Origin of the sequence: uncultured Clostridium sp., assembly GCF_963527835.1 — a bacterium.
GTDB lineage: Bacteria > Bacillota > Clostridia > Clostridiales > Clostridiaceae > Clostridium.
Genome location: NZ_CAURTC010000023.1, coordinates 1 through 57,046 on the forward strand (window position 1 = coordinate 1; position 57,046 = coordinate 57,046).

Consider the following 57,046-nt stretch of genomic DNA (forward strand, 5'->3'; position numbering starts at 1 on the left):
CCTACGACCTTCGGGTTATGAGCCCGACGAGCTACCAGCTGCTCCACCCCGCGATATTATATTAATTTGTTTTTGGTGCCGAAGACCGGAATCGAACCGGTACGGTGTTTAACCACCGCAGGATTTTAAGTCCTGTGCGTCTGCCAGTTCCGCCACTTCGGCTTACCAGTTAGGTTATTTCCTAACGACAAAATTTATTATACTGTATACATTCTACACTGTCAACATATATTTGATATTTTTTTATTTTTTTTCAAAATTTTATCCTAATAACATAAAAAACGCCTTATAAATAGGCATTAAAACCTGTTTATAAGGGCTTTATATAACATAATAAACTCAGATCTAATAATTCAACTTAAAGTTAATTATTATATATTCTTTAATTTACTTAATTATTTGGCTGGGCATTTCTTGGCACCTTTGCCTTTGAATTCTTGATGTTTTTTTACATCTTGCATTCTTTCTTCACTGTCTTTTAAAAATCTAGACATTATGTCTTCAAAATTGCCTGAACCATTTTTCTTCTTTTCAGTATTTGAGTTCCAATCAATTTCAACTGGCTTTACTGATTTTTTTTGAATATTCGCTTGTTTTATTGAAAGACTAATCTTTCCATTGTCATCTATTGAGATAACTTTAACTTTAACTTTATCTTGTTCTTTAAGATGTTCTCTAATGTCTTTTACGTAAGAATCTGCAACTTCTGAAATATGAACTAATCCAGTTTTGCCTTCCACTTCAATAAAAGCACCAAAATTTGTAATGTTTACTACTATACCTTCTAATATGTTTCCTGCCTCTAAGGTCATGTTTAAAAGTTTCCTCCTTAAAAATATAAAAATATATATTATAATATTATTAAAAACTATTTTTCAGAATTTGATGTTTGTTCAGAACTGTTAATTACTTTTTCACCTGGTTTTATCATTCCAAGTCTTTCCCTAGCTAATTTTTCAAGATATTCATCTGAACCAGAATCAATCTTTTCTACTTCATCTGAAAGCCTATTATTTTTTTTAGTTATTTCATCAAGTTGAAGCTGTTTTTCATTAAGTTGTTTTCCTATTCTGTTAATTGTCAATTGTTGTCTAACATAACTAAAAACAAATATACTAAGTAATACCATTATTATTATGTTCCTAAATGTTAACTTTTTCATTTGCAGAACCTCTATTTTCAAATTCTCTTATTTATATTGTAAACACTCTAAAGGTATTATTCAAGTAATTTTTTTGCGCTATTTACTTTTATCAATTACTTTGTAAAATACTATTTTTATTGGATATATAAGGTTCTTAAAAATTATTCTAAAAAAAGTATTTATTTTTTTTATCACTAACTGTTCTAATGAATAGAAATAACTACTTATAAATTTTAAGTATATTAAAAGTGATATAATGATGAATATATAAACATACGGAGTTAAAAATGCATAATTAGTATACAATAAGAAAGTAAATATAATTAGAGCAGTAAGTACCCAAAAAAGAATGTCTTCGATAACTGTAATTATTTTTATTGAGCTTAACCCTCTTATACCTCTATATATATCAAATAAAAAACCTGTTATAAGTCCTGCTATAACACTATACATAAGAAGATTAAACTGCATTGTTAAAGTTAACGGCATTCAATATACCTCTCTAATTATTTAAATAGCCTAGAAATTATACTTTCCTTGCTCTTCTTTACTTCTTTTCCATTGTAAACCATAGAATCAATACTACCATTTATTATCACATCACCATTTTTAACGTCTAACTTATTCATCTTTAAATCTGAACCTTTAATACTTAGATTGCCTAAAACAGTTGTTAAATCTATTTTTTGACTATCAAAACTTATAACCTCTATAACACCACTTAATATTAACTTCTGTCTATTTTCTAAAGATAAATTAGAATTTCTATCATTGAGCTTATTTTCATCTTTATTCTCCATAATAAATTCCCCCATATACTTTATCTTATACAATATATGAAGATATATTTTAATTTATTCATTAGTAATTTTTTTATTTGCCTTATAAGATTATAGATTTAAAGAGTAGCCTTTGATAAACACTTATCTAGACTACTCTTTATCTTCTTGTCCTTCAATAATTACATACATTTCTTTTGCATCTTCTTTTCTTACATGTTCTTTAATATTAACTATTTTAGCTTTTAATGTTCTATTTGCAAAAGTTATTTCTATTATGTCATCTTCTTTTATATCTGTAGATGGCTTTACAACTTTTCCATTTATTGATACTCTTCCACTTTCACAAGCTTCTTTAGCTACAGTTCTTCTTTTTATTATTCTTGAAACCTTTAGATATTTATCTAATCTCATAATTTCTCCCTTGTTAAAAGAACCCGAGAAAACTCGGGTTCATATTTTTTCTATTTATTATTAACCTTATCTTTGAATTCTTTTCCTGGTTTAAATACTGGTACTGTTGTTGCTGGTATATTGATCACTTCTTTAGTTCTAGGATTTCTTCCTTCTCTAGCTGCTCTTTCTCTTGTTTCAAAAGTACCGAAGCCAACTAGTTGCACTTTTTCACCAGATTCTAATGCTTCTTCTACGCTTTCAATAAAAGATTTTAAAGCTAATTCCGCATCTTTTTTAGTTAATTTACTTTTTTCAGCCATACTAGTTATTAATTCTGCTTTATTCACAATTACATCCTCCTCAAAATAAAGTTATAACATTTAATTGTCTAACTATTTCATATATGTACTAAATTACACCTCTTTATTATATATCCTATGTGCCTAGTCGTCTATATAAAAATAACTTATTAACACATATACTCTTTCTATAATAAATATTGTAATATAGTTCTTTAATAATTATTCTTCAAAAACTAAATAAATCCTTTATTTTATTACACTTTTATTTAGTTTTTTTGCTTCTTCCCATAATATATCCATATCTTCTAAAGACATTTCATTTAAATTTAAATTTTTTTCTAATGCCTTTTTTTCAATATATGAGAATCTTGAAATGAACTTATTGATTGTTGAGTTTAGTGCTTCTTCTCCATCTACATCTAAAAATCTAGCTACATTTACACATGAAAATAATAAATCACCAATTTCATTTTCTATATTTTCCTTATTCTCACTAATATATGCATCTTTTACTTCTTTTAATTCTTCATCTACCTTTTCAAACGCAAAACTCACATCATCCCAATCAAATCCTACTCTTTTTGCCTTCTTTTGAACCTTATAAGCTCTTAAAAGAGAAGGAAGTGATTTTGCTATTCCATTCATTTCTTCTGTTAATGTTTCGTATCCTTTTTCTGATTTCTTAAGTTCATCCCATTTTTCAAGTACATCTTTAGATGAATTAACATACTTTAAATTCTTAAATACATGAGGATGTCTATAAATCATCTTATCACAAATAGCCTTAACTACATCATTTATATTAAAATAACCTTCTTCTTGGCCTATTGATGAATGAAATACTACTTGAAATAAAACATCACCTAATTCTTCAATTAAAGAATCATCATCTTCATTATTTATTGCATCTACTACTTCATAGCTCTCTTCTATCAATGAATTTTTTATTGATTCATGAGTTTGTTCTTTATCCCAAGGACAACCATTTTCGCCTCTAAGAACTTCTACAGTTTCTAATAAATCATAAAAATCTTTTTTGTTATTTAAATCTTTTGGTATATATACTGAAGTTAAGTAATCTATATCTTCTTGCATATCTAATTCATACAGTGGAATTTTTCTAATACTTTCTTCTCCAATTATCCCTGCTGCCCTTACATATACTATTTCAGTTTCATCATCATATTGTTGCAATAATCTTAGCTTTACTTCAGAAGCTATAAGTGGATTATATACTTGAGTAATTATAGTTCCAATTCTTTTATCTAATATTTGATTATTTATATCAAAAGCATCTATTACTTTCAAACCCTCTATTGGGTCTATTGCTAAACTTTCCATCATAGCATCAATAAAACTAACAGCTGGAATGACTTTATAAGCTATATTTTCTTTTTTACATAACTCCATTAAATTAAATACTGATTTTTCAGCTACTAATGGGTGTCCTGGTACAGCATATACTAATTCACCAGACTGCTTATATTTATTTATAATATCATTTGCTATATTGAAATAAACTTCATCAAAACTTTCTTCAGTATCATAGATATAGTCATAAGTTTTAAATTCAACATTATTTTCTGTTAAATATTCTACTGTTGGATGTTTCTCAGTTCTCAAAAAAATATTTTTACAATTCTTTAATTCTTCTATGCAACCTATTGTTAAAGCTTCTTTAGCTCCTGGGCCTAATCCTACTATCTTAATCATTTGGAATCTCCTTTTTAGTTTCTTCTAAATCTACTTTTTATTTCTTCTATTTTAAATACTTTAAGTAACATTATTAATATTATATACACTATAATACCTAAAAATATAGATATTAAGCAAGATATACCATTACTTATTGTACTTTTATAAATATAATTATAGCTTATTAATACTAATATCATCATTAAAGTTGATGCATATGCTGGCTTTATTAATATTTCATATACATTAAGCTTAATCTTCAGCTTCCACTTCATGGCTATTAGATTCAATATAGAAGAAACTAAGTAAGCAGTTATGCTTGCAATAACTGCTCCATAAATATTAAATGCTTTTATAGGTACTAAAATCCATGTTAAAACTCCCTTTATAAAGCAACCTATAAACAAATTAATTACTGGCAATATATAATTATCTGTACCTTGTAAGATAGATGTTGTAGTCTGAGTTAAAATTATAAAAGGAATTGATAGAGATAGATATTTTAATATTTCTGCTCCTGCAAATCTTCCTGGGAATATAAGTCTCATAATAGGTTCAGCTAAAAAGAATATTCCAAACATACAAGGTATCGCTATTACAGCAGACATTTTCATAGACATATTTATTTTTCTTTTTACTTCAACATGATTCTTAAGAATAAAGTTTTCTGCAATAATAGGTATTAAAGATATGCATAATGCCATTGATAAAGTTAATGGCACATTAACTATTACAGATGCTTTTCCTGTCAATTGAGCATATAAAACAGTACTTTGCATATTAGTAAAGCCTGCTTCTAATAACTTTTGTGGTACTACAATTGAATCTATAAGTCCCATTATACTTCCAACTGTTGCACCTAATGATATTGGAATTGCTATTCTTAATATATTACTTAAAACATCTGGATTAGTTTTTACTTTTTTTATTCCATATTCTTTTTTAACTTTTCTGTACTTACTAAATAAATATATCCCAGCCATTATAGCACCTGCTGTTGCTCCAAAAGCAGCTCCTCCAGCTGAATATTCTATTCCTCTAGGTAATAATATTACTGCTAATCCTACACCAAATATAATTCTCCCAATCTGCTCTATAAGTTGTGATGTAGCTGATGGGGACATATTCTGTAATCCTTGAAAGAAACCCCTAAAAATGGTTATAAAGGATATTATAACAGGTGCAAAAGAAATTCCTATAAGAGAATAATACGCCTTAGGGTCCCATTTCAAAAAACTAATAATAGGTTTAGCAAAGAAAAATAGTGCAAAAGTTGTGCCTGTCCCTAAAATAGCCATTAATATTGCTGATTCTTTCATAATTTCAAAAATTCCATTTATGTCATCCATTGCATTATTTTCAGAAATCATTTTTGATATTGCTATAGGAATTCCTGATGCTATTGCTACAAAAAACATATATAAAGGATATGACATTTGATAATAGCCTATTCCTTCATCTCCAATTAACATTATTAATGGCCATCTAAAGAATAATCCCAAAAATCTTGTTAATATTCCTGCAATTCCAAGAATTAAACTTCCTTTTATTAAGGATTGCTTTTTCATAAAATACCTCCAAACTTCAAGTTATACTAATAATTTTTATTGTAAATTTGAAGGTATTATGACTCTTATTTTTATCAAATAGAAAATTATTTATGTAATCTCTATTGTTCCATTTGTTTTCCTAAAAATGTTGCAGCTGTTTCTGCCAATTTTAATTCTACTTCTCCTAATGTCTCTCCGTCTTCTTTAGACAAGATAATTACTGTACCTATAGCATCTCCTTCTGATAATATTGGAGAAATAACTTGATTTACATATTTGCTTTCATCATCATCATTATGTAATGGAATAACAACGTTTTGACTTTTATCTAACATTACTGTTTTTCTTCCATCCATAACTTCTTCTAATTCTGAGCTTATTTTTCTTTCTATGTAATCTTTTTTAGGTGTTCCACTAGCTGAAATAAACGCATCTTTGTCTGCTATTAATACTATATGACCTATAGCTTGTTGTAAGCTTTCAGCATATTCTCTTGAGAAGTCAGTTAATTCACCTATTGGAGAATATTTCTTTAATATTACTCCTCCTTCTCTATCTGTAAATATTTCAAGTGGATCCCCTTCTCTTATCCTTAAAGTTCTTCTTATTTCCTTTGGAATTACTACTCTTCCTAAATCATCAATTCTTCTAACAATGCCTGTTGCCTTCATTGGTTATTTAACCTCCTTTAAAATTTCAATAATTCTAATTGCAATATTATTATTTGATTTCTTAGAAATTTTATACACTTATAGTCAATTTTTATATAAGATATTATTTTTAGTATTAATAAATAAAAAAAATGCTTCTAATAAGTAATTAAATTACTTATTTAGAAGCATTTTTATGATTTAATATAATATTATAAGTTTTTATCGTGTATTTTCACGCCAACTTCTTTTTTCCATTCTTCAATCTTTTCATTAAATACATCACTTTGTTTCTTTTGTAATAATTCACCTCTAATATCTTCTTTAACGTCCTCTAAAGGTGTTACTGTACCTTCACCTTTATCTGCAATTAAGATATGAGCTACTTCTGCACCATCCTCTTTTACACCAGTTACTTTAATTATATGATAACCAAATTGACTCTTTATTGGTTGTGAAATTTCGCCTTCTTTTAAATCTTTAAATCCATCCATGAATTCTTTAACATATTTAGTTGATGAATATTCTATAAATCCTAAAGAACCGCCGTTGCCTTTAGTACCTGGATCTTGTGATTTTTCATTAGCAACTTCTGCAAAATCTGCTCCATCATCTAATTGACTTTTTATTTCATTAGCTTCTTGTAAAGATTTATCAAAATCAATTTCTCCTGGAATTGAGAATTGAGTATCCTTATTTTCATCGTAATATTTTTGTATATCATCATCATTGACTTCTACGTCCTTAACCATGTCTTCATATACATATCTTACTACTGCTTGATTCTTTTGATATTCTTTAAACTCATCTTCAGTGAATCCATTTTGCTCTAAAAACGTATTGTATTGTTCTTCTGTTTGATACGCAGTTTTATAATAACTTACTGCTTCATCTACTTCTTTATTTAATTCCTCATCACTAGGTCTTAAATTTAATTCTGCTGATTTAGCTAATATTACTTTTTCATTAACTATAGCATTTAAATATTGTGTTTTTAATTCCTTTAATTGATCTTTTATATCAGCATTACTTTCATAGTTTTCTCCATATTTTTCTTTTAGAGATTCTGTAATTGATTTTAAGTCTCTATCTAAATCGCCTTGGGTTATTTTTTCTTTTCCTACTGTTGCAAGAACTGTATTTTTTATAGATTCTGGTGTCTTTTCAATCATCTTACAACCAACAATTGAAAATGCAAGTGTAGCTACTACTACAGACGCAACAATTTTCTTTATTTTATTCAAAATTTTTCCCTCACTTTTTTGTAAATTTTAGCCTAAAAAATTCTAATATTAGTATAACAATATTATTTTCACAATTCAAACCGTTTATATTACTTTTTTATTAAAATGTTAATTCATTGTATAAGTCTTTAAATTTAAGATTCTAATTTTCCTAAGATTTTCTTTAAAAATTCCAATTTATCCCCTTTTTTCATATCTTGTGTTCTAAATGAAAAATATGGTTCAGTTCCAAATTTAAGAATTATATTTTCTTTATAATTCTCCATAAGTATCTTAAATAACTTTTTATATTCATCTTCACCACTTGCAAATCTAAATTTTATTTCTTTTGGCATTTCTTTTATCTCTTCTATAAATAACTTTTTAGCTATACTTTTTATATAAGCTATATCCATTAAATTATGCACCGGCTCAGGTATTTTAGAATATCTATCCTCTAATTCTTCTTTTATATCATTATAGTCTTCTATATCTTCTATAGCAGCTATTTTCTTATATATTTCTATTTTTTGAATTTCATCTTCAATATAATTTTCAGATATAAATGCATCAATTTTAATTTCTACAGTAGTTTCAATAGGTTCTTTAGATATATCACCTTTAATTAACTTAATAGTATCTTCAAGCATTCTACAATATAAGTCATAACCTACAGATGCCATATGACCATGTTGAGATGAACCCATAATGTTTCCAGCTCCTCTTATTTCTAAGTCTCTCATGGCTATTTTAAACCCTGAACCTAATTCAGTAAAATCTTTTAATGCTTTAAGTCTCTTTTCCGCAACTTCAGTTAATACTTTATCCTTAGTATATAACAAATATGCATATGCAATTCTATTCGATCTACCAACTCTTCCCCTTAATTGATAAAGTTGGGATAATCCCATCTTATCAGAGTTATAAACTATTATAGTATTTACATTAGGAATATCTATTCCAGTTTCTATTATTGTAGTACAAACTAAAACATTAGATTCTTGATCCATAAATGAAATCATTTCTTTTTCTAATTGTCTTTCTGTCATTTGTCCATGCGTAACTGAAACCTTACTCTCTGGCACTAATTCTTGGACATATCTAGCCATTTCATTTATATCTTCTACTCTATTATAAACAAAATAGACTTGACCATTCCTACCAATTTCTCTTAATATTGCGTCTCTTATAAGTTGGTCATTTTGCTCTACAACATATGTTTGAACAGGATATCTCTCTTCTGGGGGAGTCTCTATTACAGATATATCTCTAGCACCAGTTAATGACATATGCAGTGTTCTAGGAATAGGTGTCGCACTTAATGTTAAAACATCTACATTTTTCTTTATATTCTTAATTTTTTCCTTTTGAGATACTCCAAATCGTTGTTCTTCATCTACTATAAGCAATCCTAAATCCTTAAATTGTATATCTTTTGATACTAATTTATGAGTACCAACTAAAATATCTACATTTCCCTCTTTTAATCTTTGTATTGTAACTTTTTGTTCTTTAGCTGTCCTAAATCTACTAACCATATCTATCTTAATTGGGAAATCAGAAAATCTCTTTTTCATATTTTTATAATGTTGTTCAGCCAAAATGGTTGTTGGAACTAGTAAAGCAACTTGCTTTCCATCCATAACAGCTTTAAATGCTGCCCTTAAGGCTACTTCTGTTTTTCCATATCCAACATCACCACAAAGTAATCTATCCATAACTTTATCAGATTCCATGTCTTTCTTTATCTCTTCTAATGAAGTTAATTGATCCGGTGTTTCTTCAAATGGAAACTCATCTTCAAATTGTCTTTGCCATTGAGTATCTTTACTAAATTTATGACCCTTTATTGTAGATCTAGTAGCATATAACTTCACTAAATCTTCTGCAATATCATTAATTGATTTTCTAACTTTTGCCTTAGCCTTTTGCCATTCAGCTCCACCAAGTTTCGTAACTTTAGGAGATTTACCTTCACTACCAATGTATTTTTGAATTAAATCAAGTTGTTCTACTGGAACATATAGTTTATCACCTTTGTCATATACAATATCTAGATAGTCTCTCTTATGACCAGATACATCTATCTGTTTGATTCCCTTATAAACTCCTATTCCATGATTTACATGAACTACATAATCTCCTGGCTTCAATTCATTAAAGCTTTTTATTTTAGATATACCCTTTTTCTTTTTATTCTTTGGCTTTAGCTTTCTCTTTGCTTCACCAAATACTTCTTTATCTGATATAACACACACTTTATATTCTGGATATTCAAATCCCTTTAATTGATTACCACAAGTTATTATAACTTCTCCAAATTGTATTTCCTCTATCTTATCTTTATAAGAACTTTCAACACCTCTATCTCTTAAGGTATCTACAAGTCTTTCTCCTCTGACTTTAGTACCAGATAATATTACTGTTTTATATCCCTTTGATTTTTTGTCTAAGATATCTTCTATTAGTATATCTAATTGTCCCTGATAATTGCTTAACGTTGTTTGTTTTAATTCTATACTTTTAAAAGGCCTTAGAAATTTTTCTGTATTATTTAAAGTTTCAAGGAAAAGTATGTCTAATTCCTCAAATTTATCTAATGTATCATGTTCATTAATTAATAACTTTTCTTGACCTGGAAGTATATCTCCTCTTTCAAGAAATGAAGTAAAGTTTTCCGCAAACTCTAAGTAAGATGATTCTAGTTTACCTTTACATCTTTTAACATCATTCATTATAAATAAATAATTTTTAAAATAATCAAAAAAGCTTTCTATTTCATCATAAAAATAAGGTAAATAACTATCTATAGTTTCAAATGTTAAATTTTCTTCAAGTGATTCTATATTAGATTTAACTACCTTTTCTAATTTTTCTATTCTTTCTTTTTCTTTATTATCTAAAGAAATTTCTTTAAATTCATTTAAAATTAATTCTTTTGCTTTAGCCATTGATTCTTGAGATACTATTATCTCTTTTGCAGGAAATACCTTAAAAGATTTAACTTTATCTATACTTCTTTGAGATTCAGAATTAAAAGTTCTAATAGATTCTACTTCATCTCCAAAAAGTTCAACTCTATAAGGATAAGTTGAACATGTTGGGAATATATCTAATATTCCTCCTCTTACAGAAAATTGACCCTTTGACTCAACTATTTCCACTCTCTCATATCCACTTTCAATTAATTTTAAAGACATTTCATTAAAATTAATCTCAGTACCTTGTTTTATAGTCATACTATATTTAGTGAATAATTTATGAGGAGCATAAGTTGCCATAAATGAATCTATAGACGTTATTACTATTTTTTTATTTTTATTATTTAATATTTCATTTATTACATTTAATCTTGCCCATCTTAAATCACCTGATATAGCATCTATGTTATAAAAAACCGTTTCTTTTACTGGAAAATAATATACTTCATTAGTATATAAAATTAAATCTTCATAAAGATTCTTAGCTTCCATATCACTTTGAGTAACAATAACAATAGATTTTTCAATATTTTCAAATATTCCATCTATCATGTACGATTTTCCTGAATCTGATAACCCATATATACCTACTGGATAAGTTTTTTCATTAATAGATTTCAATATTTTTTGTAACTCAATACCAGTTTCTAAGGGCTCTAATAACCCTTTTAATCTCATCTTATACACCATCCTTAAATACTTTTATTAGCCTTGAATCCATTAAATTTGTTCATAGCTGAATTTACATCTTGTTTTATTATTTCTTCAACTGAATTTGTTGCTGCTTCAATGCTTTCTTTTAATACTTCTTTTTCTTCTTTTGAGAATTTTCCTAAAACATAATCAACTAAATTATCATTAGGTTGTCCAACACCCACTTTAATCCTTGGAAAAACATCAGTTGATAAATTTGCTATTATGCTCTTTATACCATTATGGCCGCCTGCACTGCCTTTTTCTCTTATTCTTAATCTTCCTATATCTAAACTTATATCATCATATACAACTATAATATTTTCATTACTTATTTTATAAAAGTTAGCTACTTCTCTTATGCTATCTCCACTTAAGTTCATATATGTGGTTGGTTTTAATAAAATAACCTTATTATTAGCTATAAATCCTTCACCATATACACCTTTAAATTTTTGCCTATTTATATCAATATTATACTCACTTGAAATGTTATCAATAACTTCAAATCCAATATTATGTCTTGTATTATCGTATTTACTTCCCGGGTTTCCAAGTCCAACTATTAAAAACATATTTCTTCTCCTTTGCGTATCTTTTAATTATACTAATTTATCTTCTATTATACTAAATAATAATATATTTCATATATTTAATTATTTTGTTTGAAATCTATACCCTTTTCTCCAAAGTGTTACTATTTTATAATTTTCATTTGGTTCGAATTTTTCTCTTAATCTTTTAATATGAACATCTATAGTTCTACAATCACTCTTATAATCATTTCCCCATATTTCATCTAATAGCTCTTTTCTTGTAAAAACCTTATTAGGATTATTTATAAGAAAAACTAATAATTCAAATTCCTTTGGTGGTAAATTAATAGTATTTCCTTTAAAAAGAACTTCATAAGTACTTAAATTTACTGATAAATCAGATATAGATATTATATCTGTTTTATTACTTTCTATGCTGCATCTTCTCATAATAGCCTTCATTCTAGCAAGTAGTTCTTCTGCTTTAAATGGCTTTAAAATATAATCATCTGCACCTATATCAAATGCTAAAACCTTATCAAAAAGACAATTATTACTTGTAACTACTATAATAGGAATATTACTTTGTTTTCTTATCCATTTTAAGAAATCCATACCGTTAAAATTTTTTGTAAGTAAATCTAACAAAATTATATTAGGGGCATATTTTAAAAATACACTTTTAGCATCATTTCCATCTAACACTATTTTTATTCTATAACCTGATAATTTTAAATAATTATCCATTAACTCATTGCTATATATATCATTATTTATAATTAAAACCTTTCCAAAAGATTTATCCATAAAAAAATTACTCCTTTTTTTAGATTACTTACAAGCATATTAAATCTTATTAAACACATGTTAATAAACCTCCCATGATATGCTCATAGGAGGTTTTATTATATGTATACAAGATTACACTTCAAATAATTTACTTATTGGTTCATCATCGTATATTCTTTTAATAGCTTCTGCAAATAGTGGAGCAACAGAAAGAGCAGTAATCTTCATATTTTCCATTTCTACATCTACTGGAATAGTATTTAATAATACTAGTTCTTCAATTGCAGACTTGTCTAATCTTTCATATGCTGGTCCTGATAAAACTCCATGAGTACAGCATGCATAAACATTTTTAGCACCTAATTCTTTAAGGGCATTAGCTGCATTTGATATAGTTCCTGCTGTATCTATCATATCATCAATTAATATACATCTTTTTCCTTCAACTTCACCAATAATATTCATAATTTCCGAAACATTCGCTTTAGGTCTTCTTTTATCTATAATCGCTATTGGAGCATGAAGATTATCTGCGAATTTTCTTGCTCTTGTTACACTTCCTAGGTCTGGTGATACTACAACCACATCATCTTGTTCTGCTAATCCTTTTGCTATAAAGTGTTTAGCTAATATAGGTGCTCCTAATAAATGATCAACTGGTATGTTGAAATACCCTTGAATTTGCGATGCATGTAAATCCATAGTCAAAACTCTATGTGCTCCAGCTGCTGTTACTAAATCAGCAACTAGTTTTGCCGTAATTGGATCTCTAGCTTTCGCTTTTCTATCTTGTCTTGCATATCCATAGTAAGGAATAACTGCTGTTATTCTACCTGCTGATGCTCTTTTAAACGCATCTATCATTATTAATAATTCCATTAAATTATTATTAACAGGAGAACATGTTGATTGTACAATAAATACATCAGTACCTCTTACAGTTTCATTAATATCAACAGATATTTCTCCATCACTAAAAGTTGATACCTTTGATTTTCCTACTGGTACACCTAATATATCTGCTATATCTTGTGCTAATTTACAGTTTGAATTTCCAGTAAAAACTTTTATATTTCTTTCATGGCTTATCATAATATAAGAAGACCTCCTTAAAATTTTGGCTAATTTATATTAAAATTATTTTTTTAATCCTTTTTTAGCTACCCAGCCTTTAATATTCCTTTGCTTAGCTCTTGCTACTGCAAGATCACCTTCTTGTACTTCTGATGTAATAGTTGAACCAGCTGCTATGTAGGTATTATCCCCTACTTCTACTGGTGAAACTAGGTTTGTATTACATCCTATAAAGCTATGATCCCCAATAATAGTTTTATATTTTTTCTTTCCATCGTAATTTACAACTACTGTACCACAACCAAAATTACATTCTTTACCCACTTCAGCATCGCCTATATAGGTTAAATGAGACACTTTTGTTCCATCTCCAATAATAGATTTCTTTATTTCTACAAAGTCGCCTATTCTTGCTTTTTCTCCAATTTTACTTTCAGGTCTTATATATGCGAATGGCCCAACAGTGGTATTATTGCCAATGCTACTGTCTAAAATTACAGAAGATTGAATATCTACTTCATTACTTATAATACTATCCTTTATTCTTGAGTTTTGATATATTATACATCTTTCTCCTATAATAGTATTACCTTCAAAAATATTATTAGGATATATTATAGTATCTTTTCCTATTTCTACATCAATACCTATATATGTTGTTTTAGGATCTATTAATGTAACTCCATTTTCCATATGTTTTAAGTTTATTCTATCTTTAAGTATTTCTTCAGCTTGAGCTAATTGAGCTCTAGAGTTAACCCCTATAGTTTCATCAAGATCAGTTACAACTGCTCCTATATTATGTCCTGCCGATTTTAATATTTCTATAACATCTGTAAGATAATATTCACCTTGTTCGTTGTTATTGCTTAATTTACTTAATGATTCATATAATAATTCTATATCAAAACAATATATAGCAGAATTCATTTCATTAACTTTTAGTTCTTCTTCATTACAGTCTTTATGTTCTACAATTCTTAATACTTCATTATCTCTTCTTATTATTCTTCCATAGCCTGTTGGATCATCAACAATAGCAGTTAATATTGTAGCTACATTTTTTTCTTCAATATGAGTATTAAATAAATTTTTAATAGTAGATTCCTTAATTAAAGGAGTATCTCCAGTAAAAACTGCAACTGTGCCTTTTTTACCCTTTAAAAATTCAGATGCACATTGTACAGCATGACCTGTTCCTAATTGTTCAGATTGAAGTGAATAAGTCACATTCTTTTCTTCAGTTCTTTCTTTAACAAGTTCTGCTCCTTTTCCTATGATTATATTGGCATCTTGTATTCCAGCTTTTCTTATCGTATCTATAACATGATTAACCATTTCTTTTCCACATACTTTATGTAAAACTTTAGGTAAATCTGATTTTATTCTTTTTCCTTGTCCAGCCGCTAAAACTAAGGCACATTTATACATTGTTATCCCACCTCATTTACAAACATACTTTTAACAAAATACGCTAATAATACGCTTTAAATTCATACTAATTAATTATATTTGAAACGAATTTTTATTTCAAGTTTTATATAATGCATCTTAAATTTGTACAAAAAATAAAAGGAAGTATTTATCTTCCTCTCATTTTTTCCCAATTATTAAACTATTATTCTTCTACGTCTTGTTCTTCAATAGCTTTTTCATAAGCGCTTAGAATTTCGTTTTGTATCTTTTCCCTTGAATCCATAACTATTGGATGAGCGATGTCTTTAAATTCTCCAGTTGGAGTTTTTCTGCTAGGCATAGCTATGAATAACCCATTTTGACCTTCAATAACTTTAATATCATGTACTACGAATTCGTTATCAAAAGTTACAGAAACTATTGCCTTCATTTTTCCTTCTGAAGAAATTTTTCTAATTCTCACATCTGTGATTTGCATTTTCGTACACCTCCAAGTTGCATTTAAAAATACTTATACTTAATTAAGTTCTCCGAAAATCTTTAAATCCCTTCTAAAATTATCTAAATACTAGAAAATTTGTTTTATTTATACGAATTATTATAAAAATCTTTTTGAAGGCTGAATATCTAAGATTGATTCTTTATCAACATCTTTTAATTCTACTATTGAAACATACTCATCAACTAACTTTTTATTAATCTCTTTATTATCCACTAACACACCAATTCCTACTAATTCACTTTCAAATTCTGTTAATAAATCTTTAATTCCAAGAGCTGTTCCTCCAGCTTTCATAAAATCATCGATAAATATACATCTACTTTTAGGTTTCATAGATTTTTTAGAAAGAGACATTTGCTGTAATCTTCCGCTACTTCCGGATACATAGTTTATACTAACAGTAGTTCCTTCTGTAAATTGACTATCTCTTCTAGCTATTACTAATTGTACGCCTAAATTCCTAGCTACTTCATAAGCTAATGGAATTCCCTTTGTTTCAACAGTTATAACATAATCTACATTTTTATCTTGAAAACACGATGATAACATGACCCCTGCAGTACTAATAATCTCTGGATTATACATAACATCAGTCATATATATTATGTTACCTGGTATTACTCTTCCATCATCTTTTAATTGATCACATAGCTTTAATGCAAAGTCTCTAGCTACATCATCTCCTATCATCGGAATATATTTAATACCACCTGCAACTCCAGCAATTGTTTCTATTCTTCCCATCTTAAGTTTTTCTAAAAGTTCTCTCACTATAACTATATCTTCACTTATAGTAGATTTTGCGGCATTTAACAATTCTGAAAACCTATTTAAACCTATTATTTTATTTGAATTTTCTATTAAAATTTTTGTTATAGCAACCACTCGGTTGTTCCTGCTTAATTTTTCCATAAAAATCACCCACATTAATTATTCACGAATTATTTTTTGATTAATTATACTTAACATTCATATTTTATTCTAAATTTTACTTAATATCAATGTTTTTTAAACATAAAGGTTGTTAATTGTAAAAATCCTTCACATATTTTAAAAAATAGCATAGAATATTTGAGTAATTGTTTTTTTTGTATTTCATTTATGGAAAAATGTATATAATTATAAATAAGTATCCAAATATCGTTATAAAGTAATTTACTAGTATTGTTTAGGATATAATTAAATATAGAGGAGTTGATATTTTGTCTTTCGATTTTATAAAAGATAGAGATAAGAAAGTTCACTTTATTGGTATCGGTGGAATCAGTATGAGTGGTCTTGCTGCAGTTTTATTAAATAGTGGATATAAAGTTTCAGGTTCAGATTTTAAAGAATCAGAAATACTAAAAAAACTAAAACTTTCTGGAGCTGATATTTACATAGGCCACAGTGAAAAAAACATAAAAAATGTTGATTTAGTAGTTTATACAGCTGCTATACCTGAAAATAATCCTGAACTTATTTATGCTAAAGAAAATAATATAGACTTAATGAATAGAGCAGAATTTTTAGGAAATATCATGAAGGGACATAAATATAATGTTGCTATCTCTGGTGCACATGGAAAAACAACTTGTACTTCTATGCTCTCTAATATAACTTTAAAAGCTAATTTAGATCCAACTATACTTGTTGGTGGAGAATTAGATGTTATTGGTGGTAATTTCAGAATAGGTAGTAGTGATTACTTTATAACAGAAGCTTGTGAATATAAACGTTCATTTTTAAGTTTCTTCCCTTATGTCGGAGTAATTTTAAATATAGATGCTGATCACTTAGACTACTATAAAGATATAGATGAAATCACTGAAACATTTGGACAATTTGCAAATTTAATTCCTAATGATGGTTATTTAATAGGCTATGTTGGTGACTCTAGAGTAAAAGAAATTTTATCTAAAGCCAAATGTAATACTTTAAGTTATGGATTTGAAAATGCTGATGTAACCGCTAGAAATATAACTTTTAATGAAAAAGGTTGTGCTTCTTTTGATGTGTATAAAGATAATGATAAATTATTTGATTTAACTTTAAATAATCCTGGAGAACACAATATATTAAATGCACTTTCTTCAATTTGCGTATCACTTATATTTGATGTTAATTACGATGATATAATATGTGGATTATCAGAATGCAAGGGTGCACATAAGAGATTTGAATATAAGGGAGAAGTAAATGGTGTTACTGTTATAGATGATTATGCCCATCATCCTGTAGAAATAAAGGCAACTTTAAATACATCAAAGAAAATTCCTCATAACAAAACTTTCTGTATATTCCAACCACATACTTATACAAGGACTAAAACACTATTCGATGAATTCACAGATGCATTTTTTGATGCTGATGAAGTTGTTTTAATGGATATTTACGCTGCTCGTGAAAAAGATACTGGATTAGTTTCTTCAAACGATTTAGGAGAAGCTTTAAGAGCTAAAGGCGTTAAATGCACAAATGTTTATTCTCATGACGAAGCATTAAAGTATGTAAATGAAAATGCTAAACCTAATGATTTACTTCTTACAGTTGGTGCTGGAGATGTTGTTATTGTTGGAGAAAAATACCTTAATCAAGGGAAATAATAATATTCTAAATAAATAATTAAAAAATGATTGAAGTATAGTAAATACCTCAATCATTTTTTAATTAGTACTTTAAATATGTGTTTATATATGCAATAGGTAAAATGGCATTGTAATTGGACTTTTAGAACTCTTAATGAGTATTGTATCATTTGCTGCTTGTCAAAAGTAAATGTCCAAATTTCACATTTGGTAACATGAACTTTCACACAGTACAAATTTAATTGGGAACAAGCTAAAATGGGACTATACTCATTTTAGTGTTCTTAAGTTTAATTACTCTGTCCAGCTTTACTTATGCATATATAAACATATTCTTAATTTAAAGTACTAATTAAATTACTGTAAGTTCTTTTGTTACTGAATTTAGTATTTCTGCGCCATCTTTAGTCACTAATACTAAATCTTCTATTCTAACACCTATATCATCTTTTAAATAGATTCCAGGTTCAATAGAGAAGATCATTCCTGCTTTAACCTCTTCATGATTTATTGAGCTTACATCACCTTTGTCATGAGTTTCTAAACCTATACTATGACCTGTTCTATGAGTAAAAAATTCACCATATCCTTTATTTTCTATATAATTTCTTGCAGCAGCATCTATTTCTGAGAATTTAACTCCATCATTTACTTTTTTAATAGCATTTAAATTTGCTTCTTTAACTATTTCATATATTTCTTTTTTATGATCATTAGGTTCTTCTCCAAAGAATACTGTTCTAGTCATATCAGAACAATAATAATTATATACTCCTCCTATATCTAAAACTATAGTATCACCTTTCTTTAGCTTCGTACTTCCACATTCACTATGAGGATCTGCTCCGTTAGTATCGAAAGCTACTATTGGTGTAAATGAAAATGCACTAGCGCCCTCTTCTTCGTATATTTCTGCAAGTAGTCTTTGATAATATTTTTCTGTCATGCCTTCTTTAAGTTGTGATTGAAGCTTTAACATAACTCTATCATTAATTTGTGATGACTTTTTCATAAGTTCGATTTCTTCAGCATCTTTAATCATTCTTAAACTATCAATTATTGGAGATGAATTTACAAAGCCTTTTACTACATTAAGTTCCATTAATCTTATTAAAAATTTAGCGCTCCAATCCTTATCTATACCTAGGACTCTATCCTTTTCTAATACTTTACTTAGCACTTCAACTGCATCTTCGCTATCTGTATACCAAATTATATCTACTCCTAAGTCTTCTTCTATTGGAAAAAGTTTATTTACAATAAATTTATGATTTCCAGAAGAATTTATGTAAAGTGCAATCATTCTTTCTCCTGGTGAAATTCTTTTACCTACAAGGTAATAAATTGATGCTGGTGATGTAACTATGATTTGTGAAAGTCCTTGTGATTCCATTTCTTTTATTACGTTTAAAACTCTATTGTTTTTCATAAAATCAACCCCTTAATTTAGTAATTATTTTAATAAATTTTGTTTCTGCTTTTAATCTATGTTTTAGTAAAATTTATATATATGCTTAATCAAAATTGTACATAATCCAATATATAAGCAAATATTTAAAACATAGCTTTTCTATATATTATTTGTACACAATAAATTAAAATATTCTATAAAATTTATTATATAACTTTGCATCTAAAAATAATATTATAATGATATAATATATTTAACAATTTTATATTTAAGCATAAGGGGAGTTAGTTATGAAAATAGCAATAATTTCAGATATACACGGAAATATTTATTCACTTATTAGAGCATTACAAGATATAGACAGCGAGAAAGTTGATTCAATTATTTGTTTGGGTGATTTAGTTGGATACGGTCCACATCCTAATGAAGTTATAGCAATGATCAAAAGAAGAAATATTCTTTGCATTCAAGGAAATTATGATAAATCTGTTATAGATAATGATTACACATTTATACGAGAGACTGAAATAAATAGTTTTTCTCTTCCTTGGACATACAATGAGCTTAGAGCACAAAATAGATATTTTTTAAGTAATTTACCATCATCTATTAGTCTTAATATTCAAGGCAAAAAAATAATATTTGTTCATGGTAGTCCAAGCATACTTAATCAATATTTATTTGAAGACGCTGAAGATACTAAAAATATAATAGAAACTATGGAAGAAGATATTTTGGTCTGTGCACATACTCATATTCCTTCTATTAAAAGTTTTGGAGAAAAAATGTATATAAATTGTGGTAGTATTGGAAAGCCTAAAATAGGTAGACCTAATCTTACTTATTGTTTGTTAGATATAAATGAGATTAGCGGGGTAAAAGCTCAGATAAAAGAATTAGAATATGAGTACCCAAGAATCGTAAAAGATATGACTTTATTAAACTTTCCTTCAAAATTAATTAAAAGTTTTGAAAAAGGTTTAGAATAACTCTGTTGCATTTGTAAAAGAAATACTGTAAAATTATACACAATGTAATATGGTAATTACTTTGATGAGAAGAGTACGTTTAGAATGTAGTCTTAGCGAATAAGGGATGGTGTGAGCCTTATACTAAGTCTATTCCGAAGAACATCTCTGAGTTTCTAACCGAAAGTTTTTAATAATTAGTAGGCTTAGACGGGGGCAACCTCGTTAATAATCTAAGAGAAGTCATATAATTTTATATGTTATATGGCAAATTGGGTGGTACCACGAAATAATACTTTCGTCCCATACGGGGACGGGAGTTTTTTTTATACTTTTTTATATTTTATAAAATAAATATTAACTCATTATTATATGTTAATCATATAGATAAATTAAATATATAATGAATTAAATTATGGAGGTCATGTAAATGAAAAATACAGTTTTAATTAAAAAAATTTATAGAGAAACTGATCAATTTCTTTCAAAAGAAGTAATGATATCAGGTTGGATAAGAACTTTAAGAGCATCTAATGCTTTTGGTTTCATTGAAATAAATGATGGTTCTTTCTTTAAAAACATCCAAGTAGTTTTTGATGACAAATTAGGTAACTTTAAAGAAATTTCAAAATTACCAATAAGCTCTTCAATCTCAGTTGTTGGTACATTAGTTGCTACACCAGATGCTAAGCAACCATTTGAAATTCAAGCTAAAGAAATAGTTATTGAAGGAATGTCAAATTCTGATTACCCACTTCAAAAGAAAAGACATACTTTTGAGTACTTAAGATCAATTGCACATTTAAGACCAAGAAGTAATGCATTCTCAGCAACATTTAGAGTACGTTCAGTTGCTGCCTTTGCAATACATAAATTCTTCCAAGAACAAGGATTTGTTTATACTCACACTCCAATAATTACAGGCAGTGACTGTGAAGGTGCTGGAGAAATGTTTAGAGTAACTACTCTTGACCCTAAAGCTCCTGAATTAACTAAAGAAGGAGATATTGACTACACTAAAGACTTCTTTGGTAAAGAAACTAACCTTACTGTTTCTGGTCAATTAAATGCTGAATGTTTCGCATTAGCATTCAGAAATATATATACATTTGGACCTACATTCAGAGCTGAAAATTCTAATACTACAAGACATGCAGCTGAATTCTGGATGATAGAACCTGAAATAGCATTTGCAGATTTACAAGACGATATGGAACTTGCAGAAGCAATGCTTAAATACGTTATAAAATATGTTATGGATGAATGTCCAGAAGAACTACAATTCTTTAATTCATTTGTTGATAAAGGATTATTAGAAAGATTAAATCATGTTGTTTCATCAGACTTTGCTAAAGTTACATACACAGAAGCTGTTGAAATCTTAGAAAAATGTGATAAAGAATTCGATTATGCTGTATCTTGGGGTATCGATTTACAAACTGAACATGAAAGATATCTTACTGAAGAACACTTTAAAAAGCCACTATTTGTAACAGATTATCCTAAAGAAATTAAAGCATTCTATATGAGAATGAATGAAGATAATAAAACTGTTGCTGCAACTGACCTTTTAGTACCAGGTATCGGAGAAATCATTGGTGGTAGCCAAAGAGAAGAAAGACTTGATAAATTAGAAGCTAGAATGGCTGAATTAGGTCTTAAGAAAGAAGATTACTGGTGGTACTTAGAATTAAGAAAATATGGAGAAACTAAACATGCTGGATTTGGTCTAGGATTTGAAAGACTAATCATGTACATCACTGGTATGACAAATATCAGAGACGTAATACCATTCCCTAGAACTCCAGGAACATCAGAATTCTAGAAAAATTCAAACTAGAAATGGCTTATTTACTTGGTTTTAAGATTTGATTCTTAACTAAGAGTGTATAAAATAACACAATAATAACACAACCCGCGGAAATTGTATTCAAATAGTTATTTATTTGAGTTATTATTTAAAATAAATCATTAAGTTTTTGTACAGCTGATATTTTTTCACTATTCATTACGTGAGTATAAATATCAGCTGTTATTTCTATTGAACTATGCCCTAAAAGTTTTTGTACTGTTTTTAATTGGACACCTTTTTCAAATAATCTTGTAGCATATGTATGCCTTAATGAATGAAATTTTACGTGTCTAAATCCATTATCCTTTAAAACCTTAACAAAAGATTTACTTAAAGTATCAGATAATATATGCTGACCTAATTCATTAGCAAATACATAGTTCTTACCTTCATAAATTTCTTTATACTTCTCTTTGAACTCATCTTGATTTCTTTTATAAATTTTTAATTTCTCTATTATTTTATCAGGTATTGCTACCTCTCTTATACTAGAGGGTGTTTTAGGTGTTGTCTCCTGAACAACAAACTTTCGTTTACCATCTATATATGCATATCCTCTTCCAATAGATTTATTAACTTTCAAGCTCTTATTTATAAAATCTATATCACTCCATCTTAACGCAACTAATTCTCCAACTCTTAAGCCTGTCCCAAGTGTTAAAATAAATTCGAGTCTATATTTATGATCTTTTATAACCTCCATAAATCTTTTCTGTTCTTCAACTGTAAATACTTGAACTTTTTCATCTCCTATATATGTAATTCTAGGTAAAATTACATTGTCACAACAATTTTCTATTATATAGTTTATTCTTTTAGCATATTTTAAACAAGATTTTACTGCTTTATTTAAAAGTTTGATTGTCATAGGTGTTTTGCCTGTTTTAATAAGATTATTATAATAGTTCTGTAGAGTTGGGGCATTTAAATCCTTTAATTTTATTCCACCAATCTCACTATCTTTTATATAATTTCTATAAATAACATCATATCTTTGGATAGTAGAAGCTTTTACTTCATTTGCTTTAAAATTAAACAACCATGTTTTGTACCATTCCCTTAATGTAATCTTATCATTTTTAGGAATTAGCCCTCTTTTATTCTTATCTTTATAATCATTCATTTTCTCAATAGTTTCTATTTTAGTTTTTCCATAAAATTGCTTTCTTATTAATTTACCATCTGCACTCCTTCCAATAGTTATAGTTGCCCTCCATCCATTTTTATATCTATTTATTGATCCTTCTCCATTTGATTTTTTAATAGCCATTCTTTCTTCCTCCTAAAATAAATTATGTACTAACTTAATTAAAAGCTAGTACATTTTTTGATATTTTAAAATTTCTTACCAATTTGAGTTTCCATCCATTCATCTACCTTTGATCTTATAATAATTATTTTTCTCCCTAATCGTAACATAGGAAAATCTTTGCTATTTATAATCTCATATCCTTTGTTTATTCCAACTCTATATTCACTGCAAAATTCTCTAACTGACATTGTTTTATTATTATATACCTCTCTATTTTCCATGTTAAGCTTCCTCCATCATCCTAGTAATAATGTGTATTTTTAATATTAAAACTTTCAATCTATAAATTCTATAGTCATATCCTCTTATTAAACGTTGTAAATTAATATTTGCAACAAATGAATTACTTAGTATGAGTTCTTATTGTATATCTAATTTTCTCAATTTTACTATTTTAAATTTTTTAAAGCATTGTCTAATTTCATAAGAATTGCAGTATTGTATATTATTTTGCTTTAATCCGCCAGTTTTTTTTATTTTACAAAAACCATGATTATTATATTTACAATTTATACATAAATATTTGTACATAATCACACCTCCCTATACAATAAATCTTATTATAATATTCTTTATTACATATATAATATATACTTCTAAGTTATTTAATTTCTAAAAATAAGTAATATTATTTGTTCCAATATAAGTTCCAAAATTAACTTTAAATTTATTCTATATAGCCTATAATTTAAGCCATTGTTCCATTGTTCCAATAATTATTCAAATTATTTATTTTATATAAATCCCTTTGAATCCCCACTTATTATTATTATTTCTATGAATTTTTGTATATTTAATTGAGAACCTTTCTTTAATAAATTCTTTCAAAAAATTAAATTCTTTGTTATTAATATGTGCATGTCCATTTTCTTTTGCAAAATCTATAAATTCTTTTTTTAAATTATCTGTAAAAACATACTCACATTCATCAAACTCTATTTTTTCCATAATAAATCTCTCTATTATATTTTCACTTGCTTTATACTTTTCTAAACATTTTTCGGATATTTTACACTCACTAAACCTATACCCATTTTTTACATACTTTAAAAGTCCATTAATTGCCCATGTAAAAATATAGTTCTTTTCCTTTTTTAACTTTTCATAAAGCTCCTTATCTTGTATTTTATTTGGAATTACATTTAAAAATGGGATAATAATAACACGATTAAAAAATGCTTCTGTATCCTTATATAATTTAACATTTAATTCTGGCATAGAATTTGTGGCAAAAATTAATTTTGCTTTATTTTTAAAACTAATTGGACTTCCATAAATAGGTCTAGCAGTTATTGTATCATTAGGACTAACAATATTTTTTATCATTCCAAGGTCCTTAATACCTTCATCTGGAAGTTCACTACATACATTTAATAATTTATTTTGCAATTGAGCTACGTATTTAGATTCATTTAATTTTTGTAAGGGTATATGCGATACATTAATAGATCCAATTATAAACTCAATTAAATCCAAAAGAACACTTTTGCCTGTATTAGAATATCCCTCAAATATAAAGAATTTTTTAGCATTATTCAAATTACTAAAAGTATATCCCATTATTTCTCTTAATAAATTAATCAACTGTTTATCTCCATTAGTTATGTCTGTAATAAACTTATAAAATTTAGTATCTTTAAATTTAATTTCTTCAAAATTCTCTTTTAGATTTGCATTTATGCAATTAAACAAATACAATTCCGAATCATGTTCTATTGTTTTTTTATTCTTTATATCTATCACACCATCTTTGTAATTTATATATCTGGTATTAATAATTTCCATTTTATTTATTAATTTTTTATCTATTTGTATCTTAGGAAATACTTTAATAGTATTGTATATTAATTCTATTTCTCTTTTTGTAATATAAATATAATGTTCCTTTTCTATACAATCAAAAATCAATACTTCACAATCATGTCTTGCAATTTGTTCATAAAATCCCAATTTTTTATTATATTTATATAAAATTTCATTTATACAAATTATTTTATTTTTATCTAAAACATATTTAACATACTCCATTACTATCAATGATTTTTTTCTATTATTTTTCATTAAAAATTTATCTTCTTTTTTAAATTTTTTTTTATTATTGCCGATTCTCTTAAGTTTAACTTCTTTTAATTGTTTATCTGGTAACTTATTTGTTTGCATAATTCCCTCCTAAAATTCTCCATCCTCAAGCTTGTCTCAATATATAGATTATTTTTCAAGAAAAAAAACGTTAGATATATCCTATAAATAGAATCTCATATCTAACGTCTAAATTGTTTACCATTTTATATTATTTTTTTTTAACTAAAAGTAATAAATTTTCATTATTTAGTTATTCCCAAACTAAGATCTTTTTTTATTTTTTTAACTCTCTCACTAAGTACCTCTATATCAACATTATCTATACTATCTAAGTCTGATACATTAACTTTGTATATTTCATCTTTATATTTTAACAATTCTTTGCTTAATATCTTATCTAATTTGGGTACTATATTTAACCTTATAGCAGGCGATGTATATTTTATATATTTTATTATATTTTGTGTCATTTCCTCAATTCCATCATCTTTTACTAATTTTTCTATAATAAAGTCATATAACTTAATATAAATTGCTCCACTAATATAAAAATTAGATTCAACTATATCTTCAATTTTTTTCAAATCAAAATTAAATTTTTCTTTAAGCTCAATAATTAATTTTGTTTTTTCATTAGGTAATTTTTTCATATTAGAACTTATTTTTCTTATATTTGGATCTAATATATTTTCTTTCATATAATTATTAAATTTTTCTCTTATTAAAATTTGTGCATCACTTAGTCTTGTTATCCAAGTATAAAATTCGTTCACACTTATATTATTTGAAAAATTTACTATTTTATAATCATATTCATATATTAGTGGTAAAAAAAATGCCATTATTTCATAGTTTAGATTTTTTTCTTTATTTATCGCTACCATTATTACTCTATCATAATAGCCTCTTTCATCCACTTCAAGTTTATTATAAAATCTTTTATCATTTAATAAATTACATATTTTATCCATTCTACTGTTAAATACCTTGTTTGCTCTATTTTCCGAATATATTGTATTATATATTTTACACATTTCACTTTTAAACAATATTATATTTCCTCCGTTACTATATAAAATAAAAAATGAATAATTAATACAATTTTGTATTAATTATTCACTCTATTAAATTATACTATTTTCAAATTAATTAAATCAATAAAATCCTTTGTTAATTCTCCACCCGAAGTATAAATTACTAATTTTTGATTTTTTTTAGTGTATACAAATACCTGTTCTCCATAGCCTGTCCATAAACATATCAATGCTATAATTAAAAATACTGGATTAACAAATACAACTGATAGTATTGTAAATATAATGGCATAAATTCCATCTATAAAATCCATATTTTTTTTATTGACAGCATATCTTATATCTTCTAATCTTACACTTTCTTCTTTATTTTTTCCTTTTATAAATCCTAAATAATCTTTTCTCGAATTTATTAAAAGCCTCTCATCATCAATATAAGTCTTTGACTTAATAGTAAACATATTTAATGCTCCTAATTGTTTTACTTTTGCAAAATCATATATTGCATTATTTATTTTATTATTAGTCAACTCTTCTTGTTCATTATTTAATTCTGATTTATTTTCTACTCCAAATCCACATTTATCACAAAACTTTGCTTCATCCTTAACTTTATTACCACACTTTTGACAATACATATACTCTATTCCCCTATTCTCTTAAATTACATTATCTTTTTTTAATTTCGGAATCATAAAAATTCTATATAAAGTGACTATAATAGATGAAATAATCCATATTGGTAGAATTCCTATTATACAAACAAAATACCCAAAAATATGACAATAAAAATATGTTTGACTTCCAAATGCTCCAAAAAGTTTACCTATACAATTTGGTATGAAATCAATTCCTTTTATTATAGATGTACTTAATGGCTCTATATAAAATTCTTCAATAAAATTATCATTGCTTTGAAAATTATTTTCTATTATTTTATTCCCACATTTATCACAAAATATAGCATTATTATTAGTCTCATTTCCACATTGCTGACAATACATTTATATAACACCTCTTATTTTTTATAATTGCTCTGAAAAGAAATATTCTGTAATTGATTCTGTTTCAGGTATATACCATGAAGTATTAACACCATTAGAATACAATAATCTAGAATCATATTTTTTAGAATCTTTATAATAAACTTTAAATAAACTTCCTGACTTTCCATTGGGTTCATCATAAGTTTGATCCGTCATTTCTAATTTATAATTAACACTTATGCTATCCATTGCCTTGCATCCATTAATAATTCGCTTTATGTTGTATGAAAAGTCCATATAATTACAATCAATTATAGGTACAGGTACTTGCTGTCCCATTAAATTTTGCATACCCTCTATCCTGTCAAATGTCCCCAATACAGTAATATAATCATCTACTAAATATCTAGATTGTCCTTCTTTTCTATCATAAAGTATATTCACCATTTCTCCATCAATACTATTCTCAATAATTATATTAGTTGGATATTCGTTGTTACCCTCTATTACTTGAATTATTTTTCCAGAGTACATTATATTTTTTCCTGTAAATTCATCTGGATTTCTTAAAAATTTTTCTGTTTTAGGCTCTGATGAATTTTTATATAAAGCATAAACATCTTTAATTAAATCTGATGACTTTTCTATATTGTTATAAGAAGATATTTGGCTATTATCATCTTCAATTTTAAAATTAGCATTTTCCTTACTCTCATTTTTGCTTTCAGCTTCTTTAGATTCAGTATTAGTTTCCTCATTTCTTTTTTCAACTTGTTTATCTGATACTTGGCTTAGAGATTTTGATTCCCCTGAAAACATCCCAATCCAAAAGAATATATTAATAAATATTATAGGTATAAATAATAATGTAATTATTCCTCTACCCACCTTATTAAAAATTTTATTTTTCCATAAGAAGAATATTCCTACTGGATAAAACAGTACTAACATTACAATGGTAAACCATGTTGTTTGATAAAACTTTTTTTGCTGTAAATTATCATTCATTTATTTTCCCCCTATATTCTAAATTTATTGTATTTTATTGTATTCTACTCATTATTTTACATTCTTTTATGCCTAATAGTCAAATTTTTACGTCTATTAGGCGGTTAATTTTCTCCTAATTTACATCTACAGTATCACTATAGGAGTGATTTTATGATTTATGAAAAATTAGGTAATAATATAAAGTTAGAAAGATTAAGGTTAAATCTAACTCAAGAACAATTATCTGAAAAACTTGATATTTCTACTTCGTATTTAGGTAGAATCGAACGTGGAGAAAGAAATGTACCTTTAGATACATTAATTAGACTTGCTGGTATATTAAATGTTTCTATAGATTATTTGCTTAGAGATTCTATTCATAAAAATAATACTGATGTTTTAAATTATGAAATTAATCAACTTATTTCTGGATTATCTGATAGTGAACAGAATGTAATTTTAGACATGGTTAGGTTAATGGTCTCTCATTTTAAAAACAAGTAAAAAGTTTTAATTTCTTAATGTTTATATAAAATCAATGTCATAAATTAATTTATTTAGTGATTTTTCTATAATTACATTTAAGGATACATCAAACCTATTTGCAATATCATTTAGTTTATAAAGTAATTGGCTATTATCATTAATATAAATTTCTAATATTATCTTTGCTTCTACTTCATCTTTATTGCTCATATTATCCCCTCCTCTTTTAAGCTTGTATAACTATTTTCTCCAATTATTATATGATCTATCATTTTAATACCTATAATTTCTCCTGATTTTTTAATCCTTTCGGTAACATTTATATCCTCCTTAGATGGAGTTGTATTGCCTGAAGGATGATTATGAGCTATTAGTATTGAAGCTGAATTACTTACTATTGCTGTTTTAAATACTTCTCTTGGATGAACTATTGAACTATTTAGTGAGCCAATAGAAACTACACTAATATTAGTTGGTTCATTCTTTGTATTTAAGCAACAGACTAACATCTTTTCTCTGTCACAATCCTCTAATAGATTTCTTAATAAATTTACCGCTTCAATGGGTGTTGATATTCTTCGATTTGAATATAAGACACTACTCTCTTTAATTACCTTTAACGAAACTATATTTACTCTTTTCGCATGATTTTCTTTCATTGTTATCAATCCCTTCTAATTTTATGATCCTATTATTGCAATGGTCTACTTATTATCTAAATATCCAAATGTATAATATATAATCATAAATTGTATATATACTTATTATTTATATTGTAAAATCATTTTAGTGAAATCTTTAAAATTATTGTTTGATTTCAAAATCTAGATATGATTTTATATAACAAAAAATCCCTTAGCTATTATACTAAGGGATTTTGATAATTAAAGAATCATTTTAAAATTGAGATAAAATGATTCTTTAATATAATATATTTACAGTTATATGCACTTTTCATAATTAACATAAAAAAATCCTAGAGCATTTGTTTATACTCTAGGATTCTGTAAACACTTATTTGTAAATTCTAAAACTTACCCCAAACGAACATTTTATTATTCATTAAGTTCTCCTTTTGAATTGTACTCTAAATAGATATCTTAGTTTTCATTATATTGATTAATTTTATTTTGTATTCCATTGAATATAGTACATGCAATACATAATATTATAATAATTAAGGATATATATGCTAATAAATTAATAATAAATATTGTTAGTTTATTATCTAATAGTTTAGTAAATCCTAATGGAATTATAATTATAGCTATAAAAAGGCACCATATCTGAAACAAATACCATAGTTCTTTTCGTAACTTTATCCAGTCTATCTTCTTTTTTAGTGTTATTCTTGTTTGTAATATTTTTTTTATATTTAATATTGAAGTTATAATATATTTAATACAATTTATAAAACCTACAATTAATAGAATTACTAGTACAAATTTAAATATAAATCTTATCACACTTCCCAAAAAACTTAATTCATTATAATATTCAAACTTAACATTGTAAAAAATATAATCTAAAAAGTTACTTAATATTCCATCTAAAAAGTTGCCTATTTTCATTAATATAAATGGCATAAATTTGTCCATTCCAATTATAATAACTAATGAAGATAAAAGAAAAATAATAATTTCTCTCTTTTTTTTACTATCAGATAATTTATATAATAAACATATCTGTTTTATTAATTGAATAAATAGTATAAAATATTTTTTAATATTAAAAGATTGAGCAATACTATTTATCTGTTTAAGTAATTCTTCACCTCTCTTCTCTATAAATTCTCTACTCTTATTCTTATATTCTTTTATTAAATTTGTATAAGATGTAATACACCTATCTATAGACATAATTAATGTAAAAATTAAAGTCATAAATTTAAAATTAACAATATCAACATTAGGATTGTTATATATATCTTTCAAAGAATCTAATGTAGTAATTAATGTAATAATTGTAGAAACACTATATAATAATAATTTTCTTTTGTAACTAATATACATATCATTGCTTCCATATACATATATAATAAGAGTAGTAATTGATGCTGCAAGAAGTATTATTCCTAAGGAAGTATTAAAATTAATATTATTTACATTATTCTCTATAATATATTTATACATAAATAATGTTAATAAAAACATTAATGCAAGCCAAACACAAATGCAAAATATAAATTCTTCAAAAATTCTTTTTATATTTAATTCATCAAATATTGATAAAATAAGTAATTTAATTTTTGATGCTAAATTAAAATCTTTATGTAATAAATTTTTAAAAGTTATTATTCCTAATATTATAAAATATAATATTAATAATGACGTAAATGATAAAATAATTTTTTTGCTTGACAATATTAATAATAAATAAGTAAACAAACTAATAATTATATCAACCATCGTTATTAGAAATAAGTTAATCAAAATAACAAACATTAGTTTTTTATTTGAATGATAATAATTTATTTTTTCTTCACATAAATAAATAATACCTAATATTATATTTAATCCTCCTCTTAATATTTTTAAAATCCATTCAAATTTCTTCATTTTTATGCTCCTCCTAATAATATATGTAGTTATTATATACTTTTTTAACTTTATTTTCATTTATTCTTAAAATTGTGTATAATTTTATATTTTTAGGAATTATATTTATATAAAAATAACATTTATTAATCGTGTTAAATATCTTTATGATATACTTAAAAATTGTCCAAAGATTAAGCCAGATATAGTCCTAGATTATCCGTCCCCTATTTACCTAATTAAAATTGAATGTTTAAAGCTATCCTTGAAATTTTCTTTAGTATAGTTTCTATAAATACAAATTTAACTATAACAACTGAAGAGACTTCAATCATAGAACATTTATTATATTTTATGTCAAAATAAATACTTGTGTTATCCAAATATTAGTCTATAATACAAATATACCTATACTCACATAATATATATTTAGAACCCAATTAATAAACTTAGAAGTATCTTAATTTACTAGTTAGACCTATCCATTTAAAATTTTGTTTTTCAATTTAATTATGAAAAAATTAAAGGAATACTTATTATAATAAAAGTATTCCTTTACCTTTTTTATATTAATCTACCATAACCTGTTTAATCAATTCAATTTCTTCTATTGTTAATCCTGTCAAATCTCTAATAGTTTCACTATCTATACCTTTTTTTATTGCAACCTTTGCTGTTTCTATTGCTTTTTCTTTTTTTCCCTCGTTTTTTATAATCTTGCCTAGCTCTGTCATTTTTAATTCCTCCTTTACCTTCTCCAAATCTTTTCCTTCTAAAAATTTACTGGCAAAAGCATATAACATTGATTCAATATCATATATATATTCACTATCTATATCTTTAACTATTTTTATTGCATTTAATATTTTATCACCTTTACTTAATTCTCCTCCCATTATAGGAGTAAATGTTAATGTTATTAAATCTTGTTTTTCTATCTTATCACCATTTTTTATTTTATTTATTATCTTTTCAAATACTTTATCTCCATCTTTATTTGCCATAGATATCACTCTAACATTATAAGTATTTATCCCACTTGTATAACTATTTAATGGATTTTTTATATTTCCTGAATATATAACATAAGTTACTACATCCTTATTCATTTCAAGCTCAAACAATGATTCATAAGCTTTGAATCTTCTTAAATCTGCGACTCCCTTATCTGTAGTTTGGAACTCTATGTGTATATAAGTATCATCTTCCATCAAGAAAGTATAGTCCATAAACATATTCTTAGCTTGTAATACCACTATTTCAGTTGAACTTACTTCTTTAACTCTCTTTTCTATCCCAAAGAACTTTAAACCTTCTTCTGCAAAAACATCCATAGCTCTTTTCATTATCATATCCTCATAATTTATACTTTTCATATTCAAGCTCCTTACCCCATTATCTATACTTTTATTATAGACTAATACCATATGTATTTAAACTTCTATAATAATTCTCTTCTGATAGTAAAACTTAAAAGTCTATAGTATAATAGGCTTAATATATAATTTAAGATTACATAGTTGAAAATAACACAACTATAACACAACACAGCTAATTTTCTTTATAACATTTCATAATTAAATAAAATTAAGATAGCTTAAACACAAGTAAAACAAAGCCTTAGAAGAGGCTATAAAATACACTAAAATGTAGCTACGCGAACTTCTAAACTTCTGAATTCTAGAAATATTAACACTATAACTAGCTTATTTACTTGGTTTTAAGATTTGATTCTTAACTAAGAGTGTATAAAATAACAAAATAATAACACAACCCAATGAATGAAACTTTACGTGCCTAAATCCATTATTCTTTAAAACCTTAACAAAAGATTTGCTTAAAGTATCAGATAATATATGCTGACCCCATACGCTAAAAATTCAATTGGAACTAGTAATCGAGTCCTATCTTTTGAACTACAGCAGACAATTAGGTTTATTGAATCTGTTCAGAACGAAATAAAAATATTAGATAATCAAATAAAAGAAGTTGTTACCGAATTGAATTCTCCTATAATGACAATACCAGATATTTCTTATACACTAGCTGCTATAATATTAGCTAAAATGGGAGAAATAGAGTATTTCACTACTCCTGCAAAGCTCCTGGCTTTTTCAGGATTAGATCCATCTACATATCAATCTGGTAAATATTCAGCTTCACATACACCAATGGTTAAACGTGGCTCAAAATATCTACGATGTGCTATATTAATCGCTGCCAGGACGATCTCTATTAGATATTCAACATTCTCGAGATATCTATCTAAAAAACAATCCGAAGGCAAACATTATTACATAGCCATGAGCCATGTTGCAAAAAAAACTATTAAGAGTTATTTTTTATCTTTTAAAAACTAATACTGCATTTGTTCCGCAAATATAATCTAATTTTTAAAATAGCAACTTTGTTGCTTTATTTGCCATACACTTTTTTATTAAAACAATAATTAAAGAAATTTACTTAAAAAGACTTGACTTCATATAGTTAGTCTCCGCTTTATAGTCAAAATCATCATTAATTGTTTTTGTCATAATAGACCCTCCTAAAAAATCATATAGTATATTATACCTAAATTACCAAATTATCATGTAAAAAACAGTAGATAATTTTGTTTTTTACATAAAACTATCTACTGTCCCCTTTAATATATTCTTGAAGCTACGCTTCAAACTTCATATTTTAAATTTTATATTATCCTTCATTTAACTAAAATATAATATGTAAACTATCATATCTATAAAGATAGAATTAATTATATTTAATAACTTATTTATTTTTTAAACTCTTATAAACTAATTTACCATCAATATCCTCTGTCGCTATAAAATCTCCTTTTATTTGAATAAGTTTTCCTTCATATTCAACTTCATTACCAGTAGTTAAATTTTTAATGCGTCCTTTAAGAGCATCATTAATTAATATTTCACTTTCATTACTAAAGTATAAATCATTTCTACCTATAGGTGAATCGATGGTTACTTTTTTCCAAGCAGATGTACTTTCATTAACTTTACCATAAAGTATACCTGATATTTTATTTCCATTGAGTTCACCAATATATATTACATCATTTCTATCAATACCTAGAAGTGTTAATTTATTATTAGATCTAAATGTTAATTGTTTATTAGGACTTGTAACAAAAAACTTATTAGTTGCTTTATCTTCATAAATCAGTCTATCTTCATGTGGTATCACTTGCATATTTCCTAAAAATTTAGCATTAATATCAACTTTCTCCAAATCTTCATTTCTATCTATCCTATAGACTATATTTCTTGAATCATACTTTTCTACCTCTATATAATATACATTAGTAAGAACTGATGTAGTCATTTTCTCTATTTGCATGTCTTTTTCATACTTGCAAATTTCTTTTACAAAAGTTTTAGAAGAACTTGCAGCATTATATGTTATAAGTTGAATTTTTTCGACTCCATTCTTTTTCACTTTTTCTACTATCGCAAGTATATCTCTGCTATCTAACCATTGATAGCAGATAATCACTTCATTATCTTCGGTTTTAACTTCACTTACTTTTCCAGTTGCAGTATCTCCAATATATAAGGTTTTGTCCTTAAAATATGTTAAATATTTTCCCTCATATGATAAATCAATATTATCTGCATCACTTGGAATAGTGGTATTAATATCTTTTGTAAGATCTTTTTTAATTTCAATTTTTCTACTTTTAAATTCTGATGAAGTGATAAATACAAAATTATTTAATATATATAAACCACTTATCTGTAATAGTAGTGATAATGCTGCCAAAACAATTAATTTTTTCATTATGGTTGTATCTCTCCTTTATTCAACAATAACTGCTGTTGGAATAGGTCTTTCACCCATGCTATTTGATGGTGTATTAATAATCTCTCCATCATAATACATTGTTGTAGATTTTCCACCATCTAGATTAATCGCATTAATAGCACCCAATTTATATATTACTTCTTGTATCTCTTTATATGTTGCCCCTAAACTTGTAAGACTTCGTCCATCTATAACCATAAGAATTATTGCACCATCTTCTCTTTGTCCAATTACTGTCCTTGGTGCTATTCCTCCATCCACAGTAATATCAGTCATCTTTCCATTTATTACAAGAGTAGGACCAAAGCTTAATGCTTCTTGAACTCCTAATTTTTTAAGTTGATTTTCTGAATACTTACCTACAATTAATATCCCCTCTTTGGTTATTCCAAATAGATCTGTCCTATCGTCTTTATCTAAGCTACTATATATGGTTTCTCCATTACTCATTACAAGTCCATCAGGATATGCTCCAGTGCCTGTCCATTTAACAGATGTCTTATCAACAAATGCTCCTCCATTAATAGATGCAACAGCATCATTATTTTCAGCAATTTCAGATGTGGTTTCACCTTCTATTCCTAATTTAGAGCTAGTTCCTATTTTTATTCTTTTTGGATCATTTACAAGAAGATAATATCCTTTAAACTTAGGATTATCAGTTATATCATAAAGTTCGATTGTATCATCTTTATTCTTTGAAATTTTTACATCATTAACATTAGTTGTTTCACTATTTGTTTCAGATGATTCTTTACCTATAATACTATTTATTTGTTCATCTGATAAAAACCATGTTGCTAAATATTGATGACTCATAGTTTTCATTGCAGATCCAACATATGCTCTTTTTGCATTTTCAAATGGTCCATATAAAAGTAAAAAAGGAAATGTACATGCAGTAAAAATAAGTTCAAATATCAGAAAAAATAATATATTAGTCAAACGTAACTTTTTCTTTTTTCTACTATTCTTTAATTTTGACATTAATCTTATAGACTTCTTTTTATTTATTCGCTCTCTATTCATCACTAGTATCCTTTCTAATAATTACTTGTGGATATTTCATAACCATAAGTATAACTGATGATAATATTATGTAAATAATTAACCATTGTTTTATTATAACAATTATGATTATAACTTACAATTTATTTAATGTCTTTACAATAACTTTCATAGCTTTCTTCTGTTGTTTGATCATGCAAAGAAACTAATATGTCAATTAAGTCCTCTTTATTATTAAAATTAGGACGATTAATATCCAAAATAAAATTTATTTTTATAAAATACAGCCATTTCTTAACATTGAAAGTAGCATTACATACATATTCATACATTCTTTAAAATAGTAATACTCTTATATATCCATTAGATTTTTCACTATATTGACATTATATAATTATATCAAATATTTATTATCAACTAACCAAATCACAGAATTATCTAAATAACCTTCTGCTTGCATATTGTATAGCTTTGAGTAAAGTCCTTTTTTTAGCATTAAACTACTATACGTACCAGTTTCAACAACGATGCCTTCATTTAACACTATTATTAAATCAGACATCTTTATTGTAGAAAATCTATGCGATATCAATATACTAATCCTATTTCCTATTAATTTTTTAAAGTTTTTAAATAATTCATATTCTGTTTCAGCATCAACTGAAGCTGTAGGCTCACCTAAAATTAAAATTGATGAATCACTCATAAATACTCTACTAATAGCCAACTTTTTCCATTATCCTAAGGATAATTCAACTCCATTTGACCATAATTTTTCTAATTTTGTATCAAATTTATTTTCATAATAGTGCTCTACTCTATGATAATATCATTTAAGTATTCTAGCTCCTTAGGGTTAACTTCCAAACATTTGTGATATAATATTAAATGCTTTTCCATGTTTTTTCTAACCAAATTACAGTAATACCTTTTCTTTCTCGTATCAAACTTTTCATTTTCAATCATCATGGCATAACATATACTCTTTTCTTATCTATTCCGTCATATATATTTCCTATTACTGGTTATCTATCAATTTTCTCACATATTAAAAAATCACCGTTTGTTGTAATATATATTTTTCTACTACCAGGAATGCAACATGCATTTAAATTAGTATCTTTAATATGTTTTACCAATATTGTACAGTGATAAATTTTAATAAGTTGCGATTCAATATTGTTCTTTAAAAAGAACTCTTTGTCTTCTGAATTTTTGACTTTATTTAAGTATGTTTCTTCAGACCACATTTTTAGATAGTCAGGAATCCCTCCAGTTTTAGCAATTATTCTTTCAATTTCATCATAGTCGATATTGCTTACACTTGGATATGTTACATTTTTACTTATTGTTTCAGGCAACCAATCCAGATTTTTAAAGAAACTATCTATTTTTTAACCTTTTCAAAAGAAAATGGTTTGTTAAAAACCATACTTAGCGTTATTCTCATATCGGCACTATCACCAAAAGCATCTACTATGTACCTTAATCCATCTACAGAGGCCAAATATTCAACAATTTCCTTTGTCATCAATGTTAAATTGCACTTTTCTGTTAATTCTAATACAATTTATCATCTTACTTTATTATCTAGTTCATCATCTAATTCTTCAAAATCACCTAGAGATACAAACTTGAGCTCATTACCTTGTATAATGAACACATAGTAAAAATTCATTATACTTTTCCTTTCTTAATATTTTTTACTATACTTAACATAAGACGCTGTGGATTAGTTTTTTTACCTATAGCTTGACTATTTCAATTGAGGATATAACCACAGCTTTATGCTTATTTGTTAATTAGTTAGATAACGCATGACGTTTTATATAGAGCAAGGTTACATTTAGCATGAAGCCAGTGGAACATAGCGGACTAAATTGAAAAGGAGTTGTTCTTATAATTTATATTGGTATTGATGTAGCTAAAGATAAACATGATTGCTGCATTGTTGATTCAGACGGTGTTATTATTAATGATTCTCTACGTATATCAAATACGCGCAAAGGTTTTGATAAACTTTATTTATTTATCCTTTCCGTCCTTCCTGATAAGGATATTTCTAACATAAAAATAGGACTTGAATCAACAGGTCATTATAGCATTAATATCCAAAACTTTCTGTATGCTAAAGGCTTTAACCTATCTATTCTAAATCCTTTAGCTACAAATCTTTTCCCTAAGGCTCAAACCCTTAGGAAAACTAAAACGGATAAAACAGATGCACTAGTTATTGCTAAAATGCTCTTTTCTGATGATACAAGATCCTATTCACCTGTATCATATCAAATTCAAGAGCTAAAGTCACTTACTAGACATAGATATAGACTAATCGGTTATAAATCTAATCTAAAAATATCAGTTACTAGACTTATAGATATTATCTTTCCAGAGTTTCCTAAACATGTTTGGTCAATTCATCAGCATTCAGCTTACTGCCTCCTATCGGAGTTGCCGAACCCGAAGGAAATCTCTACTTGTCATATGACTAAGTTAACAAACCTTTTGTATAAAGCATCTAAAGGTAGGTATGGTAGAGAAAAAGCTATTGAATTGAAGGAATCTGCTAAAAATTCTATTGGAACTAACAGCCGTTCATTGTCTTTTGAACTTCAACAAACTATTAGGTTAGTTCAATCTGTTCAAACTGAAATTGACGCTGTAGATAATCAAATTAAAGAAGTTATTATAGAACTAGACTCTCCTATAATGACTATTCCAGGTATTTCTTATACCTTAGCATCTATAATTTTAGCTGAGGTTGGTGATATAAATAGATTTACAGATCCAGCTAAGCTCTTAGCTTTCGCCGGTTTAGATCCATCAACATATCAATCTGGAAAATATAATGCTACACACACTCCTATGGTAAAACGTGGTTCTAAATACTTACGTTGGGTTATTTTAACAGCCGCAAGAACTGTTTCTATGAGAGATAAATCTTTCTGTGATTATCTTGCAAAGAAACAGAGTGAAGGCAAGCATTACTATATTGCTATGAGTCACGTAGCTAAAAAACTAATACGCGTAATATTTTACCTTTTAAAAACTAATATTGCATTTGCTGCACAAATATAATTCTTATTTTTTTAAAAGCAACCTAGTTGCTTTATTAGTCATGCACTTTTTTAAAAACTAAAAATATAATTTTTACAATAATTTATATTGACTTCATATAGTTAGTCTCCTTTTAGAATATCTTCTTGATCTATAGCATTCCTAATATTTATTACTGCTTCAAGATAGTCTTCAGCACTAACTTCATCCTTCAAATTTTGTACTTCATCTATTTTACCTGCTCTAATTTTTTCTAAAACCTTATACTCAAGTTCACTACAATTTAAAACTTTACTAGTTCCTGTATCATAAATATAATAAGATGAATCTGTTTTGAAAAGCTTAGCTAAAACTTTGGATTGACTTGTATTGTTTTTAAAATATTCAATATATTTATCTTTTTTGTTAGATAATTTTTTCATTTCCAAACTACATTACCTCCCTTATATTTTTGAGTACTCTCAGAAACTCTATAATATCCGAGTTTACTCGATTTTTATTTTATATATTCTTTTAGTTTCCTCCAACTAAAATTTATCAAATGTGAACTCGTAGTAAAAAAGATATTTCTTTTTTACTACGATGATTGATATAACTATTCATCTTTATGCAAGAATTTAACTGTAAACTTTTTTTGAGTTGCTAATACTAATTTTTTCAAGTCTTTTTAATGATACCTATTTGTTAGGCCTGTTTTTAATTATTTGATTACAAAAACTAGGTATAAATGTAATTATAAACAATTCCACTCTCCATATAAGTTAGTTTTCCAATCATTTTTATTTTAGAAAATTATTTAAAGCTAAAACTTAAGAGTAAACAGGAACAGTGCTTAAATATCTTGAATAAACAGATGCTACAGTTCTCATAGATCCTGTGGAATAGGCTTTACCATTAGCTACATATTCAAAATAGCGCCTTCTACCATGTCTTCCTGAGTATATTTTTTATAATGTAGTTGTCACTAGTTAGCTATCACTATTTATTTAAATAGTGAATAATCAACTACAACTAAATATTCTTAGAATGATTAGTTTTTGTAAATATATATTGCATGAAACTTAAAAAATTAGGAATGAAAAGTAAATATTCTAATATTTTCAGTTTATTTTTCTGTTTTTATACATATAAAATATTCGTTTCATACATATTTTTTCATGTTTTATGCTCTTTTGGTTTATTATATTTAAAATTAATGGTATATTTTATGTAATAATATAAATGGGTGAAATATAAATGATAAACAAAGTTGCACTAAAAATAACAGACTATATACAAAAGAATGGCAATATTACGAATATTGATGATTTAGAAAAAATAAATTATTCATTACAAGCTATTTTTAATGAATCATTTAAAATAGTTATATTGATAATTTTATTTTCTATACTTGGAAAAATAAATTATTTCTTATTTTCAATATTAATTTTATTTTCTATTAGGATTTTTGCTGGTGGATACCATTGTAATACGAACATGAAATGCTTATTATTTTCAATATTACTTTTTTTAATAACCTGCTTAATTAGTCCTATTTTACCTAAGATAAATAATTTAATTTATTATATAATATCATTGTTAAGTATTTTTATAGTTATATTGAAATCACCCTATCCAAATAAAAATAGATCTATAAAAAATAAAAAAAGAAAGCAGATCTTTAAAATAATTTCCACTTTCTTCACAATGCTTTGGTCATGTATTTTATTATTTTATATAAAAGATATAACTTATTTAAACTGTGGTTTTTTGACCATTATATTACAAGTAATACAGTTAATATCTATTCAGAAAGGAATAAATCAATGAAATCAAAAAATAACTTAACGGTACATATGTTAGGCGCATTTTTAATAGCTTTATCTCAAGTTATAGCTTGCACAGTTTCATTTGGACTTATAGGTGAACCTAATCCACCTAAAAGTTTATTAAAATAATACTTTAAAAATTGTATAATTATCTTCAAAAAATAGTTGAATATTATCACCGCTTTGTTCAACTATTTTTTACATTATAAAGTCTATAACCTCTATTATTTCCTTCTTTAATCGAAAAACCTTGTTCAAATATATTTGAACGAGGCGTCGGTATTCCTTTATTTTTAATTTCTAAAATTGGTGTTAGTATAAAATAGTGACACATTAAGATGAACTAAGTAAAATAATATTTAGTTAAGAAAGGATGTATGGTGCTCCTATGATTTACCACATACTTGAAGCAAAAGGTTTTAAAGTATCTTTAAATACAGACCTCATTCAAACAAAAAAAGTATCAGAAGATTCAGAAAACGTTTTGAAAAGAAATTTTACAACTACTCCTATTAATTAAAAATGGGGAGGAGATACTACATATATTCATATTATTAAAGATGGTTGCTGCTATTTAGCTTTAATTTTTGATTTACATTCTAAAAAAATAATTTATAGAAATACATACTGCACCTTCGAAGACGCTAATATAGTTATATTTAAATGTATAACAAAAAAGGATTCACTCTTCTATTAATTACATGACTTCACATCAATGTGAATTATTTGCTGGAAATGCAGCTTGAAAAAAGTTTGACTTTTATGTCCAATATATTGCATAAGACCACTTTGCCGCTGGGCACTATTTAAACCTACCAAAGCCGAAATAAACATTCATACAAGATTTGATTTGAATAATGATATTCCTGATGCATTTATATTTACAAATATTGTTAAACATGATAAAACTGCTATGGATTCCTTAATTGATAATAAACATTGTATTTATGTGTTTGATAAAGGTTATTTAGATTATAAAAAATTTGATCAATACACTAAAGATGAAAAATACTTTGTAATTAGATTAAAGAATAATGCCATAGTTACTGAAATCAAAAACTTAAAAATAAGTCGCAATTATGAAAGACTTTTAGATGTAAGAACTAGAATAATCTGTGACAAAATAGTAAAGCTTGGATCTTAATATGCTTATCAAACCAAACAAGAATACCTCCTTATAAAAATTGTAGATAAAACAAAATCTAAAATTCAAAACTTTTATAGGACGATTATTAAACGCAGTGATGATTTAAATAATCACGGGAATTATGACCTTCGCTATATTTAAACTTATAGAACCATTGATTGAAACAAGAACTACATTAATTAAAGTTAAAAGAGCTATAAAGGCTAATCTCTTCGAGATTTACGAAGTTGATCAATTTAATTGGTCTTATATTTTTAATAGTTCCTAATTTTAAAGTGAAAATATAGCATTAATAAGAAAAAATATCCACAAAAAATTCTGTTTTCATGTTCAATTTTATTGGATATATATTTCATGTAGCATGTTACACAATTTTTGGAAAAGTCAATGGTAATATCAACTATTGATTAAACAGTAGTGATTTTTTTATATTTTTAAAAATATTATATACATTAACTTTTTCTTTATTTGTATATACTTTAATTATATTTTCACAATAACTTTCGTAGTTTTCTTCTACTGTTTCACCATACAAGCAAACTAATATATCAATTAAATTATCTTTTTTTAATTGATATAATTCCTCTTTATTATTAACAATAGTAAATATTATATCTGGTTGAATCCAAAAATATAATAACTCTACTTTATTGCTAATTGTTTCTATAACAGAGGTATCATCATTTTCTATTTTAAAAATTCCATTCTCTATGGATGTTCTTTTAAATCGATCATATAATGCAACTCCATAGTATCCATCTTCCCTTACCTTTTTTATCAATTGAATTAATGTATTCTTTATATCAAAAAAACTTTTATTAACAATAACTACATTAGGAACTTCTATTTTCATTCCAATATTATTCTTCATGTAAATATATTTTTTTTCTAAAAAATACAAAGAATTTTTAATTTCATAAGCAGAATTATTTCTTAATTTTTTTTTTATTTCATTTAAAGAAAATATACCTTTATTCATTAAATTACATACTTTTGCTGCTATAAATGGAGTTGCAAAGCTATTACATTTTATTATTTCTATATGTTTGTTTAGCTTTCTGAATTTATAATTGCATGATGTAGTAATATCAATTCCATGACAAGAACTAGAATTCCAAATATACTCGCCTTCTTTAAGAATATTCATATTATCATATCTAACGCCAATCACATTATGTAAGCATGCTGGATATGTTATCGCTCCATTATTTCTACAAGCAGCTACAATAATTATTCCACTCTCACATAACTTATTTATATATTTCTCTAAATATATAAAATCATTAAAATTTGTAGTCCCTATACTCATATTAATCAGTTGTATATCATTTTCTAGACACCATTGTAATGCAATAATTAAGTTTTTTATTTCTGTACCGCTCTCTAGATTTTCTATTATTTTTATACTATATAATTCATAATTTGAAGCATAATTATAGAAGATATATGTACAAATTGTTCCATGGCTTATCTCGCACTTTGTATTCTGTTCAAAATCATATATTATTTTCCCATCTAAAATTTTATAGTTAATTATATTTTTATTAAAATTAAACAACTCTCTATTAACACCATCATCTATAATTGCTACTTTCAATTTATCCATCTTTACGCCTCTTTATTTTTCATATTAAAGCCCTTCCATATATAACAGAAGGGCTTTAACACATATAGATATTATTTATTATTTGAAATTATTTGAGCAGAGTCTTATTAGCCTCTAAGGTAACTTTCTACTTTAAATACTGTACTTGACCAGTTATTACCACTTGTACATTGAGCTACATTATTTTCACATGTATAGTAACATCCTACATAAGCTTGAATTGTATTTGCTAATTTAATATTTCTTTTTGCTAATTTTTTCATATCCTTTTCCTCCTAAAACTAAAAAATTATATATTATTGATAACTTATTTATAAAAATTTGGTTATCTATATGTGTTCTAATTAACTAATAATCCTGTATACAGATTGAATTAAATTATTGATAGTCATTATATCAAAATTATCAGTTTGAAAAATACTTGTCATATTTACTTGTAATTCTTTTTCTAATTCATTAATTACATAAATAAAATCTCTTGGTGATATATTATATTCATTACAAAATAAGTTTTTATTTTTATCAAAATGCGAGATTTGACATCTTTTCACCAAGATAGAAACCAATGTTCGATCTATTTCTTCTAAAGAAATTTTTTTCATTCATACTCACCTCATATATTCTAAATTACTACTACATTTTCGCTTAAATTATTTATAATATTTTCATAAATATCTTTCTCATCAGCTTCATTAAATACACTATAAATATTTAATCCATTCTTTTGAAAAATTTCTTTATTTTTTGCAACAATATCATCTGCTTTTTCAGTATTATTAATTGTAATATATTTATCTTTTTCAGTTCCTGCTAAATCTCTACTATAACTTGAATTTGCTATTGAAAAGTATTCTGTTTCGCAATGTAAATTATATTTACAATGATTACTCATTTCTAAAAACTCATCACTACATATATGTTCATTAAAATACATACTTATTATTCCAATGTCGCCTTGTACGGCACTACTTATAATATTTGCCATTTCTCCAAATCTATTATTATTATCAAGATCTATTGGCATTATACCTAAAGGCATTCCTATAATAAATATATCTGGTTTTTCATTTATTTGCATTTCATAAATGTAGTGATTTAAAGCTAATATTCTAATTGAAAAATCTATATTAGAATCGTATATAAAATCTGGCAACGATGAAAATCCAAAAATTTTACTGAATTCTTTAGTTCCAAGTTGAGAAACTTTATATCCATCTTTCACAAACCTTCTACGCAAACTTAATTGTATCTCAAATTTATTACAATGTATTCCTGCACCAAAAACCAATATTACTGGTGTACTTATTTCAATTATTCCCCTTCTATAATTCCAAACAATTTTTTCTTTATAATCTACAGGATTTTCTTCTAATATTTGAATTTTATTTTTTATTTCTTTTTTTAGTTTGAGTTTCTTTTCTAATGATGATTGAATTATTATCTCTTTTTTTCTTAGTAAAGCCAACTCTATCTTTTTTTCATAATCTTCTTGTGAAATTACGTAATCACTATATAAAAATAGCACTACATCACATTTGTTAATTTCTTCTTCAAATGAATCTGATATTTTTAGTCCTATTTCTTTTCCACCATCTACATAACTTGCATCTTTCTCTTGAAAATTCATTCCTTTTAAAGCTACTATACTTACTAATTCATAATCTATTATCATATCTTTATATCTTGCAATGCTACTTAAATCTTTATCGTATGGATAAACCATTAACTTCTTCATTAAATGTATTCCCCCTCAAAATCAAAACCAAATTCTTTAAGCATACAAATGTCTTTAAATTCTTCTAACAAAGCATTTTTTATACCACTACATTTTTTTAATCTCAATTCTCTCGATAATTCTTCGGTATCATCCATAAGTGCAAGACAAGTTGTACAATATCTAAAAGCCCAACACTCTAAGCATTCTTTTTCTGTAACCTTTCCCAAATTAATAATTTTTTTTATTTTATCTATGTTCATCCCATTATGAACATTTCCAATGATAGCATTTTTAGACTTTTCGCTCACACGCTCACATGTATAAAAATTACCATCAGCATTTAAAAATATACGAGTAGTACCAGCTATACATGGACCACCTGGATGAAATTCTTCTGGAAGGAAATTACTTTCAGAAAATTTACTATAAGTAAATCTTAATTCTCTAATAATTGGATAAAACAGTCTAGATACATATTTCTTATCTAATTTACCTAAAGCCATTAATAAAGCTTTAAACTTACCATATTTATGTGATAGTATATATCCTTCATCATAGTAATGTTTTGAAGTAGAATATGCTTCTGTTAACATATTAGTTATAACCATAGCATCTTTCATAATGCTATCATCATCATAAAAATTCTTAATACAATTGAAATCACTTTTAGTAGAAATTACAGTATTAAATGTTAAATTATCAAATAACTCAGGATATTCTTGTTTTATATATCTTACATTCTCTATAACTTTATCAAATGATCCTTCGCCATTAGCAAACTTTCTATTTAAATTATGTTGCTCTCTTGTACCATCTAAGCTTATCGTTAATTCAAAATCATTCTTAATAAAATATTTTATATTATCATCACAGAATAATGTACCATTTGTGGTTAAATTATATTTTATAAGTTTTCCTTCTTTCTTATGTTCTATATAATCTACACACTTTTTAATTAAATCCATTTCTAAAAGTGGTTCTCCACCATAAAAACTAAATCTAATTTTATGTAAATCTTTTGAATGTTCAAAAAGATAATCTATTCCCTTCTTAGCCATTTCAAAACTCATTTTCTTATTACTGTGACTTCTATTATCATAATTTCCTTCTCCATAAAAACAATAACTACATCTTAAATTACAGCATTGAGTTAATTGTAAAACCATCTGACCTGCTTTATTACTAACCCTATCTTCAATTGTGTCTTCATATGGATTCTTTATTCTTTTTAATGTACTTTGACATAAAAAACCTTGTTTTGTATATTTCTTAAACTTGCGACTATTTTCCTCAAATTCGTTATCATTATCTATTGAAGTTAATAATTCATACTCATCCTGTAAGACTTTTATAATTTTATCTTTATTTCTGTCGTATACATAATAATTTTCTTTTGTTTCAAAACCTTCATATACCCTATTCATTATCTAACAGCCTCCTCTACTCTATAATTTATAATCTCTTTAGGAATAAGACCCTTTGACATTAATTCTTCATAAATTCCTATAGATTTTACAATTCCATTCTCTAAAACTATAATCTTATCCATATTTTTCAATATATCAGTCCTATGTGTTATAATAAATGTAAAATCATATTTATTACTTCTTTCCACCATTTCATTAAATATTTTTTCAGATTCTATATCAAAATTAGAAGTTGCTTCATCCAATATTAAAATCTTACTATTCTCTTTTAATATAGTTCTTACAATAGCTACTCTTTGTTTTTCTCCCCCCGATAGCCTACTTCCAGTAAATCCAACATTCATATTAAATTTTTCTTGTTTAGTTAATGCAAACTCTATAAACTTCTCAATATTTTCTTTTCTGCACAACTCTAGTAATTTTTCTTCACTCATTTTATCTAATAAATCAATATTTTCCTTAATTGATTTATTAAATAAAAATACATTTTGGTTCATAATAGCAAATAGTTCTCTGTAGTTAAATAAGTCAATTTTCTCTATATTGACATTATCTATATAAATACTTCCGCTAGTAGGCTTATATAGCCTTAGTAGAATATTCATTAAAGATGTTTTTCCACTTCCATTTCTACCAATGAAAGCTATCTTCTCTCCTCTGTTAAAAGTTAAATTTATATCTTTAATTGTATCTTTGTCCTTATATCTTAAACAAACATCTTTAAACCTAATAGTATTTAATTGAAGGCTCTTAGGCTCTATAGATATTTTTTTATTTTCTTCTTCTTCTTCTAAATCCATAAATTCTAAATAGCTATCCAAAGCCGGAATTATATTTGATAATCTATATTTAATAGATATTAATGCTGAAATAGGATTTATTACTAACGAAGAATACATAATGAATGACAATAATCCACCTATAGTTAATTCTTTATTAATTATCATAAAAGCGCCTAATATATATATGGAGTTTGTTATAGTACTTCCAACTAATTCACCTAGAAAATCATTAAATGAATTTAAAGTATCTATTCCGCTCTTTAATTTGACTCTTGTATTAATTAAATCCGTAAATTCTCTTTCTTTTTTGGAATACAGATTCCAAAATTTTATTTGTTCAATTCCATTTAATATATCACCGTGCCAAAATCCTATTTTATTTACTATCATTATCATTTTTTTAAATTTTTTTTCATTTATTTTGGTCAAAGTATTCATGATTAAAATCTTTATTGGAATAAAAAGTAATGTAAAGATTGTAAGTTTAAAACTTATAAAAAATAATCCTATAAGACCTCCAATTATATTAAAAATTTGCATAAATAAACTTAAAAAACTTCTATTAGCTAGTAGTACAATATTATCAATATTAAACGATAAGCTTTGTATTATCTTAGAAAAATTTCCTTCATGAAAATACTCTATTTTAATACGTAATAATTTCTTTATTGATTCAACTGATAAATCTACTAACATTGTATTTTCAATTTTGATATGTATTAGTGATTGAATAAAATCAAATGCCTGTCTTATTATTAATGCAAGAATAATAAATAAAACATAACGTATAATTAAATTTAGATTTAGTACTAAAAGTCCATTATCTGTTAATTTTTTCATTAACATTGGAATTAGTATACTTACTATAGAAATAGCTAATGTACAAAATATTGAACATAATATTAGCATTTTATAAGGAAGAAATAAGTCTTTTACTTTCTTATTTATTTTTGTATCAAGTTTAAAAAACACCCAAATCCCCTCCATTAATTACATTTAATAATATATTTTTATTTTATAGAGCCTAATGACTTTTAACTCTAAAATTTCTGCACTATAAACATTGTTGTCATATAATAATTCCAATACTAATGGTTTCAGTAGCGCTTTTTTAATCTTTAGCAATATAATTATAAACAAGTCACCATTCCTATAAATTGACTTAACAATAAATCTTATTTTAGGATTGGTGACTTTTAATTATTTTTGAAATCCATTTTTTCTTAATAATTTATAAAAACATTATTGTTCTCTCTCAAAATGTAAACTTGACATTTTAATCAATAAAATATTTAAAATTTATTCAATCAATTTCTATAATACAATTTATCACCCGAGTTTTTACAAAAAAACAAATATTCAAAAGTTTAAAATACCAAGAATACTTTAATACTTTCTAATAATCAGCAAATATTAATTTTATATATCAAACTTAAACCTCAACAGTGCTCAAATATGTTGTTGAAACATATACTGTAGTTCCATCCCATAATTCAAAATAAGCACGTCCATCTACAACGCCTTCAAAACGATGAGCTTCTCCTCTATTCATTACAGCATATCCATCAACGGTCTTAATTTTATTTCCATTAGCCTCTCTTATATATACACCGTTTCCAGTGCACCATAAAATTCCACCATTAAAGTCACTAGATGGTCGATTGGTAGAACTTGATCTAAGTTGTATAGATGAAACTTTATTTATAGATCCTGTATCAACGTTTGAAGTAGTTGCTGCATTTGCTGGTATTGCTGATAATAAACTGGCACCTAATACTACTGTGCTTACTATCATTTTTAATCTTTTATTCACTATAATCACTCCTATATAAGTTTTATTAAAAATTTTAACATTCTTATTTAATTTTTAAATTTAAGTAATTTACTACAATATAATTTCATTTATTGCAACCTAGTGTATAAACTGAGGTTTTTATATTAATGAACAATATTCGTAAAATTTAGAAGTTACGTAACTATTTATTTAATAGCAAATAATTATCTGCATCCATATATTCTCATTATATTTAGTTTTTGTAAACATTTATTGTATGAAACGTAAAAAATCAAAGATGAAAAGTAAATATTCTATATTTTTTGTCTATTTTTTAAATTTCCCTATTTTATATCTAAAAATATACATTTTATGCTAAAAATATTGCTTTTTTGTTTATACAATGTATAATACTTGTTTTTCACTTTAATTCAGCAAGTAGTTCTTTTGATAAAATAGAATATATGTTAATTTTCTTACAGTTTAAAAGTATTACATGATAAAAGTATCGCAAATTCATGTTTATATGTTCCTCTTTCAAGTGACAGATTAATAAATAAAAATCTATCACTCAAAAAGGGAGTGTTTTTGGGTTTCCAAAGAACCAAATATACAGCAGAAGAAAACTATAAAATTTTAAATGATTATAAGGATTAATTTAAATTTATACAATATATTTACATTAATCATAAAATTGGTGCTTATACCTTCCATGAATAGAGATATAACTGGTATTTATGGACTGAAAGAAATGAAGAAATCTATTAAAAAATGAATAACTACATCTTTTAATAATTATGATGCAGGCAATACAATAAATAGTTTATACTTCGCTTTCTTTTGAGAAGAGAAATATTGAATTACGAGCGTATTAAAAGATACTAATTAGTTTAAGCTAAACAATAATAATTAATATATTGAAATAAAAAGGAATTAAGTGTAAAATTAAATCATATCCTATCCAAATATAGCTAACAATAGATAAATTTGTATAAACCAATTATAATTACAAAAAATAATATATTGTATATAAGTTCTAATTAATAAACTTCATTGATTTTAAACATTTGATAATATTATATTTATTTTGTGAGGTGATTATTGTATGAAAAATATAAAATATAGTAAAGAATCAATACTTGAATTAGAGCAATAATAAAAGAACTAAGAATGTATAGACGATATTCTGTTGTTTTAAAACATTTTCAAGGATTAAGCAATAAAGCTATAGCTCAAATGGAAGGTTTAGAAGAACATACCGTTGGAAACTATATCAGAAATTATAATGTTAATGGGATATATGTCTTATTATGCATAATCCATCCGGTGCACCAAGAAAATTATCTACAGAACAAGAACAAAAACTTGTTGATGTAATAACTAATAATACACCTGATGAAGTTGGATTTGAATCAAGAAAAAATTGGACTATTAAATTGGTGCAAAAATGGGTTCTATCCAATTTTAATATAACTATTAAACATAGTAGTATGGCAGTTATATTTCATAGACTAAATTTAAGTTATACTCGTCCTACTTGCGTTTTAGCGAAAGCAGATAAAAAAAGCAAGAAAAATTTAAAAATGATTTTAAAGACCTAAAAAAACACCTTAATGGCTTAGTTAATACAATTGTATTTGAAAACGAATCAATGATTAGAGATTATCAAGCAATACAGAAAATTTGGTTTATAAAAAGTCATCAAAGAAAAATATCAACCTACGGTAAAAATGCTGGTGTTAAGCTTATAGGAATACTAAACTATGTTACTGGTAATGTTTATTGTGAAGAACATGAAAAATATGATACTGAAGTATTTCATAAATTTTTAAAGAAGGTGCTTATGCAATACCCAAAGGGTAAGATTGTTATGATTCTTGATAATACAAGAATTCATCATGCTAAATTACTTAAACCATTTTTGGAAGAAAACAAAGATAGACTTGAATTAATGTTTTTACCTCATATAGTTCATATCTTAATTTAATTGAGGGGTTATGGGGATTGTTGAAATCATCAGTAATAAACAATGCATTCTTCAAAAGTATATTTAAAGTTAGGGTTGCTGTACAAAAATTCATTGAAACAATAAATAAAGTTTCTACACAAATAATAGACAGGCTATGCATTAAAATGTAGAAACTTTATTAGAAAATATATATATTAAACCCTTGAATAGTAAAAGTTTGGCGGCTTTTAATTCAAGAGTTTTAATAAAAACAAATATATTTCCCAAGTAAGAGAATATATAAAAGTTTTATTTATTGTATAGTCATAGTTTAATATAAAATTAAATTAGCATCAATAAAGTTCTAATTAAAATTGTATTAAACTATAATTTGATAGTATTATTGAAATAACATATTTAATAAATATAACAAAGCTCTCTTACTTTGGTTAATCTGAAGAAGTGGGCTTTTTTGTTTAAGCTTAATATACTTTTATTTAAATAATAACAAATAAATTATTCAGTGTTAAATACAACTTAAGGATGTGAACTATGAAAAACATTTTAATAATTGAAGATGATAAACATCAGAGAAAAAATTTAAAGAATATACTATCTGAAATGGATAAAAATTTAAATATATATGAAGCTGAAGATAAATTAGATGCTTCAGAAATTTGTAATAAAGTATCAATAAATCTTTTTTATGTAGATATTTCTTTACAAAAATCTTCAGGTATAGATTTTTGTAAAGAACTCAGAAAAATAGAAAAATATAAATTTACTTGGATTGTTTTTATAACCACACATATTCAATATATGATTACAGCTTTTAAAGAAATTCATTGTTATGATTATTTATTAAAACCTTATGAAAAAAAAGATTTAATCAAATTAACGAAAAAACTTCTATCTACCACTCAAATAAATGACTTATCTGAAAAAGAAAGAAAACATATAGTTTTAAAAATTAGTAAATATATTAGTGTAAAAATATTTGTAGATGACATTATTTTTATTGAAATAAAACTTAGGACATGCATTGTACATACTAAAAAAAGAAAATATGCAATAAAAGGATTAACTTTAAATAAAATATTAAAATTAATTGATTCTGATGATATTATTCAATGTCATAAATCATTTATAGTAAATATTAATTGCATAGATAGAATTGAAAGTTTATCAAGTACATTATATGAAATTTATTTTAATGATTATAATGAAAAAGCTTTTTTAGGTTATAAATTCAAAAATGTAATTATGGATAGATTCAAATAGCATTATTAATTTTTTGTTTATATTGAAAGGAGTTGCATGCAAATTGGATGTAATCAAAGATTTTATTATTACATTTATTGAATTAAGTGCTTTTATGCTATTATGGCAAAAATTTAGATTGAAAGAAGAAAAAACTTTCTTTAAAAATCTTATTATAATATTAATGAGTACATTTATAATGACTATAACTAATAATATGAAAATTTATTATAATATGTCTTTAAGTTATTTAATTCTCATATTTTCAGTAACATATTTTTATCATAAAAAATTTATCCATGCTCTTTTAGAGTTTTGTTTAATCCTTATAGTAATAATGTTATTACAATTAATAGTTATATTTAGTTTAAACTTTTTTAATTTAAATCACTATTTAGATTCATTTCTATTTGATATTATTGCTAATTTTCTAATATTGGCAATTTCAATAAGTATAAATTATTTACTTCCTAAAAAAATTAATATATTAGAAATCAACTCAAATATAACTTATTATTTTATAATTATTTTTTTGGGAAACATAATAATATTTAAAATAATTTGGGAATATGACAAGATCCTTATTTTAAATAACGTGTTTCTAATAATTCTTGTTCAAGCTATAATATTAATTTTAAATCTAATTTTATATCAGTATATAATGAAAATAACTGAAGAGAAGAAATCTATGTTGATAAAAAATACTTATAATCCAGTTATTCTTAATATTATAGAAGAAATAAAAAGTAAGCAGCATGATTTTAAAAATCATTTAAATACTATAAATGGAATAACAGATACAATAGATAAAGAAAATCTTAAAAAGTATTTAAAAGAATATATACAGTCATTAAACTATTCTAATAAAAGCTTAGAGGATATTCTATATATTAATGATCCAATTATAGGTGCCATAATATACAATAAATTATCCAAAGCAAAAAAGAATAATATTAAGTTTTCATATTTTATAAATAATGATTTAAAAGAATTAAAATTAAAGAGTTATGAACTTTCAGAAATATTGACTAATCTTTTAGATAACGCATTTGAAGCTGTTGAAAATAGGACTAATAAAAAAGTTATATTAAATATAACTTATGAAGATAATGAGAATATCTTAGAAATTAAAAATCAAGGAATACCAACAAATCTTTCAAATATTTCAAAAATATTCGAAAGAGGTTTTTCAACTAAAGAAGGAAATAATAGAGGTTATGGACTTTACAATGTTAAAAAAATAGTTGAACAAAGAGGTGGCAATATTCAACTATTTTTTGAAGATAATTATACAATTTTTAGAATATTATTTTAATAAGCTTTTAGGGGGATTAAGTCCAAATGAAACTGTGCAAGCTATAACATGAGATAAATCTATTAAAAATACTCCTAACATATGTACTATAAAATTCTTTTTTGATTTCATTGATTTACTTCCTTTCTAACATATACTAACTGCATTACTTGTAATACAATGATTAAAAAACATAGTTTAAATAAGTTATATCTTTTATATAAAATAATAAGATGCATACCCAAAACATTGTGAAGAAGGCGGAAATTATTTTAAAAATCCGCTTTCTTTTTCTATTTTTTATAGGTTTTATATTTATTCTTCCTACTCCATAAATTCATTTTATAATTCTAAGGTTTAATCATATTTTTAACTATACATACTTTTATTATAACTTAATTGAAAGTTTCTTTAAACTTAACCTCTTTAATTTATAATAGAATAATTTTTCAGTTTATATTATAATGAGTATAATTGATTTAATAATATGTGAAATAACTATTACATATTCTTATTATATATAACACAACCATAACGCAACACAGCTAATTTCACTTATGATATTACATGATGAAATAAAATTAATAGTGCCTAAATTCAAGTAAAATAAAGTCTTAGAAGAGACTATGATATACATTAAAATTCATATACACGAACTCCAGGAACTAGCGAGTTTTAATATTTTAATGTTGAATAGCTATCACCCCTTATAATATAGTCATTTTAATATTATATAAATTTAATCAATTATAATTTATATTAATCTATAAGGGATAAAAAAGAGGGGTAAATTTATATTTTGCCTCTCTTATTTTATATCAAACATAATTATAAATATAAATAAAGTATTGAATATATTTGTCTACTAATACTTAAACTTAGTAATATCACTCGTTTGATATAGATAAAAGTTATTTTTTAAAACTGTCTACTTTTGTCTACTAAATTTAAGTACATAAAAAGGTACTCACTTTATCGATGAATACCTTGTATATTATTCTTTTTATCTTTTAATTTTTATTACATATTTCTTGTTATCCCTTTTGCCATTGCTTCTCTTAATTAATATCTACCTTGAAATAAGATATATACTATATACTTATTAAATTTATGCTAAGTATATTTCGAAGTTAACTTGTTCATAAGACTATTAAGTAATTTTTCGCTTAACATATTAACATCTCATATACGTTGCAATAAAGATTTTACATTAGTGTTAAGTGTTTAAAATTTTTTAGGGCACTTCTTGTAATATAATTTTATTATCACAACTTATATAGTTAATTTTATCCCAATGCTACATCCAAAATCATCATTATGATAAATCCAGCCATAACTCCTATTGTTCCAGCATTTGAATGATCTCCTGAGTTAGCTTCTGGTATTAATTCTTCTGCTACGACATAAATCATAGCACCTGCTGCAAAGGCTAAAAACCAAGGCATAATTCCTTGAATTGAAGCAGTCAATAAGAATGCAATAATTCCACCAATAGGTTCAACAATGCCTGATAATACACCAAATGTGAATGCTTTTGTATTTGATAATCCTTCCTTTTTTAATGGCAGAGATATTGCTGCTCCTTCAGGTAAATTTTGAAGACCGATTCCAAGTGCAAGTACCATTGCAGATGCAATTGTAACAGTCGCATCTCCATTTGCTGCAAGTCCAAATGCTAACCCTACTGCCATTCCTTCTGGAATATTGTGCATAGTTACAGCAAGTACCAGCATTGTGGTTCTTTTTAATGAAGAAGACATTCCTTCTGGAGATTCACTTGTAGCATGCAAATGAGGAAGTATAGTATCTAATAATAATAAAAATGCGCCTCCAAGTAGAAATCCGCCTGCTGCTGGTATCCAGCCAATCTTTCCTTGTTCTTCTGCCATATCTATAGCTGGAATTAATAATGACCACACTGATGCTGCTATCATTATTCCTGCTGCAAATCCTAAAAATACACGTTGAATATTTGGCTTTACATCATGTTTAAAGAAAAATACAAGTGCTGCTCCTAAAGCAGTTGATAAAAACGTAAACCCTGTTCCCATTAAAACTGCTAATATCGGGGTAATTTCTTTCATTTTTCATTCATCCTTTCTTAAATGTCTATACTTCATTCTCATCTTGAAATTTGATGTATTTGTTATAAGTTAATCAAAAATTTTTCATAACACGGTGGCTTGTTAATGTATTTTTTTAGTCATGCAAAACTTAAAAACAATTACATAGTATTAATAATCCAAAATATATCAATAACTATTATTAAATAACAATACACTTTAATTAAAACTTATATATTCATTTTAATACATAAATTCTAATATCGTATAATATTGTTATTTCATTTTTTTATCATTTTATACTCTTCTTTAAAAAGTAACAGAACAGAAATCGAGTAGGAGCTAAATAATTATTTTATTTAGCGTCCTCTCACACCACCG

Annotated in this window: 56 protein-coding genes, 1 tRNA gene, 1 pseudogene and 1 other annotated feature; of the genes and pseudogenes, 13 read left to right on the forward strand and 45 right to left on the reverse strand. The window is 25.7% G+C overall.

Translation table 11 applies throughout. The features are described from left to right. Positions 1-73: 73 nt before the first annotated feature. The 18 genes from RYM86_RS11535 to purR all read right to left on the reverse strand — a co-directional run bounded on the left by RYM86_RS11535 (position 74) and on the right by purR (position 16,642). Positions 74-162 (reverse strand) — tRNA-Leu (locus RYM86_RS11535). Positions 163-395: 233 nt separating this feature from the next. Continuing rightward, on the reverse strand, positions 396-812 hold the full coding sequence (locus RYM86_RS11540) for a S1 domain-containing RNA-binding protein (protein WP_003373094.1): 417 nt from the start codon (positions 810-812) through the stop codon (positions 396-398). A gap of 56 nt (positions 813-868) precedes the next feature. Beyond that, the gene (locus RYM86_RS11545) at positions 869-1,162 is read right to left on the reverse strand and encodes a septum formation initiator family protein (RefSeq protein WP_315080607.1); all 294 of its coding nucleotides are present in this window, start codon (positions 1,160-1,162) and stop codon (positions 869-871) included. Positions 1,163-1,240: 78 nt separating this feature from the next. Next, on the reverse strand, positions 1,241-1,633 hold the full coding sequence (gene yabQ, locus RYM86_RS11550) for a spore cortex biosynthesis protein YabQ (RefSeq protein WP_315080609.1): 393 nt from the start codon (positions 1,631-1,633) through the stop codon (positions 1,241-1,243). A 17-nt stretch (positions 1,634-1,650) separates the two neighbouring features. Then, the gene (yabP, locus tag RYM86_RS11555; protein WP_252215920.1) at positions 1,651-1,944 is read right to left on the reverse strand and encodes a sporulation protein YabP; all 294 of its coding nucleotides are present in this window, start codon (positions 1,942-1,944) and stop codon (positions 1,651-1,653) included. A 132-nt stretch (positions 1,945-2,076) separates the two neighbouring features. Then, the gene (locus RYM86_RS11560; protein WP_315080610.1) at positions 2,077-2,337 is read right to left on the reverse strand and encodes an RNA-binding S4 domain-containing protein; all 261 of its coding nucleotides are present in this window, start codon (positions 2,335-2,337) and stop codon (positions 2,077-2,079) included. 50 nt (positions 2,338-2,387) lie between these two features. Then, positions 2,388-2,666, reverse strand: coding sequence for an HU family DNA-binding protein (locus RYM86_RS11565; RefSeq protein ID WP_003374604.1), 279 nt, complete (start codon positions 2,664-2,666; stop codon positions 2,388-2,390). Between the two features lie 201 nt (positions 2,667-2,867). After that, a complete protein-coding gene (gene mazG, locus RYM86_RS11570) occupies positions 2,868-4,334 on the reverse strand; it encodes a nucleoside triphosphate pyrophosphohydrolase (RefSeq protein ID WP_315080611.1) in 1,467 nt (488 codons plus the stop codon). A gap of 14 nt (positions 4,335-4,348) precedes the next feature. Next, positions 4,349-5,884: a polysaccharide biosynthesis protein gene (locus RYM86_RS11575; protein WP_315080613.1), complete on the reverse strand. Its 1,536-nt coding sequence runs from the start codon at positions 5,882-5,884 to the stop codon at positions 4,349-4,351. 101 nt (positions 5,885-5,985) lie between these two features. Further along, positions 5,986-6,537: a stage V sporulation protein T gene (gene spoVT / locus RYM86_RS11580; protein ID WP_315080614.1), complete on the reverse strand. Its 552-nt coding sequence runs from the start codon at positions 6,535-6,537 to the stop codon at positions 5,986-5,988. 191 nt (positions 6,538-6,728) lie between these two features. Then, positions 6,729-7,760, reverse strand: coding sequence for a peptidylprolyl isomerase (locus RYM86_RS11585; protein WP_315080615.1), 1,032 nt, complete (start codon positions 7,758-7,760; stop codon positions 6,729-6,731). 134 nt (positions 7,761-7,894) lie between these two features. Next, positions 7,895-11,398, reverse strand: coding sequence for a transcription-repair coupling factor (gene mfd / locus RYM86_RS11590; protein WP_315080616.1), 3,504 nt, complete (start codon positions 11,396-11,398; stop codon positions 7,895-7,897). 14 nt (positions 11,399-11,412) lie between these two features. Beyond that, entirely contained in the window at positions 11,413-11,988 is a 576-nt protein-coding gene (gene pth, locus RYM86_RS11595; protein ID WP_315080617.1) for an aminoacyl-tRNA hydrolase, read from the reverse strand. Positions 11,989-12,069: 81 nt separating this feature from the next. Next, positions 12,070-12,756 carry a response regulator transcription factor gene (locus tag RYM86_RS11600; protein WP_315080618.1) on the reverse strand — a complete coding sequence of 229 codons (687 nt, stop codon included), beginning with the start codon at positions 12,754-12,756 and terminating at the stop codon, positions 12,070-12,072. 114 nt (positions 12,757-12,870) lie between these two features. Further along, positions 12,871-13,830 (reverse strand): ribose-phosphate diphosphokinase, encoded by a 960-nt coding sequence (locus RYM86_RS11605; protein ID WP_315080619.1) that lies wholly within the window; start codon positions 13,828-13,830, stop codon positions 12,871-12,873. A gap of 45 nt (positions 13,831-13,875) precedes the next feature. Further along, complete coding sequence (gene glmU / locus RYM86_RS11610) at positions 13,876-15,243, reverse strand: bifunctional UDP-N-acetylglucosamine diphosphorylase/glucosamine-1-phosphate N-acetyltransferase GlmU (RefSeq protein ID WP_315080621.1); 1,368 nt, start codon at positions 15,241-15,243, stop codon at positions 13,876-13,878. Positions 15,244-15,430: 187 nt separating this feature from the next. Beyond that, positions 15,431-15,706 carry a septation regulator SpoVG gene (gene spoVG / locus RYM86_RS11615; protein ID WP_315080623.1) on the reverse strand — a complete coding sequence of 92 codons (276 nt, stop codon included), beginning with the start codon at positions 15,704-15,706 and terminating at the stop codon, positions 15,431-15,433. Between the two features lie 120 nt (positions 15,707-15,826). After that, on the reverse strand, positions 15,827-16,642 hold the full coding sequence (gene purR / locus RYM86_RS11620; protein WP_315080625.1) for a pur operon repressor: 816 nt from the start codon (positions 16,640-16,642) through the stop codon (positions 15,827-15,829). Between the two features lie 290 nt (positions 16,643-16,932). Between purR and murC the strand changes: the two genes are divergently transcribed. Beyond that, entirely contained in the window at positions 16,933-18,315 is a 1,383-nt protein-coding gene (gene murC / locus RYM86_RS11625; RefSeq protein ID WP_315080627.1) for a UDP-N-acetylmuramate--L-alanine ligase, read from the forward strand. Positions 18,316-18,649: 334 nt separating this feature from the next. Here the strand turns inward: murC and RYM86_RS11630 are convergent, their stop codons facing one another. Then, positions 18,650-19,726 carry a Xaa-Pro peptidase family protein gene (locus RYM86_RS11630; RefSeq protein WP_315080629.1) on the reverse strand — a complete coding sequence of 359 codons (1,077 nt, stop codon included), beginning with the start codon at positions 19,724-19,726 and terminating at the stop codon, positions 18,650-18,652. Between the two features lie 272 nt (positions 19,727-19,998). On the opposite strand from RYM86_RS11630, the gene RYM86_RS11635 reads away from it, so the two are divergent. Together RYM86_RS11635 and asnS are read left to right on the forward strand one after the other, a co-directional pair. Beyond that, entirely contained in the window at positions 19,999-20,697 is a 699-nt protein-coding gene (locus RYM86_RS11635) for a metallophosphoesterase family protein (protein WP_315080630.1), read from the forward strand. Positions 20,698-20,749: 52 nt separating this feature from the next. Further along, positions 20,750-20,985, forward strand: a binding site (T-box leader). A gap of 121 nt (positions 20,986-21,106) precedes the next feature. Further along, the gene (asnS, locus tag RYM86_RS11640) at positions 21,107-22,501 is read left to right on the forward strand and encodes an asparagine--tRNA ligase (protein WP_315080631.1); all 1,395 of its coding nucleotides are present in this window, start codon (positions 21,107-21,109) and stop codon (positions 22,499-22,501) included. Between the two features lie 133 nt (positions 22,502-22,634). On the opposite strand, the gene RYM86_RS11645 is transcribed toward asnS, so the two are convergent. The 8 genes from RYM86_RS11645 to RYM86_RS11680 all read right to left on the reverse strand — a co-directional run bounded on the left by RYM86_RS11645 (position 22,635) and on the right by RYM86_RS11680 (position 28,950). Next, positions 22,635-23,798, reverse strand: coding sequence for a site-specific integrase (locus tag RYM86_RS11645; protein ID WP_315080632.1), 1,164 nt, complete (start codon positions 23,796-23,798; stop codon positions 22,635-22,637). A 65-nt stretch (positions 23,799-23,863) separates the two neighbouring features. Further along, positions 23,864-24,061 (reverse strand): helix-turn-helix domain-containing protein, encoded by a 198-nt coding sequence (locus tag RYM86_RS11650; protein WP_315080633.1) that lies wholly within the window; start codon positions 24,059-24,061, stop codon positions 23,864-23,866. A gap of 139 nt (positions 24,062-24,200) precedes the next feature. Further along, positions 24,201-24,371, reverse strand: coding sequence for a hypothetical protein (locus RYM86_RS11655; RefSeq protein ID WP_315080634.1), 171 nt, complete (start codon positions 24,369-24,371; stop codon positions 24,201-24,203). A gap of 198 nt (positions 24,372-24,569) precedes the next feature. Beyond that, entirely contained in the window at positions 24,570-26,000 is a 1,431-nt protein-coding gene (locus RYM86_RS11660) for a phage/plasmid primase, P4 family (RefSeq protein WP_315080636.1), read from the reverse strand. 164 nt (positions 26,001-26,164) lie between these two features. Next, complete coding sequence (locus tag RYM86_RS11665) at positions 26,165-26,971, reverse strand: hypothetical protein (RefSeq protein WP_315080637.1); 807 nt, start codon at positions 26,969-26,971, stop codon at positions 26,165-26,167. Between the two features lie 80 nt (positions 26,972-27,051). Beyond that, on the reverse strand, positions 27,052-27,594 hold the full coding sequence (locus RYM86_RS11670; RefSeq protein WP_315080639.1) for a zinc-ribbon domain-containing protein: 543 nt from the start codon (positions 27,592-27,594) through the stop codon (positions 27,052-27,054). Between the two features lie 21 nt (positions 27,595-27,615). Continuing rightward, complete coding sequence (locus RYM86_RS11675; protein WP_315080640.1) at positions 27,616-27,960, reverse strand: hypothetical protein; 345 nt, start codon at positions 27,958-27,960, stop codon at positions 27,616-27,618. 21 nt (positions 27,961-27,981) lie between these two features. Then, entirely contained in the window at positions 27,982-28,950 is a 969-nt protein-coding gene (locus RYM86_RS11680; protein WP_315080641.1) for a hypothetical protein, read from the reverse strand. Between the two features lie 153 nt (positions 28,951-29,103). Here RYM86_RS11680 and RYM86_RS11685 point away from each other — a divergent pair, with 153 nt between their 5' ends. Then, positions 29,104-29,436, forward strand: coding sequence for a helix-turn-helix transcriptional regulator (locus RYM86_RS11685; RefSeq protein ID WP_315080642.1), 333 nt, complete (start codon positions 29,104-29,106; stop codon positions 29,434-29,436). A 21-nt stretch (positions 29,437-29,457) separates the two neighbouring features. Here RYM86_RS11685 and RYM86_RS11690 read toward each other — a convergent pair whose 3' ends face one another. The 4 genes from RYM86_RS11690 to RYM86_RS11705 all read right to left on the reverse strand — a co-directional run bounded on the left by RYM86_RS11690 (position 29,458) and on the right by RYM86_RS11705 (position 33,331). Next, the gene (locus RYM86_RS11690; RefSeq protein ID WP_315080643.1) at positions 29,458-29,628 is read right to left on the reverse strand and encodes a hypothetical protein; all 171 of its coding nucleotides are present in this window, start codon (positions 29,626-29,628) and stop codon (positions 29,458-29,460) included. Continuing rightward, positions 29,625-30,077, reverse strand: a complete 453-nt coding sequence (locus RYM86_RS11695) for a JAB domain-containing protein (protein WP_315080645.1) — start codon at positions 30,075-30,077, stop codon at positions 29,625-29,627. Before RYM86_RS11695 ends, RYM86_RS11690 begins: the two co-directional genes overlap by 4 nt. Positions 30,078-30,518: 441 nt before the next feature. Further along, complete coding sequence (locus RYM86_RS11700) at positions 30,519-31,976, reverse strand: hypothetical protein (protein WP_315080646.1); 1,458 nt, start codon at positions 31,974-31,976, stop codon at positions 30,519-30,521. A 548-nt stretch (positions 31,977-32,524) separates the two neighbouring features. Then, positions 32,525-33,331 carry a hypothetical protein gene (locus tag RYM86_RS11705; RefSeq protein WP_315080647.1) on the reverse strand — a complete coding sequence of 269 codons (807 nt, stop codon included), beginning with the start codon at positions 33,329-33,331 and terminating at the stop codon, positions 32,525-32,527. Positions 33,332-33,811: 480 nt separating this feature from the next. On the opposite strand from RYM86_RS11705, the gene RYM86_RS11710 reads away from it, so the two are divergent. Continuing rightward, positions 33,812-34,315 (forward strand): transposase, encoded by a 504-nt coding sequence (locus RYM86_RS11710; RefSeq protein ID WP_315080648.1) that lies wholly within the window; start codon positions 33,812-33,814, stop codon positions 34,313-34,315. 409 nt (positions 34,316-34,724) lie between these two features. Here RYM86_RS11710 and RYM86_RS11715 read toward each other — a convergent pair whose 3' ends face one another. From RYM86_RS11715 to RYM86_RS11735, 5 genes are all read right to left on the reverse strand, one after another. Next, positions 34,725-35,750, reverse strand: a complete 1,026-nt coding sequence (locus RYM86_RS11715) for a dipeptidyl-peptidase IV (protein WP_315080649.1) — start codon at positions 35,748-35,750, stop codon at positions 34,725-34,727. Positions 35,751-35,768: 18 nt separating this feature from the next. Further along, on the reverse strand, positions 35,769-36,803 hold the full coding sequence (locus RYM86_RS11720; protein WP_315080650.1) for a phosphodiester glycosidase family protein: 1,035 nt from the start codon (positions 36,801-36,803) through the stop codon (positions 35,769-35,771). A 373-nt stretch (positions 36,804-37,176) separates the two neighbouring features. Further along, on the reverse strand, positions 37,177-37,509 hold the full coding sequence (locus tag RYM86_RS11725) for a hypothetical protein (RefSeq protein WP_315080651.1): 333 nt from the start codon (positions 37,507-37,509) through the stop codon (positions 37,177-37,179). A 298-nt stretch (positions 37,510-37,807) separates the two neighbouring features. Further along, the gene (locus tag RYM86_RS11730; RefSeq protein ID WP_315080652.1) at positions 37,808-38,143 is read right to left on the reverse strand and encodes a hypothetical protein; all 336 of its coding nucleotides are present in this window, start codon (positions 38,141-38,143) and stop codon (positions 37,808-37,810) included. A gap of 26 nt (positions 38,144-38,169) precedes the next feature. Continuing rightward, a complete protein-coding gene (locus RYM86_RS11735) occupies positions 38,170-38,316 on the reverse strand; it encodes a hypothetical protein (protein WP_315080654.1) in 147 nt (48 codons plus the stop codon). Positions 38,317-38,729: 413 nt separating this feature from the next. Between RYM86_RS11735 and RYM86_RS11740 the strand changes: the two genes are divergently transcribed. After that, positions 38,730-39,860, forward strand: coding sequence for an IS110 family transposase (locus tag RYM86_RS11740; RefSeq protein ID WP_315080678.1), 1,131 nt, complete (start codon positions 38,730-38,732; stop codon positions 39,858-39,860). Between the two features lie 101 nt (positions 39,861-39,961). On the opposite strand, the gene RYM86_RS11745 is transcribed toward RYM86_RS11740, so the two are convergent. Further along, a complete protein-coding gene (locus tag RYM86_RS11745; RefSeq protein WP_315080655.1) occupies positions 39,962-40,267 on the reverse strand; it encodes a hypothetical protein in 306 nt (101 codons plus the stop codon). A gap of 808 nt (positions 40,268-41,075) precedes the next feature. Here RYM86_RS11745 and RYM86_RS11750 point away from each other — a divergent pair. The 4 genes from RYM86_RS11750 to RYM86_RS11765 all read left to right on the forward strand — a co-directional run bounded on the left by RYM86_RS11750 (position 41,076) and on the right by RYM86_RS11765 (position 42,791). Beyond that, positions 41,076-41,648, forward strand: coding sequence for an accessory gene regulator B family protein (locus RYM86_RS11750; protein ID WP_315080657.1), 573 nt, complete (start codon positions 41,076-41,078; stop codon positions 41,646-41,648). Next, a complete protein-coding gene (locus RYM86_RS11755; RefSeq protein WP_315080659.1) occupies positions 41,645-41,776 on the forward strand; it encodes a cyclic lactone autoinducer peptide in 132 nt (43 codons plus the stop codon). Before RYM86_RS11750 ends, RYM86_RS11755 begins: the two co-directional genes overlap by 4 nt. 259 nt (positions 41,777-42,035) lie before the next feature. Next, positions 42,036-42,167 (forward strand): hypothetical protein, encoded by a 132-nt coding sequence (locus RYM86_RS11760; protein WP_315080660.1) that lies wholly within the window; start codon positions 42,036-42,038, stop codon positions 42,165-42,167. A gap of 330 nt (positions 42,168-42,497) precedes the next feature. Continuing rightward, positions 42,498-42,791 (forward strand): transposase, encoded by a 294-nt coding sequence (locus RYM86_RS11765; protein ID WP_315080662.1) that lies wholly within the window; start codon positions 42,498-42,500, stop codon positions 42,789-42,791. A 403-nt stretch (positions 42,792-43,194) separates the two neighbouring features. Here the strand turns inward: RYM86_RS11765 and RYM86_RS11770 are convergent, their stop codons facing one another. From RYM86_RS11770 to RYM86_RS11800, 7 genes are all read right to left on the reverse strand, one after another. Next, a complete protein-coding gene (locus RYM86_RS11770; RefSeq protein WP_315080663.1) occupies positions 43,195-44,400 on the reverse strand; it encodes a S8 family serine peptidase in 1,206 nt (401 codons plus the stop codon). Between the two features lie 107 nt (positions 44,401-44,507). Then, entirely contained in the window at positions 44,508-44,663 is a 156-nt protein-coding gene (locus tag RYM86_RS11775; protein WP_315080665.1) for a hypothetical protein, read from the reverse strand. An 81-nt stretch (positions 44,664-44,744) separates the two neighbouring features. Then, a complete protein-coding gene (locus RYM86_RS11780; protein WP_315080667.1) occupies positions 44,745-45,002 on the reverse strand; it encodes a hypothetical protein in 258 nt (85 codons plus the stop codon). A gap of 20 nt (positions 45,003-45,022) precedes the next feature. Continuing rightward, positions 45,023-46,135 carry a TIGR04066 family peptide maturation system protein gene (locus RYM86_RS11785; protein WP_315080668.1) on the reverse strand — a complete coding sequence of 371 codons (1,113 nt, stop codon included), beginning with the start codon at positions 46,133-46,135 and terminating at the stop codon, positions 45,023-45,025. Then, positions 46,135-47,541 carry a Cys-rich peptide radical SAM maturase CcpM gene (gene ccpM, locus RYM86_RS11790; RefSeq protein WP_315080669.1) on the reverse strand — a complete coding sequence of 469 codons (1,407 nt, stop codon included), beginning with the start codon at positions 47,539-47,541 and terminating at the stop codon, positions 46,135-46,137. The genes RYM86_RS11785 and ccpM overlap by 1 nt, the downstream gene beginning before the upstream one ends. Continuing rightward, positions 47,541-49,298, reverse strand: coding sequence for an ABC transporter ATP-binding protein (locus RYM86_RS11795; protein WP_315080671.1), 1,758 nt, complete (start codon positions 49,296-49,298; stop codon positions 47,541-47,543). Before RYM86_RS11795 ends, ccpM begins: the two co-directional genes overlap by 1 nt. A gap of 460 nt (positions 49,299-49,758) precedes the next feature. Further along, positions 49,759-50,139, reverse strand: a complete 381-nt coding sequence (locus RYM86_RS11800) for a hypothetical protein (RefSeq protein ID WP_315080672.1) — start codon at positions 50,137-50,139, stop codon at positions 49,759-49,761. 1,104 nt (positions 50,140-51,243) lie between these two features. On the opposite strand from RYM86_RS11800, the pseudogene RYM86_RS18510 reads away from it, so the two are divergent. The 3 genes and pseudogenes from RYM86_RS18510 (at position 51,244) to RYM86_RS11825 (ending at position 54,623) form a co-directional block, all read left to right on the forward strand. Further along, positions 51,244-52,239 (forward strand): annotated as a pseudogene (locus RYM86_RS18510) (IS630 family transposase). A 361-nt stretch (positions 52,240-52,600) separates the two neighbouring features. Continuing rightward, positions 52,601-53,329: a LytTR family DNA-binding domain-containing protein gene (locus tag RYM86_RS11820; RefSeq protein ID WP_315080675.1), complete on the forward strand. Its 729-nt coding sequence runs from the start codon at positions 52,601-52,603 to the stop codon at positions 53,327-53,329. A 667-nt stretch (positions 53,330-53,996) separates the two neighbouring features. Continuing rightward, complete coding sequence (locus RYM86_RS11825) at positions 53,997-54,623, forward strand: ATP-binding protein (protein ID WP_315080676.1); 627 nt, start codon at positions 53,997-53,999, stop codon at positions 54,621-54,623. Positions 54,624-55,888: 1,265 nt separating this feature from the next. Here the strand turns inward: RYM86_RS11825 and RYM86_RS11830 are convergent. After that, positions 55,889-56,686, reverse strand: a complete 798-nt coding sequence (locus RYM86_RS11830) for a ZIP family metal transporter (protein WP_315080677.1) — start codon at positions 56,684-56,686, stop codon at positions 55,889-55,891. Positions 56,687-57,046 lie beyond the last annotated feature (360 nt).

What these genes read in the sequence shown, in the direction of transcription:
- RYM86_RS11540 (WP_003373094.1), bottom strand. Translation starts at nt 812, where the DNA reads ATGACCTTAGAGGCAGGAAACATATTAGAAGGTATAGTAGTAAACATT.
- RYM86_RS11545 (WP_315080607.1), bottom strand. Translation starts at nt 1,162, where the DNA reads ATGAAAAAGTTAACATTTAGGAACATAATAATAATGGTATTACTTAGT.
- yabQ (WP_315080609.1), bottom strand. Translation starts at nt 1,633, where the DNA reads ATGCCGTTAACTTTAACAATGCAGTTTAATCTTCTTATGTATAGTGTT.
- yabP (WP_252215920.1), bottom strand. Translation starts at nt 1,944, where the DNA reads ATGGAGAATAAAGATGAAAATAAGCTCAATGATAGAAATTCTAATTTA.
- RYM86_RS11560 (WP_315080610.1), bottom strand. Translation starts at nt 2,337, where the DNA reads ATGAGATTAGATAAATATCTAAAGGTTTCAAGAATAATAAAAAGAAGA.
- mazG (WP_315080611.1), bottom strand. Translation starts at nt 4,334, where the DNA reads ATGATTAAGATAGTAGGATTAGGCCCAGGAGCTAAAGAAGCTTTAACA.
- RYM86_RS11575 (WP_315080613.1), bottom strand. Translation starts at nt 5,884, where the DNA reads ATGAAAAAGCAATCCTTAATAAAAGGAAGTTTAATTCTTGGAATTGCA.
- spoVT (WP_315080614.1), bottom strand. Translation starts at nt 6,537, where the DNA reads ATGAAGGCAACAGGCATTGTTAGAAGAATTGATGATTTAGGAAGAGTA.
- mfd (WP_315080616.1), bottom strand. Translation starts at nt 11,398, where the DNA reads ATGAGATTAAAAGGGTTATTAGAGCCCTTAGAAACTGGTATTGAGTTA.
- pth (WP_315080617.1), bottom strand. Translation starts at nt 11,988, where the DNA reads ATGTTTTTAATAGTTGGACTTGGAAACCCGGGAAGTAAATACGATAAT.
- RYM86_RS11600 (WP_315080618.1), bottom strand. Translation starts at nt 12,756, where the DNA reads ATGGATAAATCTTTTGGAAAGGTTTTAATTATAAATAATGATATATAT.
- RYM86_RS11605 (WP_315080619.1), bottom strand. Translation starts at nt 13,830, where the DNA reads ATGATAAGCCATGAAAGAAATATAAAAGTTTTTACTGGAAATTCAAAC.
- glmU (WP_315080621.1), bottom strand. Translation starts at nt 15,243, where the DNA reads ATGTATAAATGTGCCTTAGTTTTAGCGGCTGGACAAGGAAAAAGAATA.
- spoVG (WP_315080623.1), bottom strand. Translation starts at nt 15,706, where the DNA reads ATGCAAATCACAGATGTGAGAATTAGAAAAATTTCTTCAGAAGGAAAA.
- purR (WP_315080625.1), bottom strand. Translation starts at nt 16,642, where the DNA reads ATGGAAAAATTAAGCAGGAACAACCGAGTGGTTGCTATAACAAAAATT.
- RYM86_RS11630 (WP_315080629.1), bottom strand. Translation starts at nt 19,726, where the DNA reads ATGAAAAACAATAGAGTTTTAAACGTAATAAAAGAAATGGAATCACAA.
- RYM86_RS11635 (WP_315080630.1), top strand. Translation starts at nt 19,999, where the DNA reads ATGAAAATAGCAATAATTTCAGATATACACGGAAATATTTATTCACTT.
- asnS (WP_315080631.1), top strand. Translation starts at nt 21,107, where the DNA reads ATGAAAAATACAGTTTTAATTAAAAAAATTTATAGAGAAACTGATCAA.
- RYM86_RS11645 (WP_315080632.1), bottom strand. Translation starts at nt 23,798, where the DNA reads ATGGCTATTAAAAAATCAAATGGAGAAGGATCAATAAATAGATATAAA.
- RYM86_RS11650 (WP_315080633.1), bottom strand. Translation starts at nt 24,061, where the DNA reads ATGGAAAATAGAGAGGTATATAATAATAAAACAATGTCAGTTAGAGAA.
- RYM86_RS11655 (WP_315080634.1), bottom strand. Translation starts at nt 24,371, where the DNA reads ATGTACAAATATTTATGTATAAATTGTAAATATAATAATCATGGTTTT.
- RYM86_RS11660 (WP_315080636.1), bottom strand. Translation starts at nt 26,000, where the DNA reads ATGCAAACAAATAAGTTACCAGATAAACAATTAAAAGAAGTTAAACTT.
- RYM86_RS11670 (WP_315080639.1), bottom strand. Translation starts at nt 27,594, where the DNA reads ATGTATTGTCAAAAGTGTGGTAATAAAGTTAAGGATGAAGCAAAGTTT.
- RYM86_RS11675 (WP_315080640.1), bottom strand. Translation starts at nt 27,960, where the DNA reads ATGTATTGTCAGCAATGTGGAAATGAGACTAATAATAATGCTATATTT.
- RYM86_RS11680 (WP_315080641.1), bottom strand. Translation starts at nt 28,950, where the DNA reads ATGAATGATAATTTACAGCAAAAAAAGTTTTATCAAACAACATGGTTT.
- RYM86_RS11685 (WP_315080642.1), top strand. Translation starts at nt 29,104, where the DNA reads ATGATTTATGAAAAATTAGGTAATAATATAAAGTTAGAAAGATTAAGG.
- RYM86_RS11690 (WP_315080643.1), bottom strand. Translation starts at nt 29,628, where the DNA reads ATGAGCAATAAAGATGAAGTAGAAGCAAAGATAATATTAGAAATTTAT.
- RYM86_RS11695 (WP_315080645.1), bottom strand. Translation starts at nt 30,077, where the DNA reads ATGAAAGAAAATCATGCGAAAAGAGTAAATATAGTTTCGTTAAAGGTA.
- RYM86_RS11700 (WP_315080646.1), bottom strand. Translation starts at nt 31,976, where the DNA reads ATGAAGAAATTTGAATGGATTTTAAAAATATTAAGAGGAGGATTAAAT.
- RYM86_RS11705 (WP_315080647.1), bottom strand. Translation starts at nt 33,331, where the DNA reads ATGAAAAGTATAAATTATGAGGATATGATAATGAAAAGAGCTATGGAT.
- RYM86_RS11710 (WP_315080648.1), top strand. Translation starts at nt 33,812, where the DNA reads ATGCTGACCCCATACGCTAAAAATTCAATTGGAACTAGTAATCGAGTC.
- RYM86_RS11715 (WP_315080649.1), bottom strand. Translation starts at nt 35,750, where the DNA reads ATGAAAAAATTAATTGTTTTGGCAGCATTATCACTACTATTACAGATA.
- RYM86_RS11720 (WP_315080650.1), bottom strand. Translation starts at nt 36,803, where the DNA reads ATGAATAGAGAGCGAATAAATAAAAAGAAGTCTATAAGATTAATGTCA.
- RYM86_RS11750 (WP_315080657.1), top strand. Translation starts at nt 41,076, where the DNA reads ATGATAAACAAAGTTGCACTAAAAATAACAGACTATATACAAAAGAAT.
- RYM86_RS11755 (WP_315080659.1), top strand. Translation starts at nt 41,645, where the DNA reads ATGAAATCAAAAAATAACTTAACGGTACATATGTTAGGCGCATTTTTA.
- RYM86_RS11760 (WP_315080660.1), top strand. Translation starts at nt 42,036, where the DNA reads ATGATTTACCACATACTTGAAGCAAAAGGTTTTAAAGTATCTTTAAAT.
- RYM86_RS11770 (WP_315080663.1), bottom strand. Translation starts at nt 44,400, where the DNA reads ATGGATAAATTGAAAGTAGCAATTATAGATGATGGTGTTAATAGAGAG.
- RYM86_RS11775 (WP_315080665.1), bottom strand. Translation starts at nt 44,663, where the DNA reads ATGAAAAAATTAGCAAAAAGAAATATTAAATTAGCAAATACAATTCAA.
- RYM86_RS11780 (WP_315080667.1), bottom strand. Translation starts at nt 45,002, where the DNA reads ATGAAAAAAATTTCTTTAGAAGAAATAGATCGAACATTGGTTTCTATC.
- RYM86_RS11785 (WP_315080668.1), bottom strand. Translation starts at nt 46,135, where the DNA reads ATGAAGAAGTTAATGGTTTATCCATACGATAAAGATTTAAGTAGCATT.
- ccpM (WP_315080669.1), bottom strand. Translation starts at nt 47,541, where the DNA reads ATGAATAGGGTATATGAAGGTTTTGAAACAAAAGAAAATTATTATGTA.
- RYM86_RS11820 (WP_315080675.1), top strand. Translation starts at nt 52,601, where the DNA reads ATGAAAAACATTTTAATAATTGAAGATGATAAACATCAGAGAAAAAAT.
- RYM86_RS11825 (WP_315080676.1), top strand. Translation starts at nt 53,997, where the DNA reads ATGTTGATAAAAAATACTTATAATCCAGTTATTCTTAATATTATAGAA.
- RYM86_RS11830 (WP_315080677.1), bottom strand. Translation starts at nt 56,686, where the DNA reads ATGAAAGAAATTACCCCGATATTAGCAGTTTTAATGGGAACAGGGTTT.